The following is a 50,987-nucleotide window of genomic DNA, read 5'->3' as shown; positions in this document are numbered from 1 at the left end:
TTGCCTAGTCAAAAATCTGTGAAGCAGGAAATCTTGAATGCGAGTTCAAGAATCTCCCGCTAGAACGCTCAAGCGTTTAGCGGTGAGAGTATGTCAATGTGGACAAAAATGACAGCCAATAATTTAATTTTCGATTTAATTTTCGATTTGATTTTCGATTTGATTTTCGATTTGATTTTCTCTTGGATTTTCTCTTGAATTTTCGATTTGATTTTCGATTTGATTTTCTTCTTTAGGAACAGGAAGAACAGGGTTTTCACGAAATTCAGTTTCTCCCTCTAAAGATTCCGGTAAAACAGGAATACCAGGAATATCAGAAGGATTGGCAGGAATATCAGAAGGATTGGTAGGAAAGGAGGAAGGAGGCAAAGCCCCCTCGGAATTGCGACTTCTGGGTAAAGTGGCTAAAGCAACGCGATCGCCTCCCACTTCTCGCAAAATATCTAAAACCTGCACGACTTCATCGTAGCGGGCTTCTTTGGACGCAGATAGCACCATCAACCCGTTTGGTTTTGTGAGAACATAGTTCTCAACCGCTTGATAGAGTTGCCCTTTGCTACTCATGGGCTGTTGTTCTACATAAATTTGACCGAATTCATCCAAGCTAATTAACAGAATTTCTCGCATCTGGGTAGTACCCGTGGCTGCTTTGGGTAAGTCCAAACTAATTGCCTGTTGGCGCGATACATCGACAGCGGCCAAAATAAAAAAGGTCAGGATACAAAAGATAACATCAATAAGAGGAATAATCTCGATGCGAACTTCCTGCATAAAATGCTCGTCTTGCCAGAGTTTCAAAGGGCGGACTTTAACCGGAACAAGACGAGAACGTTTTTTGATTTTAGGGGTCATTTTAATTATGGGTTTGAACCAGAAAGTTTTAGAATGTCGCTATCATGATTGTAGGGTGATGCGATCGCCTTAAAATCCTGCTATTAGGAGAATTTATCTTTGACCCGAGTTCGAGTTCGTCAGCACGTTAACCCATTAAGTGGTAAATATCAGATTCCCCTCACTCCTCCAGACTGGAGGCAAATTTACGCTGCTCCTCAACAACCGTTACATTTAGATATTGGCTGCGCTCGAGGGCGATTTATCCTAGAAATGGCACAATTACAGCCTCAGAGAAATTTTCTCGGGCTAGAAATTCGCGAACCCCTCGTGACAGAAGCAAATCATCAGCGCGATGAATTAAAATTGTCTAACTTGCATTATCTTTTTTGTAACGTTAATATTTCCCTCTCTATTTTGCTCGAATCTTTGCCCGATCGCGTTCTCGACTGCGTGACGATTCAATTTCCCGATCCGTGGTTTAAAAAACGTCACGTCAAGCGTCGTGTCGTACAGCCTGAATTAGTGGAGGAATTGGCGCGATCGCTTCCCATCGGTGCAACAGTATTTTTACAATCAGATGTGGCAGCGATCGCCTCAGAAATGCGCGAACAATTTCAACACTATCCCCAATTCTCTCAACAATACCGAGAACAATGGCTAGAAAAAAATCCCTTTCCCGTGACAACAGAAAGGGAAAAGGCAACTTTTGTGAAAGGCGAACCCGTTTATCGCTGTTCGTTTTTTAAAGAAAACGAAGATTAAGAATTAGACTTCTGCTGCAACCGGTTCAGCTTCTTTCTCCTCTTCTACTTTCGACTTATCTTTGCGATCGCTGAGTTTGATGGTTAAATAGCGAATCACTTCCTCACTAAAACCCATCGCTTTTTCTACTGGTGCAACTTGTTCCCCTTGGGATTGGTAAGTAACAAGAACAAAAGTTCCATCTTGAAACCTTTTAATGGGATAAGCCAGTCGCCGCTTGCCAAGGACTTGAACTTTAATCTCAGTCGATCCGTAATCCCCCAGCATTTGTTTGTACTTATCAATCGTTTCTCTCATCCGCTCCTCTGATAAATCAGGACGCAGAACAAACATCATTTCGTAACTTCGGCTCATTTTTAGTTTCTCCTTGTGGACAATATTTGTGGACAATATTTGTGGACAATATTTTGTGGACAATATGGCTTCTTTCAGTTGGCTAAAAGCGAGCGATCGCTAAATGTTTCTTAATTTTTGCTCAACCATAAAGAAGCAAGGATTTACAATCTTACTACGATCTGGGTTAATCTTGGTTATTTGTTGGGGTCAATGTTCCAGAAGGGAAGTTTGGGCAGACCTTGAACATCGCGATTGTCTGGCGATTGTCCCGGTTTATTATTTTTTTACATATTTTTGTACTATGGCACAACGCTACGTCCGAATCCAAAATTCCCAAGGACAAACGTTTTACGGACTGCTGCAACCCGATCGCAATGTCCAAGTTCTAGATGCCCCACCTTGGCTGGGAGGACAACCCACAGAGCTAATTTTAGAGGGGGAGGAATATAACTTGCTTGCTCCCTGCGCTCCCTCTAAAATTATTGCAGTCGGAAAAAATTATTCCGCTCATGCTGAAGAGATGGGAACACCTGTTCCAACAGAGCCTTTACTCTTTTTGAAACCCCCTACAACTATCATTGCCCACCACAAACCAATTATCTATCCCTCTCAATCTCAACAGGTTGAATATGAAGGAGAATTGGCACTGGTAATCGGCGATCGCCTGCGTTCTCTTTCCCCAGAAGAAGCAGAAAGTAAGATTTGGGGCTATACTATCGCCAACGATGTAACAGCACGGGATTTGCAACGGAAAGATAACCAATGGACACGAGCAAAAGGATTTGATAGTTTTTGTCCTTTGGGTCCTTGGATAGTCCGGGAATTAAGCGCGGGAGCGTCATTACAAACCTTCATCAACGAGGAAAGAGAACCTCGACAGTCTGCTTCCATCGAACAAATGGTTTTTTCCCCTACTGTTTTAGTTTCCTATATTTCTCAGATCATGACCTTATTGCCAGGAGATATTATCTTAACAGGAACTCCTCAAGGCGTGGGAGAATTACAGAATGGCGATCGCATTTGCATTAAAATCGAAGGCATTGGCTCTTTAGAAAATTCCGTTCAGCAAATAACAAGTAACAAGTAACAACTAAATTAGATACGATTCCTTGTATGATAAATTAAGCCGAAACGCTATCATAGCTTCTACTACAACCTTATCAACAGGAGAACTATTAACTGAATTATGGGTGAAGCAAAACGTCGCAAAGAAGCATTAGGAGAAAAATACGGTAAAGATAAGAATATTTTGCCGTGGCTTCCCATCTCCAAAAAACAGGCAGATCAGTTTATGAAATGGACAACCCTAGGCACTTGGATCGCGATCGCGGCCTTGGTGACACTCTGGCTGACCATTCGCTTTATCGGACCAGGCTTCGGCTGGTGGGAGGTGAATTAAAAGGGAGAGAAAATGTTTACTCTGAACTTTATGCCCAACTTGCCGAGAATTTTCCGAGAATTTTCCGACAATTTTGTTAAGAAGTTGAGCAATTGGCGATCGCTCAGGTAACAATACGAAACAGACAAATTATTATAGGAGCGGAGCGATCCCGTGGTTCAGACAAATTCATCTCCCCAAAACATTCAAATAAAAGTAGAAGACGATCGCACGGGCATGAGTTTGGAAACCCTCAAACGTGCCTTTGCCGATAACTTATTCTATAGCCAAGGGAAATATCAGAAATGGGCGACCCCAAATGATTTCTATATGGCGATGGCTTATACCGTGCGCGATCGCCTTCTGCATCGTTTCATGAAGACCCGAGAGACCTACTCAGAACAAAATGTCAAAGTCGTCTGTTATCTCTCCGCCGAGTTTCTGATGGGGCGGCATCTGGGTAACAATCTTGTTAACTTGGGCATTTATGATGACATCCGCGAAGTTATCAAAGATGCAGGACTCGATCTCGATGAAATCATCGAACAAGAACACGATCCTGGCTTAGGAAATGGGGGTTTGGGACGATTGGCGGCCTGTTTCCTCGACTCCCTTGCTACCCTAGAAATTCCCGCGATCGGCTACGGCATTCGCTACGAATTCGGCATTTTCCACCAACAAATTCGCGATGGCTGGCAAGTAGAAATTCCCGATAACTGGTTGCGCTTTGGCAACCCTTGGGAAATTCCCCGCCCCGAGGCTACCGTACAGGTTAAATACGGCGGTCATACAGAAGTTTCTCGGGACGGACGAGGGCGCTCTAAGGTAACTTGGGTTCACGATCGCACCGTGACTGCCATTCCCTACGATACCCCCGTCCCCGGTTACGACACCAACACCGTTAATCCTTTGCGTTTGTGGCGATCGGACGCAGGAGAAGACGAAGATTTTAACTTTGATGCCTTTAACGCCGGAGACTACGATGGAGCCGTGGCCAGCAAAATGTCCTCGGAAACCATCTCCAAAGTTCTCTATCCCAACGACAACACCCCCCAAGGGCGACAATTACGCTTAGAACAGCAATATTTCTTCGTTTCGGCATCCCTGCAAGATATTATTCGCAATCACCTGCACATTCATCCCAACCTCGATAACCTGCACGAACATTTTGCCATTCAACTCAACGACACTCACCCCGCCGTTAGTATTGCCGAGATGATGCGTCTGTTAATCGACGAACATGATATGGAGTGGGATAAGGCATGGTATATCACCCAAAAAACATTTGCCTATACCAACCATACTCTCCTCCCCGAAGCCTTAGAGCGCTGGTCTGTAGGCTTGTTCAGCTATCTTCTCCCCCGTCACCTCGAAATTATCTACGAAATCAATCATCGTTTCTTAGCAGATGTCAGCACTTGGTTTCCCGACGAACCCGAACTCATCGAACGGTTATCTATTATCCAAGAAGGTGAGGAAAAATCCGTGCGAATGGCGCATTTAGCTTGTGTGGGTTCTCATGCTATTAATGGAGTCGCCGCCCTGCACACGCAACTTCTGCAAAGCGATACCCTCAAAGATTTTGCCAAACTCTGGCCGGAAAAATTCTTTAATAAAACCAATGGCGTTACCCCTCGTCGCTGGATTTTATTGTGCAATCCTAAGTTAGCCGATCTGATTACCGAAAAAGTGGGTGACGGCTGGTTAAAAAATTTAGACCAGATGCGGAAATTGGAAGCCTTCGCGGATGATTCGGTGTTCCACATTCGCTGGCAAGAAATCAAGCAAGCCAACAAGCAATCTCTCGCCGACTATATCTGGAAGCACAATAATATTGAAGTGGACCCAAACTCCATGTTTGACGTACAGGTGAAACGCATTCATGAATATAAGCGTCAATTGTTAAGCGTCTTGAACATCATTGCGATGTACAACCGGATCAAGCGCAATCCTGACATGGAGATAGTACCTCGCACGTTTATTTTTGGCGGTAAAGCGGCTCCTGGCTACTTTATGGCCAAGTTAGTGATTAAGTTAATCAATTCTGTGGGGGAAATTGTTAACAAAGATCCCGATGTACGAGGACGTTTAAAAGTTGTCTTTATGGCCAACTTTAATGTCTCTCTCGGACAGCGCATCTATCCGGCTGCAGAACTCTCAGAACAGATTTCTACCGCCGGAAAAGAGGCTTCTGGGACGGGAAATATGAAGTTTGCCATGAATGGCGCTTTAACCATCGGAACCCTTGATGGTGCCAATATTGAGATTCGCGAGGAAGCGGAAGCGGAAAACTTCTTCTTGTTCGGTTTAACGGCACAGGAGGTCAAAGAGTTGAAGGCACAGGGATATAACCCAATGGACTATTACCACCGCGATCTGGAATTAAAAGGCACTCTCGATCGCATTGAATCGGGTTATTTCTCCTATGGCAATCGCGAGTTATTCAAGCCTCTGATCGATTCCCTGCTCTACCACGACCAGTATCTGCTCTTGGCGGATTTCCGCGCCTATGTGGATTGTCAGGAAGAAGTTAGCGAGGCTTATAAGGATAAAAAAGGCTGGACAAAAATGTCTATTCTTAATTCTGCACGCATGGGCAAGTTTTCCAGCGATCGCACCATTCGCGAATACGCTACGGAAATTTGGCGCGCCCAACCTGTCAAGATCGAGATTGCAGAATACAGCCAGGATAATGCAAGTTTAAAAGGATAATCGCCAAGAAAGATGAGAGAAGAGGGATGAGAGAAGAATTTTTCTCATCTTTCTTCTTACCTACTCTTACCTGTTCCCCGCCTATTCCCTATTCCCTATTCCCTATTCCCTATTCCCTATTCCCTATTCCCTATTCCCTATTCCCTATTCCCTATTCCCTATTCCCTATTCCCGAAAATGATAATTGTTAACTTTTCGTTACAAAAAGCTATCAATGTTTAAGAATATTCGAGAAAACTGCACAAAATCTGCACGTTCGATTTGTTTTAATAATTTTGGTTGATAAAAAACCAAATTTCAGAATTGTATTCAGTTAAGTTTTAGGAGATGCTTTAATGTTTGACGCATTTACGCGGGTTGTTTCCCAAGCCGATGCTCGAGGTGCTTACCTTGATGCCGCCCAAATCGATGCTCTCGCCGCTATGGTTTCTGAAGGTACCAAGCGTTTGGATGCAGTAAACCGCATTACCGGTAGTGCTTCCGCGATCGTTAGCAGCGCCGCTCGTACATTGTTTGCCGAACAGCCTCAGTTAATCGCCCCTGGTGGAAATGCTTACACCAACCGTCGCATGGCTGCTTGCTTGCGCGATATGGAAATCGTCCTGCGTTATGTAACCTACGCTATCTTCGCTGGCGATGCAAGCGTATTAGATGATCGCTGCTTAAATGGTTTGCGCGAAACCTACGTTGCATTGGGAGTTCCCGGTGCTTCCGTTGCTGCTGGCGTAGCCAAAATGAAAGAAGCTGCACTTGCAATTGCTAATGACCGCGCGGGTATCACCCCCGGAGATTGTAGCGCTCTGATGTCTGAAATTGCTGGCTACTTCGATCGCGCTGCTGCAGCAGTTGCTTAGAAGAATTCTTCTCTCAAATCAAGAGGAATTGAGAGAACTTTAGAATCGAGCAATTTCACAATACTTAAACAAGTTTTTAACTTGTTACATCACTTAAAATTTTTCGCAAACCAATCATTGTTAAAGAGGTTAATTTTTCCATGAAAACTCCCCTGACTGAAGCCGTTGCTGGTGCAGATTCTCAAGGTCGTTTCTTAAGCAGTTCTGAACTGCAAGTTGCATTCGGTCGCTTGCGTCAAGCTGGTCCTAGCTTGGAAGCCGCCAAAACCCTGAGTGGTAAAGCATCTGGCTTGGTTTCCGGTGCTGCTAATGCCGTTTACAGCAAATTCCCCTACACCACCTCCATGCAGGGCGCTAACTACGCTTCTTCCCCCGAAGGTAAAGCTAAGTGCGAACGGGACATCGGCTACTACTTACGCATGGTAACTTACTGCCTCATTGCTGGCGGTACCGGTCCGATGGATGAATACCTCCTCGCCGGATTAGATGAAATCAACAGCACCTTTGAATTATCTCCTAGCTGGTATGTTGAAGCCCTCAGCTATATCAAAGCCAATCATGGATTGAGCGGCGATCCTGCAGTTGAAGCTAATTCTTACCTCGACTATGCAATTAATGCCCTGAGCTAGGGTATTACCCAATTGCTCGGAAAAGCAGGAGACGGTTGAAAGGTTTTAACGGTTTTCTGTTATTCCGAGCAATATTTTTTGCAAATCGTAGCATTCCTTGTCCAAACAAGGAAAAACCAAGAAGAAACGCTTAAACAAAACTGGATCGACAGGAGGAGAATAATAACGTGGCAATTACCACAGCAGCATCTAGCCTCGGAACTTCTGCATTTAGCAATAGCGATCCCGTCGAACTGCGCCCCAATTGGAATCAAGAGGATGCCAAGGTTGCAATTCGAGCGGTTTATCGGCAGGTTTTCGGTAACGATCATATTATGTCGTCCGAACGCATTACCAGTGCAGAATCCTTACTATGCGATCGCGCTATCACCGTGCGTGATTTTGTGAGAGCCGTAGCTAAGTCCGAGACCTACAAGAAAAAATTCCTTTATCCCAATTATCACCCTCGCACCATCGAGTTAAACTTCAAACACCTTCTCGGTCGCGCCCCTTACGACGAGTCCGAAATCATCGAACACCTCGATCGCTATCAAGCAGAAGGATTTGAAGCCGATATCGATTCTTATATCGATTCGACGGAATACGTGCAGAGTTTTGGTGATTTTATCGTTCCCTACTATCGAGGTTTCGATACCCAAACCGGGCAGAAAACCGTCGGGTTTACCCGGATGTTTCAACTTTATAAAGGTTACGCCAACTGCGATCGCGCTCAAGGTGATGGGGGTCGTCCTCATTTAACCTATGAATTAGCTCGCAATACAGCAACGCCAATCCAAGGCGCGTCCCTCACGGGAACGACTTCCGCCGATCGCGGTGACGTATATCGCATTCGCGTCAGCAAAGCCGCCGCCGCCTTTACTCCGCAAATTCGCTTGAGTATGGATGAATATGTCGTCGCTTACGACCAATTATCCTCCACTCTGCAAACATTAAACAAGCGCGGCTATCGGGTCATGAGTTTGACTCGCGCTTAATTACGGGCAATTTTGGGATTGAGAAAATCTCGCACTCTTGACCGAGTTAAATTCCCAATTTTAAATTCGCAAGTTTTAGGCGAATCTTTTTAAAAGGAGAAAAATTTAGTGGCGATTACAACAGCAGCCTCGCGCCTCGGTACGACTGCTTATAGCGACAGCCAACCCGTCGAACTGCGTCCCAATTGGTCGCAAGACGATGCTCAAGCTGTTATTCGAGCAGTTTACCGTCAGGTACTGGGCAATGATTATATTATGAGTTCCGAGCGTCTCACAGGATTAGAATCCTTAGTGAGTAACGGTTCTCTCAGCGTGCGGGAATTTGTTCGCGCCGTTGCCAAGTCAGAATTGTACAAGAATAAATTCTTGTATGGTAGTTTCCAAACTCGCACCATTGAGTTGAACTACAAGCACTTACTGGGACGTGCCCCCTACGATGAGTCCGAGGTGATTTATCATCTCGACCTCTACGAAAACGAAGGCTTTGACGCAGATATCGATTCTTACATCGATTCCCCAGAATACGACGAAAGTTTCGGCGAGTCTATTGTTCCTTATTATCGGGGTTTTAGTACCCAACGAGGACAAAAAACCGTCGGTTTCACCAGGATGTTCCAGTTGTATCGGGGCTATGCCAATAGCGATCGCTCTCAACTTGCCGGTAGTGATTCTCGTCTAGCACAAGATTTAGCTCGCAATAGTGTTTCTGCTGTTGTCGGTTCTTCCGGCAGCAATGAAGGCTGGGCTTATCGTGCCTCCGAGAAAAACGTTCCCACCAATCAAGCCTTCAGAACTCCTAGCAAAGCAGGGCGGATCTATCGAGTGGAAGTTTCGGGTTTAATTACCCCACGCTATCCTCGCGTTCGTCGTTCTAGCCGAGCCTTCCTCGTACCTTACGAGGAGCTATCTAGCACCCTGCAAAGAATCAACAAACAAGGCGGCAAAATTGCTAGTATCACTCTAGCATAAGTGCAGCTTGGCTTTGTTTGAGATTCCTGTTCTTGAACCATTAAAAGGAGCGATCGCCATGTTGGGTAAATCTGGAGCTTTTGGCACATCTAGTTCGCCAGCAGCAGCCCGTACCTTTGTCTACGAGGTCAGGGGAATGCAGCAAAACGATCTAACCGATAATAACGCTTATCCGTTCCGCACGAGCGATAGTGTTTTCATCTCGGTTCCCTATCAGCGCATGAATGAAGAGATGCGACGCATCACGCGCATGGGCGGTCAAATTGTCGGCATTCGTCCCCTCGAAGCCTGAGTTTCATTTTAAGAGATGTTGTCATACCGAGAGCAAGCGGTTCTGGGGATTGGCAGCATCTCTTATCAATTATCGGTTACTTATATTACTTTTATAAATGATACAAACTTTGAATACTTCCTTAAGAGAACGCCAATATATTCTCGTTCGCAAACTTGCAGATTGCATTGAGTCTCGGTGGCGAGAATATTTTGATTTATCTCCTTATGCCATTCCCGAGGATTTGGGTTATGTGGAGGGGGGTTTGGAAGGTGAAAAACTCGTTATTGAAAATCATTGTTATCAAGCACCCCAGTTTCGCAAGTTACATTTAGAGTTGGCAAGGGTGGGCGATCGCCTTGATATTTTGCATTGCGTTATGTTTCCTCGGGTGAATTATGCTTTGCCCTTATTTGGGACGGATATTGTGGGGAGTGAGAAGGGAGTGAGTGCGGCGATCGCGGATCTGTCTCCGGTGAGTCGCGATCGCATTTTACCGGATATTTATCGTCAGGGTTTGAGTAGTTTACCAAATGTAACGTTTTCTCAACCTCGGGATTTGCCAGAATGGGGGCATATTTTTTCTCAGTTTTGTCTATTTGTGCGTCCCATTGGTGAAGAGGAAGAGAAAGCATTTTTAGAACGAGTAGATCGCTTTTTATGCCTACACTGTCAAATTGCCCAGGAAAGTGTTCCTTTAGAAGACTCGGAGGCGATCGCCGAAATTCTTGCAGGACAAAATTATTATTGCAGTCAGCAGCGCCAAAATGACAAAACGCGGCGCATATTAGAAAATTCTTTTGGGGAATCTTGGGCAGATCGTTACATGAATACGATGCTTTTTGATGCTCCTCAAAGTGCTTGATGTTAGAATCTAGGCTGGTGTTCTGATTTGAAAATGCAGTTACAGCAAGCAAATTCTCGTATTTCTCCCCTCACTCCTGCCTCTATTCGGACTTGTGGCATCAATCCCGATCGCTGGTATGTTGTCGCTCTTAGTACAGAAGTGAGGGATACTCCTCTTTCTGTAATCCTCTGGAAACAGGCGATCGTGCTGTATCGCGACACAAAAGGCACCGTTGTTGCTTTAGAAGATCGCTGCCCTCATCGCCAAGTTCGCTTAAGTGCCGGGAAAATACTCGGCGATCGCCTTGAATGTGCCTATCACGGTTGGCAATTTAACCAGGAAGGGAAATGCGATCGCGTCCCATATTTAAGCGAGAAACAAAAATTACCTGATTGTCAAATTCGCGCCTTCCCCGTAAAAGAACTTGATGGTTTTATTTGGTTGTTTCCAGGGGAGGGAAATTCCGAGGCGATCGCGCCATTAGGTCTGCCAGAATGGGCGCATTTGAATTATATTGCTACAGTTTCAACTGTTAATTGTCCTGGGCATTTTTCCTTTTTAATTGAAAATTTAATGGATATGTATCACGGACATTTACACGACGATTATCAAGCCTGGGCATCGGCAAAACTGGAATCCTTAGAAGAATCTGAAAATAGAGTTGATGCCCTTTATGAAGCGCAAAGTTATTATCGCATTGATAAGATTTGGTCGATTTCCCAACTATTTTTTCCCGCCCTGCGTCGGCTGCATCCCGAACCTTTAAACGTGAGTTATATTTATCCTCATTGGGTGTCTACCTTGGGGCAGGATTTTAAAATTTACTGTCTTTTTTGTCCTATTAATGAAACGCAAACTCGCGCTTATTTGATTCATTTTACTTCTTTAAATGCTTTTTGGCGACTGCATAAATTACCAGTTAAATTCCGTAGATTTCTGAAAAATAGCTTGTTTGGTTCGGCACAAAAACTCTTAGATGGTTTAGTACGACAAGATATAGCCATGATTGCCCAAGAACAACAAGCCTTTTTAGAGACTCCCTCCCGTCGTTCTTACGAATTAAATCCCACAACAATTAGCGTTCAACGCTTAATTCTTCAACAACATCAATGGGAAAAATAACCTTCAATATTGAGTTTAAAAGAAGATGTCAAATCAAACAAATGGAGGATTAGTCGAACGAGAACAACAGTTAACGACACTTCATAAACTCACAAATCTTCTCAATCAACGGTTAACGGACTTGCCGGATCTATTAAAAGTGATGGCGCGATCGGTATTGGAGGCGATCGCCGGGGCGCAATTTTGTTTTATTGCCCTCTACGACTGCCAAGAAGGCCAAACCACTCTCACCGTCACTGCTGGAGAAAAGGCCGATCGCTTGCCCCTCGATCGCGCTTTTGACCTGGGAGGATGGCTGCATCAAGTGTTTACCACGGGAGAAGCCAACCTCATGCAAACCCTATCTCATCCCTTAGAACCCTTCCCCGTAGCCCTTTACGCTGTTCCCATTCAGTCAGCGCGATCGGGATGTTTGGGGGTGTTGGGGGTGGGAAACTGGCAGGATATCGAAGCCTTTAGCCGAGGAGATGGTATTTTATTACTTGCTGTTGGGGAACAAGCTGCTATTGCGATTGATAATGCCCAACTTATTCAAACTTTAGAAGAACGGGAAGAACGTTTAGAACGACAGAATCAAATTTTAGCACGACAGAATAGCAAATTAGCGACTCAGCGCCAACAAATTCATCAGCAAAACTTGCAATTAATTGAAGCAGCGAAAATGAAATCGCAATTTCTGGCTACTATGTCCCACGAACTTCGCACGCCGATGAATGCTATAATCGGTTTTTCGCAAGTTTTATTACGTCAGCGTTCTGGTTCTCTTTCTCTCCATCAAGTGCAGATGATCGAACGCATTCATAATAATGGCAAAAATTTATTAGAATTAATTAATGATATTCTCGATCTCTCTAAAATTGATGCCCAGAAAATCGAGTTAAAATCGGAATCTTTTAATCTTATGCACTTGATTAGTACAACTTTGGAAAGTTTGCTGCCTCTTGCGGATGAAAAGAATTTAGAATTGTGTTTTGATTGTCACTACTATTTTAAGGAGAAGAATATTATGGGCGATCGCGATCGCCTGCGCCAAATTCTGGTAAATTTACTTTCTAATGCGATTAAATTTACCGAGATCGGCAATATCACAGTTCAATTGGAGTCTTTACCCGGCGATCGCCTCAATATTATTGTTAGGGATACGGGAATTGGTATTGCTAAGGATCGACAAGAACGAATTTTTGAAGAGTTTTATCAAGGAGATCAAACCACAACGCGCAAATATTCAGGGACAGGATTAGGGTTAGCTATTACCAAATCATTAGTTGAATTAATGAAAGGTAAGATTGATTTAGAAAGTCAATTGGGACAAGGAACAACTTTTTCCCTTGAATTGCCTTGTTTTGTGGCGATCTCTTAAAGTTTGCTTTACCATAATGCACAGCGATCGCTATTCTCATTCATTTTGCCCATGTTAGTCCAAACTCCTACCGACGTGCAGATTATTCATTTGTGGTTTCCCAATATCTTTGAGTTTAAGGGGGGAATTCAAGTTTATTCAGCTTTTCTACTGCAAGCCTTGCAGGAATTATATCCCCAAAAAGAGTATGATGTTTTTCTCAAACACGATACGCGATCGCTGCCCCATATTCCCTATTTAGATAATACCCGCTTTCATTTTTCTGGGACGGTGCCCCTCAAATTTCGCACCTTTAATTTTGCGGCACAATTGGCCAAATATTGTTTGCATCAGCGTCCCGATTTAATTATTGCTTCTCATGCTAATTTTGCCATTTTAGCGGATCAAATCAAGCGTTTTTTAGGTATTCCTTATTGGGTTATTGCCCACGGAACCGAGGTTTGGGATGTGAAAAAACCGAGTTTGCAAAAAGCCTTGCAACGTGCCGATCGCATTCTTGCTGTAAGTAATTATACCCGCGATCGCCTCCTAGCAGAACAAGACTTAGACCCCGATCGCGTCTCTCTCCTTCCCAATACTTTTGCTGCCGATCGCTTCGAGATCGCCCCTAAATCCCCTTCTTTATTACAAAAATATCATCTTACTGCCGACCAGCCCGTTATTCTCACAGTAGCGCGACTTGATTCCAGTCAGAAATATAAAGGATACGACGAAATTTTGCAAGGATTGCCTACTATTCGCCAGGTAATTCCTAATGTGCATTATCTTCTTGTGGGTAAAGGAGACGATCGCGATCGCCTTGAAAATCTCATACAATCCCTCAATTTACAAGATTGCGTCACTTTAACAGGATTTGTCTCCGATGAGGAACTTTGCGCCCATTATAATCTCTGCGATGTTTTTGCGATGCCCAGTCAAGGGGAAGGGTTTGGTATTGTTTATTTAGAAGCCTTAGCCTGCGGAAAGCCTGTCTTGGGGGGAAATCGGGATGGGGCGATCGATGCCTTATGCGGGGGAGAATTGGGGGTTTTAGTCGATCCTGAAGATAGCGAGGCAATTGCTGGGAGTTTAATTGAGATTTTACAACATAAAACCGCCAATCCCATTCTCGATCGCCCGGAAATGTTAAGATCCCGCGCGATCGAAACCTACGGCTTTGAACAATTCAAAAAGACTCTCACTCAATTCTTTTAGCTGGCGATCGCCAATTATTCAGGATTTAAGTTACGTTTTGCTTCTATAGCAACTTGTTCGACTTCATCCTTTGCCAAATATTCTAAAGCAGTTTTGGCTTCTTCTCCTCCCAAATGGGTTAAGGCTTGGGCGAGACGATGACGTAGTTGCCAATCTGGATGATCGAGAAAAGGCAAAAGTAAAGGCACCGCGCGGCGATCGCCTAATTCCCCAAATGCACCTACTGCTGTAGATTGTAGCAAACCATTATCAGAAGCGAGGGCATCTTCCAGGAGTTCAAAACCGCGAGGATCCCCCATTTCCCCTAAAGCCGCAATAATACTAAATTGTAATAACCATTCCGAGGATTGTTGGTAGGCTGTTCGTAAATCCTCAAAACCTTCCGTTAGTTTTAGGGCTGCGATCGCGTCGGCTGCTGCGGCTTGTACGTCGGTTTCCTTGTCGTTAGAGAGGCGATCGCGCAAGATTTCGAGGGATTTGTCTCGGTTGACTTCTCCGAGTCTATCCATTTGGCTAACTGCGGCATAACGCACCCGCACGTTAGCATCGACGATAAGAGGCTGAATCATCTCAAAGGCAAGATCCTGGGGCATTTGTCTCAATTGATTTAAACCCTTGATGCGATCGCCGTAGTCTTCGGATTGTAATAAAGTTTGAACGGATTCTGGGGTCATATTTGAGTGATTAGTGATTAGTGATTAGTGATTAGTGACAAAGAACTTATTGTTTTATTGTTGCTTGTTTATTCCTGAGCCGCCATTGCTCTAATAATATCCCCCTGACTTAATATACCAATAACTTTATTTTCCTCATCGACAACAGGTAAGCGACGAACGTGCTTGTCGTGCATGAGTTTGGCGGCTTCTCGTAATGGGCGATCGCGGGTAGTAGAAATTGGTTTATCGCTCATCACTTCTTTTACAGTTTGTCCGAGAGCTTTGTGAAGCTCTTTTTCATAACGAGCAGGATTTTTGAGAAAAATTAATCCATCAAGGAACATAATATAGGGAGGAGTTTCTGCTCCTGTTTCCTGCCACATTAAATCTGAGTCAGAAATTACCCCTATTAATTTTCCCGCTTCATCTACTACTGGTAATCCACTAATCTTTTCTCGCACGAGAATTTGCAAGGCATCTTTCAACGGTGTTGTTGGAGTCACCGTAATGGGGTTGGAAGTCATAAAATCAGTAACGGTTTGTGACATGAGCCAGTAAAAGATGTATGGGATGGGATGCGATCGCGCGGATTCGACTAGCAAAAACATTGCTACGTTCATATTTTGAACATTTTTTTGCGCCTATCTCTCCAATTTTTAACGAAACTTAATTGACAAGAAAGAAAAATACGGAGATCCGCGCTCAGAAATAACCAGTGAGAAAGAAGCAAAGATTTCTTGACAAAAGTTTACAATATGGATTTCGCAGTTCTCCAAGCAACCTCAATGCCTTATTGTGATTGGGATTTAAGGAGCTATCCCATTGAGCGATCGCGGTATTTACACCCAAAAATTTTGCTTCCTGCATAAAAACACCTTGTCCTCAACGAGAGGGGTGTAGAGATGAAACACATCCTCAATTTTCAACGTAATAGGAGATCAAACAAAATGAATAAAACCCAGCAGAGGGATAACTCAACGATGTAAATCCAAAAACCCAAGCTCATCTTGTCAATCCCTGCTAACACGATATATCGAACCATGCAAGCCATTGATTCGCATCTGAAAATCCTTGCTTTAGAAGCACAAAAACATCCCCCTCAATCTACCCCTCGACGTATTGCTCTGGCTAGACTGCTGAGTGAATTACAGCGATCGGGTAAAATATCTCGACCTTTTCAAGGTTTATTTCGGGGAATGTATCAAGATATTTATGGGGAAGCCACCCAAAGGCTTTTTGTTTATATCTGCGAAAAAATCGATCTCTATGACTCCAATCGAGAAGTTTTACAATGGGTTAACTTCTTACTGAGAAAGCGTTTTTTTATTGAAGCCTCTCGCGAGATATTTCCCCATTATCGAGAGGGAGGAAAAAATCGCCAATCAAAACCTTGGATGACAGTTGACGATCTAGAAATCAAACATCCTCGTTGGGTTCAATCGCAAACAGCGCTTTCCTTATCAGAAGAAGTCAAATCTTGTTTACTTGAAGATCCCGAAGGTCTTTTCCGAAGCGCTCACATTGAGAATAAACCCGAAGCTAACTTTCAATTCCTGACGCAACGAATTTTAGCAGGATACAAATGGAAGGAAATTTCCGCAGAACTGGAAATACCTATTCCAACCCTCAGTAGTTTTTACCGACGAAATCTGAAGAGATTTGCTCCCAAATTTCGCACTTATTTAGCCTCTTAGTTCCCTTTATTTATCCAGGAGTTCACAGTAATGAATAGCAATCTTACCTTCACTATTCCTCTCAGTTCCGCAGCCCATCAGATAGCGTTAGAGTATTACAAACAACACGATCGCGCTCCCAAAGCAAAACAAGTTTATCTTAATACTTTGGCTGTCTATGCCGTTAATACTTATCTCGGTTATTTTGGCATTGAAACAGATTTACAAGGAAGTGATAGTCAAAATATCGTGCTACAGATGCTTTCTGATTGTGCGGATATTCATGTCAAAGATTGGGGTAAATTGGAGTGCCGTCCAGTTTTATATGATTCTGTTAATTGTTACATTCCTCCGGAAGTTTGGGGCGATCGCAAAGGCTATATTGCGGTTCAATTCGATCGCGAATTAAAAGAAGCAAAACTACTCGGTTTTCTACCTGAGATCAAGGAAAGTGAAATTTCTTGCGATCGGTGGCAGTCTTTAGAGCAATTATTGGAAAAAGTGGGCGAATCTATAGAATTATCAAAGGAAAAGGTAGGCGAACCTATCCTATCTCAAAATATTGGCAAAGTGAAAGCTAAATTAAGCCATTGGTTACAAGGTGCGATCGATTTGGGTTGGCAAAATTTGGAAGAATTATATCCTTCTCAACAACTTGAATTAGCATTTCGTTTCAGAGGTAAAGTTAATGGATCTCCAGCCAAAAAAATGTCTGTTGAACGAGGAAAATATCTAAATTTACAACGAGCAGAGGAACAGATTGCAATTTTAGTTGGACTTGCACCCACAACCAACTCAGAAATGGATATTTCTGTCGAAATTTATCCAGCTAATACTCAAAGTTATCTGCCTCAAGATCTCCAATTGATGATATTAGATGAAGACGAAGGCACGATTATGCAAGCGAATGCGAGGGGGACAGATCGACTCCAAGTTAAATTTAGTGGAGAAGTGGGAGATTGTTTTAATGTTAAACTCGCATTGGGAGATTTTAGTTTGATGGAATTTTTTGAAATTTAACTCATTGCCAATCTTTATGATTAGCAATTCATCAATCCTCATACTTTTGGCTAATTGTCGCTGATACAAAGCTATGTTAGAGTTCTAGGGAGAAAAGTAATGAAAAAATTGGTCGTTTTGAAACTCGATGGTAACTTGGAAGAAAAAGACTTTCGCGTTACTTTAGAGATTGGAGAATATGGGCATCGCCCTCAGTTAGAATTGGTGGGAACTTTACCAGCTAATCGCGAATTAGCAGAGGTTCTCAAACAACATTGGTTAGAAAATTATCGCCCTCTCGGTGCGCCTTACAGTCGTAAATTAAAGCCCAAAGAGATTATTTACGGGAGCAAAATTCAAGATTGTAAAAAATCTGGAGAGAAGGTAAAAGATCGCTTTAATAGTTGGCTGCGATCGCAAACCTTTGCAGATATTTATAATCAATTACTGGCTAATCTAAACCGGGAAGATGAGATCCATTTTTTGATTCGGACAGAAGACAAAAATCTACAAAAATTGCCTTGGCATTTATGGAATTTGTTTTCCCAGTATGATGCAACAGAGCCAATTTTTTCTACCCTCAGTCTTTCTCATTCTCCCGATCGCATCAATCTCAAAAACTCGGACAAGGTGAAAGTTTTGGTTATTTTGGGACATCAGGAAGGCATTAATATCGATGTTGATGCTAAAATTATCAAAAGTTTGCCCAATATCGATCCAGTTTTTCTCGTTGAACCACAACGCTATCAAATTAATGAGCAATTATGGGAGGCATCTTGGGATATTATCTTTTTTGCAGGACATAGCGAAACAGAATTAGATACGGGAGAGGGGAAATTCTATATTAACCCCACGGAAAGTTTGACAATTGATGAGTTATGGTATGGTTTAAAAAAAGCCGTGGATCGCGGCTTAAAACTAGCAATTTTTAACTCTTGTGATGGTTTAGGATTAGCACAAAGATTAAATGATTTGTCAATTCCCCAGATGATTGTGATGCGAGAATTAGTTCCAGATCGCGTCGCTCATGAGTTTTTAAAACATTTTTTAGGTGCATTTTCTCGGGGGAATACTCTTGAAAATGCCGTGCGAGAAGCGAGGGAACGTTTGCAAGGTTTAGAAAATGAGTTTCCCTGTGCGACTTGGTTGCCAATTGTTTATCAAAATCCGGGGGCTGAGTCTTTAACATGGGATAATTTGATTGGGATAAAATCGATTGAGAAAGAAGAGATATCTACTCTGTCAAAAAGATGGACAGGATGGCCAAAAGTTGTCGCTACCAGTCTCATTTGTACGGGGTTAGTGATGGGAGTGCGATCGCTGGGTTTATTGCAGAATTGGGAGTGGGAATCTTACGATCACCTCATGCAATTGCGTCCTTCCGAACAGCCCGATTCTCGGTTATTATTAGTGGAAGTAAAAGAACGAGATATCGATAAATATGGTCATCCCTTACCCGACGAAATTATCGCTCAAGCGATCTCTAAATTACAAGACTATAAACCACGAGCGATTGGCATGAATTTCTATCGACATAAACACATTTCTTCTAATATAGAAAAACTAGAAAAACAGATTAAAACAAGCGATCGTTTAATTACTCCTTGTACTCTTGGCGACTCAAACAAGGAAAATATTGCACCTTTTCCCACCAGTCCAGAAAAACAACTCGGTTATAGTGATTTAGAAAATGATAAAAAATATGGAATTGTCCGTCGTATTTTGTTGTCTAGAACGGCGAATTTAGTCAGTGAATTCTCATCCTGCAATATCAAATATTCTTTTAGTTTAAGACTCGCACTTCGCTCGTTAAAAGAGCAAAAAATTGAAGTGAGTGCAAATCAACAAATCTGGCAAATTGGTGAGGCAAAATTTCAGCGTTTGGGGAGTTACAGTGGAGGATATCAAAGACATGATGATAGCGGACATCAAATTTTGATTAATTATCGCAATGCTTCTCCTTTAGCACAGACGATTTCTTTGAGTGACTTATTAAGCGATCGCTTCGATCCTGATAAAATTAGAGATAAAGTGGTTTTAATGGGAGTCATTGCACCTAGTGTTCAAGATAATCATTTAACACCCCTTGGAGAAATGCGAGGACTCCATATTCAAGCTCAAATTGTAAGTTCTATTCTCAGTACAGTACTTGATAAACGTCCTCAAATTTGGTGGTTTCCTTGGTGGGGTGATACAATTTGGTTGGGAGTTTGGTCTGCAATAGGAGGAATTCTTGTTTGGCAAGGACGCTACTGGTTTAAAAACACCCTATCTCTCTATCTCACTTTGACTTTTAGTTTCTCCTTAACTATTTTATTCGCAAGCTGTTGGGTTTTTTTTCTGGTTGGAGGTTGGTTGCCTTTAATTCCGGCAAGTTTAGGATTATTATTGAGTGGAATGGCGATCGCGATCCTACCGATGAAAATTAAATCTCCATAACCTACCATAACAATTGTTTTCTCGTTCTCTTTGGAGGTAAAATGCAGTTACAGTATCTACCATTGGTTTTTATTTCTGCCCTCACTTCTCTGGGTGGATTTGACTTGATTGAAAACAAAATACATTTTTCTTTTCCTATCTTAATCAGTCAATCCGATCCCGCAGATAATGCAAATTCGGGAACACCTAAAGGGAAACGGAGTCCTGGTGGTACTCGTAAACCGGGAGATCCTATTGGAACTTGTCCTGCTAAAAATAAAGATATTAAAGCGATCGTTCCTGAAAATGTGCAAGGGATTACAACTCAAGATTATCCGGTGTTTTGGTTTTATATTCCTTATACAGAGACAGAAGTTCACTCTATTGAGTTTTCTTTAGTCAATGCCGATCAATTTGAAACCGTCGATCGCATTCCCGTTACGCTTAAAAATACACCTGAAATTGTTGCTATTTCTCTTCCTCAAACTCAAGAAAATGCTCTGCAACCCGATCGCACTTATAAATGGAATTTGGTGATTAATTGTACGGAAAAAGAATTAGGAGAAGAAAACGACATTCTGTTATATGGTTTTATTGAGAAAAATCCTCTAGAAAATCAAGGCGAATCAGCAGGTTTTCGTTATGATGAAGTTACAGAAAAAGCTGAATTTTACCGCGATAGTCCCAATAATATTCAAACCCAAAGCGAATGGAGAGAGCTTCTCCATTCCATCAATTTAGAAGAATATTTTGCTGAGAAGATCGGTGAAATTAATTTGGATGAGTAGACTTTTTTGGGAGATTATAGCCAGTTTCCGATTAAAACATAACCTCCCCAAAAATATGGATGTTTATCTACTTTGTTAAATAATTCAAGTTGCGCTTCATGGAGTGCTTTAGCTTTCGTAATATCAGGTTGCGCTAACTTTTCATAAAACTTTTTCATGAGGAGGGTTGTCGAGCGATCGTCAACCTGCCATAATGTTGAAAGGGTACTTCTCGCTCCCGATCGCACCGCAACTCCAGACATTCCTAATATAGCGCGATCGTCTCCAGTTGCAGTTTTACAAGCACTGAGAACTAGCAAATCGAGTAAGGCATTACTGCGAGCATTTTGTACTTCAATTAAGCGTTTAATTTGGTTGATTTTGAGTAATTCTCCGTGAGCCAAAATGAACGTATTGTCAAGATCGGAACTAAATTCTCCGTGGGTTGCGAGATGCAGAATTGAGAAAGGTTGCGATCGCAGTTTCTCTTCTAAATTCGCCAAGGAAAATTCAGAGTTGAGCAAAGTTTGTACAGTAAAATTATTGCGGTTTTTCGAGTTCTGATTTAATTCTTCCCAGATTTTTAATTCTGCTTCGACATATTCTAATTTTGCAAAATCTCTTCCCTCAATATTTTTTCGTTGTTCGCTAATACCAGCACCAAGAACATTAAACTGGCGATCGCTTAAAGGCTTGAGATCGAAAACCTGCAAATTCGGTAAAACAGAAATATTATAAGGTTTTTGGAGAACAAATTCTTCTAGATCGGCATCATAAAGAACAGACATGGAAATTTTTCTTAAAAAGCCATCAAGAACAAAAACAATTGTTTGTATTTGATTTTGCTTGATTTCATTTTCTATAGGTTTTAACAACCAATTATAAAGGAGAGTTGCGTTATTTTTTAATCCTTCAGGATCGTTTTGTTTGATGATATTGTCTTGTAAATATTGAGCAACTTCTTCAACTTTTTTTCGAGACTCTGTTACAATATAATGATTAAATTCTTCTTCGGGAAATTTTGAGAAAATTACCAGTTTATCTCGAATGAGAACGGGATAAACTAACGCAGTTTTTCGATCCAAACTTTCGAGATTTTCATCGATAGAGAAGGTGGGAGACAGTTGACAGTGCAAGAAATTCTCCAATTCTGCAAGTTGCAATTCATCAATGAGACCCACGGCTTCTTTTTGAGATTGTTTATTTTCTGCATCTTCGGTTATGAGTAAATCCACTAATTCTCGATAAACAGGTTCGATATTGTCGCGAAAATTGAATTGAATATTAGTATCAATTGGTAAGAGGTGAGAGCGCAGTTTTGAAAGCGTTTTTACAGAGGCTTTATAGGCTGCGATCGCGCTTTTAGGCTGTCCTTGTTTCCTCAATAGTCGTCCTAACTGCCATTCCCAGCGATAACGCAGATCGAGAGCTTGGCTATTTTCCGCTAATTGCAAGGCTTCTTGGGTCAAATTACGCGCTTCTAGCCATTGTCCGGTGCGTTCGTACATTTCCCCCAAAAGACCCCGTGCAGAGGATTCTGCGAGGCGATCGCGCAATGTCTGCGATCGCTCGACAATTTCAGCGAGATTTCGAGCAATTTGTTCCCCGGTTGAGATCCCCCCTAACCCCCCTTTATAAGGGGGGGATTGGAGATAAGAACTTTTGTCAGGGGGGGATTGGAGATAAGAACTTTTGTCAGGGGGGGATTGGAGATAAGAACTTTTGTTAGGGGTGGATTGACGAGAGGAACAGCCTGGCACATTATTAGGATTATCTCGATCCCAAAGACAAATGAGACTGCGAGTAAAATTGAGTTGTGCTTCGATGCTGCTACGACTGAGAGGAAGGTTGTTAAAGAGAGGCTGTAGTTTTTGTTGTAGCGCGATCGCCTCTCCTTCTCGACCCAATTCTATCAAAAAACTCAATTGATTGAGTTCTGCTTGCACTTTGAGAGCATCAGTTTTGGCAAGTTCAATGGCTTTTTGATAGCTATTTAGAGCATCTTTGGTATATTGACCGCTTTCATTGCCAAAGATAATAGCGCGATCGCTTAAAGCGCGTTTTGTATTGCCCAATTCTAACCAGATTTCACTCCCAGCAAAAGATGAATTTGTTGCTATTTGGAGAATATTTTCAGACTCTTCTAGTTTGCCTATTTGTCTCCACACTTTACCTAGCTTCTGATATGTAGCAACCTTTAAAGAAGATTCATTAAGTTGTTCATCAATCAGTGCTTTAATATCCTGCAATTGCGTCTCAGCTTGCAGACCAAACCCTAGAACTTGTAAGGCTTGCGCTTGGTTAATTCCCGTACCGATCGCCCCATCGATGCGATCGGCTTGATAATAGAGAAGAGTTGCTTTTTGCCACTGTTTGAGAGCATTTTCAGGCTGTCCTAATGACCAATATAATTGCCCTTGGCTGTTGAGAATTCTGGCCTGAAGGTCTGGGTTATTTTGGGGGAGTAATTCGAGAGCGCGATCGATGCTCATTTGTGCTTCTTCCCACTGTCCGAGATGTTGTTGAACAAGGGAAAGGTAGTTATAAATGAGCGCTTTTTCGGTAGTATTTTCGGTTTGTTGTAGCGCTTTTTGCCAGATTATCAGGGCTTCAGGAAAGCGATCGCTTTGATATTCGTTTAAACCTTGTTGTAGGAGAGAAGAAACAGGGGTTTGAGCAAAGATTTGGTGAGAAAACCAAGGGAAATTAATAACAAAAGACAATGCGAGTAGTGCAATGATGATAAAACGAATTAATTTAGATTTCATAGTTTTCTCAATTCGCTATTAATTTTAAACTAAGGAAGATCATCAGGATCGATGCCCATTTCTTGAAGGCGATCGCGTAATGCTTGCATTTTTTGGCGTTCTTCCTCTAATTCTGCTTGGGTTTCTTGGCGATCGCGTTCATTGCGATCGGCTCTTTGTTGTTCGAGATCGGCTCTTTGTTGCTCCATATTGGCTCTTTGTCTCTCGCGATCGCGTTGTTCGATAATTTCTATATAGTTCGCAAACCGCTCTCCATGAGGATAAAATAAAGCTAAGTCGCCTGATGTAGTGCTAAATTTTATCCCTAAACGCGGACTTTCCCAGCCTTCCATTTGAGAAACTTCGGTTAACTTTCCTCCTTTTCTCAACCATCCTTGCAGGCGATTCTTTGTCGGATCGTACAAGTAATATTCTTCAATTCCATGCTGTTGATAGAACTTGAACTTTGTTTGCATATCCTTCTTCTTATTTCCAGGAGAGAGGATTTCAAAAGCAACTTGTGGGGCAATATTATCTTCCTCCCATTGCTTATAGGATCCTCGGTCTCCTTTTGGTCGTCCGAAGGCAACCATTACATCAGGTGCTTGTCTTTGCGGTGCTTCTTGCGCTAAGATTTGCTGTTTCGTTAGTTTCACCGGATACCAAAGCAAATCTCCCGCCACAAAAACATCTTCTCTGTCTTTAAAGAGAGCATCTAAGCCACCTTTTATGGTGACAATTAAGCGAAATTGGATCGTGTTATCAGCCAAAGGTTTACCGTCGCTGTCGGGATAAAGAAGGTCTTCGTCAAGGGATAGGCGATCGAGTTGTTGTACCATTGCCTCTTAGGGAAAAAGGTGTGTATGATTGCCTTCATTATACAGAGTGAAAGAAGGTTTAACTTTTGTCAACTGTTGAGTGTGAACTGGGAGATAGGCGATCGGCTTGTTGATAGAGTTGAGTAGCGTCTCGCCACTGTTCTAGTGCATTTTCGGGCTATCCTCGCAACCAATATAACTGCCCTTGGGTATTGCGAATTCTGGCGTAAAGGTCTGGGCTATTTGCGGGGAGTAATTCTCAATCGCGATCGATCTTCTCTTGTGCTTTTCCCAATTCTCCGAGATGTTCAGATTAGCTATATTTTGCCATCCAGATATCAGCACTACCTTGATTTATACCTCCCAAATCTCCAAAAGTGTAACCTGTCAGATAGACACTATCTTCGCGATCGATCGCCAGATCGAAAGCCACATCGGTAGAATTAGATCCCAATTGATCTAGCCATAGTTGATTGCCATTGCGATCGTATTTTGCCACCCAAGCATCAGCATTTCCTGAGCTTGCTTGGCCTAAAACACCTGTAGCCATGCCTGTAACATATGCGTTACCTACACTATCCAATTCAATCCCCCAAGAAACTTCACTTTGTTGCGATCCAAGTTGTTGTTTCCACTGTTCTTCTCCATTTTTATTATATTGAGCCAACCAAACATCCCAGCCACCGCTATTCGTACCTCCTACATCACCCTTCGTATAGCCTGTTACCCAAACATTTCCAAAGCGATCTACAGCCACATCTGTTGCTCGATTATCCGAACCATTAGCAATTATTTTTACCCACTCTGAGGAACCATTACTATTCAATTTAGTTACCCATGCTTCAACTTCACCTGCTGTTGTTGGTGATAAAGGATTGCGATCGTGTCCCGACTGCGACCAACCTGTCATATAAATGTTACCAGAATCATCAACTGTAACCCCTCGGCTAATATCCAATTTATCAGTTGAATAAAATCTTGCCCAATCTCTTGTACCATTTGTATCGAATTTGACAATTAAACCACTTGTTTGACGCTCATATCGACCACTTTGTCCAATATCAAAATAGGTATTTTCTCCGACGACATAAACATTCCCTATATTATCAACAGCAAGATCGTAAAAAGAAATAACATAATTGCTAAGTTGTTCGAGCCATACTTGATTTCCGTCTGGATCGTATTTCGCTACCCAACCTTCTATATCGCTAGAGCCGTAATTACCTTCTAATGAAGCCCAAGCAAAACCTGTCATATATACGTTACCTGCACTATCAACAGTAATCTTCTCAATTCGTTCGTCTTGACTCGTTCCTATTTGTTGCGTCCATTGTAAATTGCGATTTCGGTCGTATTTACTCAGCCAAATATCAGTATCGCCAGCATTAGCTGCCCCTAGATCGCCAGATGTTTCTCCAGCCAGAAAAATATTGCCCTGTCCATCTACAGCGATCGCCCAAGCTCCATCAGAACTCGATGTTCCTATCTGTTCGCTCCATTCTAAATTTAAGTCAATCGTTTCTAAGGCTTTATGAACATTCAATCGTCCTTCACTAATGGTTTTTCCTTGTAACGAATTGAGAGGATCGATTCCAGTTGTCAAAAGCCCTTTGAGTGCTGAAACTGATAAAGTTGGATTTTCAGCTAATAATAAAGCTGCCGCACCGGCTACATAAGGCGTTGCCATTGAAGTTCCATCTCGTCCACCATAACTATTTCCCGGAAGTGTACTCAAAATCTGCGTTCCGGGTGCAGCTAAATCGACTGTATTGGCTCCAAAATTAGACAAATATGCCAGATTATCTTTATTATCTGTTGCAGCAACTGAAATGATATTAGGAAGATTATAATTGGCTGGATAAAAACTAATCGAATCATTATCTTCAGTATCATTACCTGCTGCTGCAACGAGCAAGACCCCGTTATTATTGGCATAGCTAATCGCATCATATTCCAATTGCGAGTAAATATTCCCACCTAGACTTGCATTGATAATATTAGCCTCATTATCGGTTGCATAGTGGATACTTTGAGCAATAGCATCAAGAGATAGAACACTTTGCCCAAAACTTGAAGCATTATCTCGGACACCTAACGCCATTAAACTAACATTTGGACTGACTCCAACGACTCCTAAATTATTGTCTCCTACTGCACCAATAATTCCTGCGACGTGAGTACCGTGACCATTATCAAAAACAAAAGGAAGCATTTCGTCCATTGGATCGGCATCATTGTTGCCGAAGTCATAACCATAAATATCGTCAACATAACCATTGCCATCATCATCAATGCCGTTTCCCGCAATTTCTCCTGAATTTTTCCACATATTCGGAGCAAGGTCTTGATGATTATAATCAATACCCGTATCAATGACAGCAACAACAATATCTTTACTACCTCGCTGAATGTCCCATGCTTCTGGAGCATCAATATCTGCATCTAGTGTACCCCCATTTTGTCCGGTATTATTTAACGCCCATAAATATTCAAAATCGGTATCGTTGGGTTGCCAAGTCAAGCGACGAATAGCATTTAATTCGCTGGCTTCAACTTTACTCAATGTCAGCATTTCGTCTCGAATTTCTAACACATTGGTTTCGGTTTCAAAGGTTAATAATCGCCATTGATGTAAGGGAGAATCGGAACTTGCGGTATCAGGAATCAATCGCTCGATATCGATCGCATCATAACCTCCAATTAACGCTTGAATATCGGTATCCTCGAGATCGGCAGCAAATTTAACCAATAACTCGCCTGGTTTGTATTCGACTCCCGTTTCCGGATCGATAGGAAGAGGTGCGATCGCATCTTCAACATCGATATAATCTAATATTTCTTGACCCACTTCCGTCCCCCTCCAATCATTATCCGGATCGATGACATCATCCAACGCGATCGCCTCTCCAGTTGCCCCTTTAACGCGGAAAATAAAGTCATTATAATCGAGATCGCTTCCCCCATCAATTCGCATATCTTCTAACACGAAGGTGCTACCCTCTCCCGTAACATCGGCAATTTGTCCCATTTGCAAACTGTCGTCAGGGTTAGCGGTAGAAAGGGAAAAGAGAGGACGTAAAGAGCCATTTGCATCGGGATTTTCAGAAAGTTTTTCAACCGTTCCATTGGGAACAAACATCACCCCAAACTCATCTCCTTCACGCATTTGGAAAGTTTTTTCACCTAAATATTCACCACTATTCCAACTTTTTTCCCCGAGTTCGCCACTAAATCGCGCTCCCTCGATTTTATCGCTAATAACGACGTAACCTTGCTCAGAATTGCTCAAAGCGCGATCGCTTGCTTCTTGGATAAATTCTCGCGATCCTGGTTCAAATTCGTCCATATTTTCTAAACTGAAAATAGCGAGTTCTCCTTTGAATTTTCCACCATCAAAGAGAAAATCAATGGTAACTTCTCCACTATCGCCGACGGTAAAAACACCAGAGTCAAATTGTTCGTTGACTTGAGGAAGAGAAAGACTGTTAAAGAAAGGAATTTCCTCAAATTCATCGAAGTCAATATCAGTGGCTTCTAAAACAGAAAAGCCGATATCTTGTGCCTCTGAAAAATCTGTTTCATCTCCTACAATATCGATAATATCAATTCCATCTTCACCGATCGGGAGAATTCCCGATGGTGTAAGAATGGGTTCGAGAATGAAAACTTGGAAAAAATGATGCTGTGAATTTTGGCGATCGCTCTGACAAGAAAACAATTTTTTGAGCAATGAAATGAACATAATATCCTCTAAATTTTTGGGGTTAATATTCGAGATTCGATCCGCAATTCATTTCAATGTATTTTTTGTATGAGACGGGGATTTTGAATCCCAGGCAGACTCGCTACTTTCTATTAAATGAATGTTTCAAAAACTCGTTCAACAAGATTTTTTCAGCTTTGCTAAAAATCCTCCCAAAAGCATTAATCCTAAAAGCGCAGAAGGTTCTGGAACTGATTCGGGTTTACGATTTTTCGGCGGATCGGGTTTGCAACCAGAAATCAAACTGCCATTTTTGTTGTCACCGATCGCAGCCATTGCGCCTTTATTACATAACCCATAAAGTTGTAAGCTATACTCTCCTTGAAGGCGATCGGGAACGTAAAAATGTTCTGGCTCATCGAGCAAATTACCTGTATAGAAAGCGTCGGGAATTTCATTCAGTAATCCTAGTTCCTCTGTATATCCCAAACGTCGCCCCTCCGGATCGGTGAGAATAAAATCAAGTCCCTCAAATAAACCATGTAACCAATTGTCAGAAGGCGCACTATTTTGATTCGTCAAAAGATAGTGCATATAAGCAGGAGAAAGAGTGGAAAATGGTATCCCACTAGACGGATTGCGATTCCCATATTGAGTCTGACATTGTACACTGGTGGGAAAAACCGTTAAGCATTCCCAAGGTGCATTTTGAGCTACCATAATGTCAGTGACATAGAGAAATTCTAAGTCATTCAAAATAAATCCTTGGGGATCTTCGTCTGTATGAAAAAATTCTCCTCCCAGCAACGTAATCCCAGCTTCTTCGGCGGCTCTTTCAATGAGTCCCACTCCTGTATAAGTGCCGTAGTAACCTTTTTGGGCATAAGGAGTTAAAAATGGCATATAGGATGGTTTCATGGTATAGCCTTTTCCCATTTGGGTATTGATAAATTGCTCCATTTTAGCTGCATCTTCTGCTGAGATTTCAACAATGTCTCGTTGTTCAATGGAAGTATTATCCGCAAGCTCAGAAAGGTGAACAAAAGAACCAAAAGTATGTTGATTTTGAACGCCATTATCGGCAGAGATCGCAACACCATTTTCCTGAAAAATATCCCAATAATTGCCGTTAGAATAGGCTGGACTTGATTCGTAAATTTTTCCATCTTGAAGCAATCCTACATGAAGAAAAGAATTGCTTCCTTCGGGTTGGAGAAAGACTAAATTAGAACTCGGAAGACTAATTTTTGCTTCAAATGCGATCGCATTGCTACCAGCATTGGGTGCATCTAAGGAAAAATCAAGAATAGTACCCTTTTTCACATCGAGAAACCATTCTGAGCCTATATTGGCAGTTGAGTTCGTGCCTTGTGTAGCAAGACTCAACGCATCTAACAGTTTTCCATCCATCCAAATATTGGTCTCGATCGCGCCAGTTCCCGTAGTTGTGAGGGTGTTATTGAGTTTAATTTGTCCCTCAAAAGGACTTTCCCAATGCAAAGTCTGACCGTGTTGATTGAGTGTTTTATTAAAGAATAGCGTTTGTGCGGTGGCCGTGTTAGCTCCCGCAAACAGCGCGATCGCTGTTGCGGTTAAACCCAGTGCCAAATAGCGTGTATTTTCCATAGTGATTGACGATCCCCTCCTAAAAAACAGAGATTCTGGACTGTAATAAACAACAATTCAGGACAGCGAACTCTTACCTCTTATTCCCCTCTCAGTTTTGAGTTACCTGTTTTATGCAGCTTAAATAAATTTTTTCTAACAAGATTTTATTCTCGCACCGGAGCAAAATCACTCAATTAACGGAGATAGAATGTAAAGTTTTAGTAAAGATTTTGAGCATACTTCATCGTAACTTTACATTTTCCCGGATTTCGAGGTTTAGTTTCGATGCACCCCGAACAATTGAACAAAAAGGAAAGTTCACGATCGCATTGCAACAAATAGCGCAACCAAATCGGCTTTCAAACTCTTCTCTGATCTAACCCAACTTTTTTATGCAGCATCGTCAATTTTCTTTATAAAACTTAGTCTTACTAGCGATCGCAAAGCACATAATACTAACTACAAGGTAAAAGGAGGCGATCGCTTGTGTCTCGGGCAAACAAGACAACCTCTCCTTTTTCATTAACTCCCCACTCTTGTGCCTCAACAATACGATTTGTAGCGCGATCGCCTTGATATTGGGGAAGGGTGGCATCTTCCCAGACTTCGCTACTACTGAGAGGTGCGGAAGAATTATCGCGCAAACCTCCTCGTCCTACGTTGTAAAAAGCAACGGGATTTTCTCCTACATTGCATCCTCGCGCTACTGTGGTATCAATGAAAGACTCGGGAATACCATCCAAACTAAAGTTATCAACCCCATTTATTGTCACTGTTCCATCAATGCCCAATACCGAGGTTGCTGTAAAATCACTTTCGGGAGTGCGAACCCCTCGAAATTGCCGAAACCCAAAAATTCCTCGCGCTTTAGCATAAATATCTCCCCCCCGACCCTGAAAAGCACTGGCAACAATATCGCTATTTTCCGTTAAGAAAGCGATGATAAATCCTCCCACATCCATCGTGATATTACCCCCATTGCCAAAACCTCCTGCTTCTGCTGAAATTTCGCTATTGAAACGCAGGAAAATAGACCCAGCAACCGTTAACTCGATATTGCCCCCATTTCCTGCCGCAGTCGAGGCCGTGAGTTTGCCGCGATCGCTTAACAGAATGTCCTCGGCATTCACTGTTAAAGTGCCTGCATTTCCGGTTGCTTCACTTCTGACAGAAACTTGAGAATTATTCTGCACTGTTAAATCTCCCGTGTCGAGTTGCACATTTCCCGCACTCCCGCTACCTGTCGATCGCGCAACGATGCTGCTATTACTATCGACAAGAATGCGATCGCTTGCAAAACTAAAAATATTTCCTCCTTGTCCATTCACCGTTGAAGCTGAAATTTCACTATTATTTTGCACCGTTAAATCTCTCGTATTGAGTCCTATATTTCCCGCACTCCCATTTCCTGTTGCTTGAGAAATAATGCTGCTGTTGCTATCAACGAGAATGCGATCGCTGGCATTAACAGAAACCGTTCCTCCCTGTCCATTGACCGCAGAAGTCGAAACATGACCACTGTTCTGTACAGTTAAATCTCTCGTATCGAGTTGTACATTTCCTGCACTCCCATTTCCTGTTGCTTGAGAAATAATGCTACTATTGCTATCAACAAGAATGCGATCGCTTGCATTAACAAAAACTGTTCCTCCTTGTCCTTCTTTCGTCGAAGCCGAAATTTTACTATTATTGGTTAGGCTCAAAGATTGCAAATTTTGTAATGTAATTTCTCCTCCAGATGATTGATTGGTTTCCCCAGAAAGTAGTCCTTGATTATCTAACTCCACAGTATTTGCTGTAATATTCAAATTACCGGCTGCCCCTGTGCCTTCACTTTGAACGAGAATTTGAGCGCCATTACTAACAGACAAGCGATCAATATTCAAATTTATATTTCCAGCATTAAAATTATTAGCAGTTGTAGTAGTTAATACACTAGGACTTCCATTACTCGAACCGCTTAGACTTACAGAAGTCGCGTTAATATTCAAATTTCCTCCCGACCCCAAGCTAGTAGCATGAGTTGAAGCAGAAATTCTAGCACCATCTTGTATCGTTAAATTTTCAGCATTTGCTGTGATATTCCCGCCATTTCCCGTTGCATTAACACCCGATTCAGAATAAATTCCACTGAAATAACCAGTAAGATTGATATCAGTTACATCGATTTGAATATTACCTGCATTACCTTCTCCAATCGTTGAAGTTTGAATACTTCCTCCATCTTTTAAATTCAACTGATTTGTGGAAATCTCAATATCACCAGCATTGCCACTTCCTCCTAAATTGCGAGCAAATAAACTACTAGGAGAACCAATAATATTAAGAGATTCAGATGTATTGATTTTTACAATACCTCCGTCTTGGTTATTTGACGTAGAAACAGAAACAAATGAACCTCCAGATAGCGTTAAATTTCTGCCAGTAATCTCTACATTACCATTAGAAGCAACGAGATTGGAAGATGAAAGATTAATGTCATCCCCTTTAAAATCAACATTACCATTAGAAGCAACGAGATTGGAAGATGAAAAATTAATATCATTCCCTTCAAGATTAACAGTCCCATTAGGAGTAAGAATATTGGAAGAGGAAAGATTTATATTATTTCCGACAAAATTAACAGTCCCACTCAAATTAATCAATTGAGATGAGTTCAAGTGAATATCTCCACCAATTAAAGAAATAGATTTGCCGCCAAAAAATACCCAATTAATATTTTCGACTTGAATTGGAGCTAAGTTTGAGCCTACTTGCAAGCCGACAGGAACACTCATTGTTAACAGAGGTGTTCCCGTCGCTGAAAATGTCGTCCCATCGGCAAAATTTACTCCTATTCCAGTGCTGGCAGTAAATGAACCTTGAAGATTAAGAGAAGAATTAGCACCAAAAATAATTCCGTTCGGATTGAGAAGATATAAGTCAAAATTGGGATTTATTCCAGCTTGAATTGTACCTTGAATATCAGATAGACTTCCACCAGTCACGCGAACAAAAATATTTTGAGAGTTATAAGTATTATCAAAAGTAGTAATGTCACTGGAATTAGGAAGTGAAAATTGCAACAGACTGTGAAATGTATTAGATCCTTGGGGTGTTCCAACAGAAATTGTACAAGATATTGCCCCTGAACAAGATCCACTTGCGCTTGTCCCTAATGTTGGGTCTGTTATAACCTGTGCTTGGACAGGAGAGAAACAACTCAACCCACAGAGGAGAAAACTACCGAGAAACCCTATGGGAGGGAAAGAAGTGCGATACAGTTCTGCTGCACTAAACCGATCGCGCCATCGCAAAGAAAATTTAAACATCAAACTCAACCCTAGAGATCATCTAGTCCTTTCTTGGATGAAACAGGAAAATTTTATGCAAAGGAAGAAAAAGGTAATATAACTTTAACCTAGAACGCTCTCTCAAGAGAAATGAGGTGAAAAGCGATGATATTAAAAAAGTTAGCACTTGTTCGGGTAGCGATTCTACTACAAGTTCTCTGTTTAACCTGTCCTGTCTTTACGATCGCCTTCTTCAGCAATCCTAGGGCGATCGCACAACCCATCGATCGCCCCCCACCAACACCTACTAAACCCCCAGAAACCCTTCCCGATCCCGAAACTTTTATCCCCCCTCCTTCATCTCCTCCCCTTCCTCCCGAACCGCGATCGCAGGGGACATTTACAATACAAAAATACAAAGTGACAGGAAATACCATCTTTAGCGAGGCAGAATTTGACGCAGTAACGCGGGAATATACTGGAGAAAATATTACTTTTGCTGAAGTTGTGCAAGCGCGATCGGCGATCGCACAACTCTATCTCAGTCAGGGATATCGCACCACTGGGGCTTATATTCCCTTACAAACGATGCGAGAAGGAGTCCTCGAAATTCGCGTGGTTGAAGGAAAGGTTTCTCGCATAGACGTAGAAGGACTGCAAAATCTGAATACAAGTTATGTTCGCGATCGCCTCTCTCTCGCGATCGCACCTCCTTTAAATTTCACAACCCTAGAAGAAGCGATCCAACTCCTGCAACTCGATCCCCGCATTGCTAGAGTTTCGGCTAACTTATCCGAGGGAGTTGAGCCTGGAGAAAATATCTTAAATGTGGAAGTTAAAGAAACCCCCGCGATCGCCGGACAAATTGGCAGTAATAATCACCGCGTTCCCAGCGTTGGCAGCCTTCAAGGGCAATCGTCTCTCACTTACGCTAATCTCCTCGGCTGGGGAGATACAGTGAATTTTAGCTATAATCTCAGCCAAGGGAGTAATCTTTGGGAAGTTGGCTACAATCTCCCCGTCAATCCTCTCAATGGAGCCGTACAACTGCGCTACAATCAAACCAGCAGTGCCATTATCGACCCCGATTTTCAGATTCTCGATATTGAATCGCGATCGCATTCCTTTGAACTGGGTTTTCGCCAACCGATCGCGCGATCGCTACGAGAAGAATTCGCCCTAGGATTGACTTTTTCTCACTACGATAACCAAACTTTTTTACAAGAAACCCCTTTTCCTCTCACTACAGGATCGGAACGAAACGGTAGAACAGGCCTTTCTGCGCTAAGATTTTCCCAAGAATGGCTGAAACGCTCTAGAACAGACGCGATCGCCTTTCGTTCTCAATTTAATTTCGGCTTGGACTGGTTCAACGCAACCATCCATGAAACGGCTCCCGATAGCGATTTTTTCAGTTGGCGCGGACAGTTTCAATGGGTGCATCGTCTCACTTCCGACCTGACCTTATCACTTAGATCCGTCCTACAACTCGCCGATCGCCCTCTCCTTGGCGTAGAGCAATTGAGTTTGGGGGGAAGCAGCACCGTGCGGGGTTATCGCCAAGATACCCTCGTTGCCGATAATGGCTTTTTTGCCTCCATCGCCCTACAAATCCCCGTTTTGAAGATTCCCGAATGGGAAAGTGAGCTTTATCTTTCTCCTTTTTGGGATTATGGTATCGTTTGGAATAATTCGGGAGGGATGGAACTACAACAGCAAACCCTATCGGCGATCGGGGTGGGTTTAACATGGCAAATAAGCGATCGCTTTCTGGCACGTTTAGATTGGGGAATTCCCTTGATTTCGGTCGATCGAACTTCACAAACCTTACAAGACAACGGTTTGCACTTTTCCTTGATTCTCAATCCTTAATTGAGCCTGCTACGATCGAAAAAAATGTTTTCTAGATTTGCGAGGGAAATGAAAAAATACTTACAGAAATGGCGATCGGGTTTGGTGCTAGTTTTGCTGGGATCGTCTCTAGCAATGACTTTAACGGGATTAATGGCGAAAGTTTCTTCAGCTATTCGAGAGCGATCGCACACTTCCTCTTCCCAGCCCAACAAAGCTGCAAATCTGAAAATTGAGGGGAATTATCGCATTATTGCAGCCAATGGCATTCCCGATCATGAAACGGGACAATTCCCCAATCAAGGCAATCCTAACCGTATTTCTAGCCAAAATTATAGCTTTCGCGTTCCCCTCAACCCAACCCCAAACCCTCGCGCAACTTTAGCCAGGGGTCCGATGTTATTTGGGGTTGCTCTCAATGGTGTTCCTTTTGACCCTGGCACCGCCGAATTTTGGACTCCAGAGGGACGAAGAATGGGTCGAGGTCAAAATACTTCAGGATGGAATTATGAGGCGCTTACGGGCAAAATTGACCTGGGTTTAGACCAAAATAATGCTCATGTTCAACCTGGCGGTGCTTATCATTATCATGGTGTGCCGCAAGGATTGATCCAAAATTTGGGTAATGGTGAAAAAATGCAGCTTCTCGGTTATGCTGCTGACGGGTTTCCTATTTATGCAGCTTATGGCTACAAAAACGCGACAGATCCGGGTAGCGGGACCCGGAAAATGCGATCGAGTTATCGCTTAAAGTCGGGGACGCGATCGGGGGGGCCGGGAGGTACTTATGATGGTACTTTTACTCAAGATTATGAATATGTTGCGGGATTGGGGGATTTAGATGAGTGTAATGGGCGGATGGGTGTAACGCCAGAATATCGCAATGGGATTTATCACTATTACATTACTGAGGAATTTCCTTTTGTTGCTCGCTGTTTTCGCGGGACTCCCGATAATAGTTTCCGCAAGGAACCCCCAAGAGGACCCGGAAATGGTCAACAACGACGCGATCGCGAAGCGTCTCCAAGGGAAAATCGTCCTTTCCCTCCACCTCGCAGAAGACCTCCCCAACAATAAATAAATGCAATTTCTAATCTCCTGCGGGTAAATATTCTGGGTTTAAAGTTTCTTCTAGGGTAAAGGGAGAAAGTTCGGGAAAATAACTCAGAGAAAGTCCTGTTTCTACAGAGGTTAATTTTCTAGCGTTTTGATAACTTTTAGGATAACATTCTACTAAATAATTTCCCAAGCTGGGACTGATTTCAAGGTCTTCAAGAATTCTTTGACGATGTTCAAGAATTGTAAATAACCAGCTATTACTGCGTTTTTCCGGTTGATGTTGATATTTTAAGAGGTGCATGAGCAGAATTTTAAGATTGCTAAAGATAGCTTTTCTCTCTCGTCTGCTCATGTCTTCAATTTCTGCAATTAAGTTTACCCAATCAACTTGCTCGAGTTTTCCTGTTTTGATTTGCTCGAGGGTTGTTTGTAGCCACAGATAATAATCGCGATCGTAAAGATGAGAATGGGTAGAATTGAGCCGAGTTTGCACGATCTTTTCCTCCTCTAATCGAAAAGATAGCCCAAAAAAATCTCATCTATCTGCATAGGTCTATCATTGTCCTGAAATTGTAACATCCGTAGAATTACGGTAAGCATTCTCGCCTGTGAAATATATAGCAGTGATTTTACTCACATCTTAAGGTAGATGCGATCGCCTCCGCAAGAGACGAAGTTCACGGTTTTTGTCAAGATTCCATCACCAACAAATCCAATAAAATAAGAGATGATGGAATCATTGAAAACAAAGCCTTTCAGAACTATGTTGACTCAAATCCAATTGATCCCCGGTGCTATCTCGGAAATTTTTGCCTCTGCGACAGAAACAGGTATTCTTACTTTAAGCGATCGCTACGGATTAATGGCTGCTGCTCTTGATGAAGGTCTGGATGACGAGGAAAGAAGAGCCGTAAATCGCATTCTCCACTTTGTTAAACAAGGACGTATTGCTGTAACTGCGGTTTAAATGATTCTTCCCATCGCTTACCATCCTAACTATGTGACTCCTTTACCAGAGGAACACCGTTTCCCGATGCCAAAGTTTAAACTTCTCTATGAATATCTTTTAAAAGAGAAAATTATTTTGCCTGAGTGGGTGCATACCCCGGAAATTCCCCCGCAATATTGGTTAGAGTTGGTACACGATCGCGCTTATGTTAAGGCTTATCTCGAGGGAAGTTTGTCCCCAAAAGCACAGAGACGCATTGGTTTACCCTGGAGTCTAGGTTTAGTCACCCGCACCTGTACTGCGGTGGGAGGGACGATTTTAACGGCTCAATTAGCGCTACAATACGGTATCGCGTGCAATACCGCAGGGGGAACTCATCACGCTTTTCCCGACTATGGATCGGGGTTTTGCATTTTTAATGATCTGGCGATCGCCTCTCGTGTCCTGCAACATCTCAATTTAGCAGAAAAGATACTGATTATCGATCTTGATGTGCATCAAGGAGATGGAAGTGCTTATATTTTCCAAGATGATGACACGGTGTTCACTTTTTCAATGCACTGTGAAAACAATTTTCCTCACCGCAAACAGAAAAGCGATCGCGATGTTTCCCTCCCAGTAGGGTTAGATGATGAGGGATACTTGCAAATATTGGCTAAATATTTACCCGATCTCCTCTCGGAAGTGAAACCGGATTTGGTGTTATATGATGCAGGTGTCGATCCTCACGTTGGCGATCGCTTAGGGAAATTAGCGTTAAGCGATCGCGGTATTTATCGACGCGATCGCATGGTTTTAAGTAGTTGTAAGGCTTTTGGTTATCCAGTTGCGGCGGTTATTGGCGGCGGTTATACTAAGAATAATTCTCAAAATATGCAAGATTTAGTTTATCTTCATTCTCTCTTACATCGCGCCGCACGGGAAGTATTTGTGAATATTTAACTAAAATGACGCTTAAATCTGCGATCGATGCGATCGCTTTTCTGTTGGTTACAGTCACCACAGAGGGTTTGCAGATTACTCATATCGTTACTTCCTCCTTTAGCAAGGGGAATTATATGATCGACTTGCAATTTTACTTCTTTATTACTTGTTCCGCAACTCTGGCATTGATAGTTGTCTCGTTCAAAAACATATTTACGGACGGAGGGAGGGATGGGAATTCTCGGTGTTTTTTCCATTGGTTTATTGAGATGCTTTATTCTTTCCTCCCTGTTTTTATTTCTAACTAATTTTTTAACCAAAAAGGGAGTTACAGGAGCGCACACACTCCCACTCTGTAAAGATATCATTGTCAAGTCAATAAAGTCAAGTAAAAATTAAACATTTTTTTATCTCATTCCTTAACTACTAAACAGATATCCTTAACCAATATAGAGAATTTTGTTAAACAGCACATTTGCAAACTTCCCCAATCGATTTTAATGAATTTTTGGGATGACGGATCGACGATTCAAACAGATGATTCAAAATTAGATGATCTTTCAACCCCTGCGATCGCCAAACCATCAAGATCATCAAAACAATGTTTGCTTTTTCATCAATTTTTCTGTTCCTCTTTTCTGTTCCTCTTTCTAACTATTTCTTAGCTAAAAAAAGGGTCTACAGGAGCGCACAGATTCCCACTCTGTAAGGATACCATTGTCAAGTCAACTAAGTCAAGTAAAAATTAAACAATTTTTCATCTCATTAGATTTTTAGTATGAGACGGGAATTTTCAATCCCCGACGGATCGACGATTCAAATAGATGATTCAAAATTAGATGATCTTCCAACCTATGCTGTTAAGCATCTAAACGGCATTATCAAGAATCCCAAAAACCTTGGAGTGCGACCATCTTGGTCGCTAGCGATCCGTTGTTTAAATGTGTTTTAGCTTATGCGATCGCCAAACCATCAAGATCATCACAACAATGTTTGCTTGTTATCAATATTTTCTGTTCTTTGTTCCTGTTCTTCTTTACCACTCCTTTCTTATCTCAGAAAGGGGTTACAGGAACGCACACACTCCCACTCTGTAATAATACCATTGTCAAGTCAATAAAGTCAAGTAAAAATGAAACAATTTTTCAGCTATTTTTTTAAGGACGGAACGACGGTGCGATCGCAGAAAATAGCCCAGAAAGGGCGCAATAATTGCACCCCTATGAGTTTATGTAGTGAAATCATCTTCCTCTTGAATGTCTGACTCCTCCTCTAACACCGTATTGTCAACAACCGGGGAAACAAACTCAGTATCAGCGATAGTAGGTAACTGCTTATCATACAGTTGCATGGATTGTAAGCAATTATTAATGTCCGTCACTGCATCATTATATTCAGCAATTTTTGCTTCAATTTCTTCCTGAGTGCGACGGTTGCTGGCAATTTTTTCTTCAGCCTCCTGTTCTAGTGTCTGTTCCAGATAAGAACGAGCGCGATCATATTGTTGTAAAATATCATCAGCTTGCTGTTTAGCCATCGGTAAAATTTGGGTTTTTAGGGTTTGATTCACGGTTTGGCGGAAAGTCTGGCGAATTGTCTTTGATACCTTGGGTTCAAAATCTAACTTTAATAATTGACGAATAGCAGGTTCAGCCTCAATGATACTTTCTGCGTCATATCCTTGAGAAGTTTGCTGTAATGTTTGCCGAAATTGATAAATCGAAAATGTCCCTTCATCGTAAAAGCGAGGACTTTCGCGAACATAGCGATCGCATTCCGTGCGTGCCTCGCTACTTAATGCCTCGCATAACATATCCTGCAAGCGCTTAATTTTCACCTCAATGCCTCCATCATTGCCCAACAAACGGTAGAGTTGGCGATAGTGTTCTGTCTTTTGTAAGCGTTCTAACAAGCGCTGACAGAAATTCATTGCCACCATTTTAACATTAGCAATCAAAACATCTTCTAGTTGATTAGAAAGATAATAAAGCGCCTCTACTAAAACAGCTAATAATGGTGCTGTTGCATTGCGTGGATGGCTTTTTGTTGCGCGTCCATAGGCTTCCTGAACCGAAAATGTTTGTAAGAGTTCATCCAAACGATTCACCATTTTTTCTTTCAGAATGCGAAAATCAGACTCAAATAAGCTATCTTCATTGATAACAATTTGATTGATTTCCTCTTCCATATACTCTTGAAACTCTTGTCCGACATCTTGTAATTGTTGGTTTAAGCGCTCTAATTCCCGTGCTTTCATCGCATCAATTTCGCGAGGCTGGCTTTCTAATTCCTGACGATTGGCGATATAATACTTGCGTAACGTAATGCACAACGGCTGTAAATCGTCCGCAAGATTAGAAAATAATTCCGGTCGTTTCTCCTCCGTTAAATAGCGCGTAATGGCACTGCGAAACTCCTCAATTCCACTATCTTGAATCAAGCGTTCCATTAAAGGTTTTCCCCATTCGCTGAGAATGCGAATATAATTTTCATTGGGAGTCTCATAACCATGCACAGAAACGCGAAACTCACTCCCAGAAAGTTTGCCGGAATTGGCACAATAATTGTTAAACGCACTAACAAATTGAGGCGTATCTTCCTCCCCTCCAATTCCCTTGACACTTTCCACAAAAAGAGAATCTAAGCCAAAGCGATCGCTACTATTGGTCTCTTTAACTTGACTGCCATAAAATCCCAGTAAACCACTGGTTTTGTAAATGCGATTGGTATCGCGAAACTGACTAGAAATCAAACTTTCTAAACGCTGACGTAACTGAGCATTGTACCATGTTTCATCGATGCGATTGAAAACATAAAAAACGCGATCGCGGATGCCGGAATTGGCTCGCATTTTCTCTAATAACTCCGTCTCTTCCGTGGTCATATCCCCCGCAGATGCGGGTTTTAATACTGTCACTACTGCCGAAGTTTCGGGGTCTTCAATTTTGTTGTAAGTTAACTCTGCATCCTTCTTCACTGGTGCATCAATTCCTGGCATATCCACCAAAACATTACCATCTTCTAAAAGGGGATGATGACAGTAATATTGTAAGCGCTTCAGCACCGAACTATTGTTGCCGCGACGAGCATAACCCGCCGCTTCTGCTAAATTGGAAAAGTTAAACTGTTCCATAGAATAAGTCGCATTGCGTATTGTTTGAATGCGATCGCGATTGCTAATATATCCTTCTAAAAGGAGAGAGAGTGCTTTTGCTTGTTTAGCACGTTCTGACTTGCTTTCTCCCCCTTCAGCCGCGATAATTGCTTCGCACCCCTGTTGCAGAAGATCGAGAATTTCTCCTTGATTAATGTTCCCCGATGCGTTTAAATTTAACTTATGACAAAGCATCTGAACTTGTTCGCGAATTTCTGCCTCGCTTAAAAAAGTTAAAACCACTCGTTCGCGATCGGGTTCTGCATATTCAATCGAACATTCTGTCCCCGTGGCATGACCTTCCGCACTGTATAATAATTCTCGTTCTAATAGGGCATTAATAAGCATCGATTTCCCCGCACTAAATGCCCCAGCAAAGACAATTTCAAACTTTGGCGCGATCGCTTTCTTTAAAGAAGATTCTACAGCCGTTGATGTTTGCTGGGTTCGTAGAGAGGGTTCTTGTTGCAATAGTTGCAATAAGATCGTAACTCGTTCCTGAAGATTGGCGCATTGAGGGTTATTTGAATTCATCTTGTTTTTACCGAAAGAATGTGATAGTGACTTGCTGGATATAGTCTAACTTCACTGAATATTATATCAACATGAGTGAGTGATGCGATCGCTATTTTTGGCAAAGAAAAATAATGACGAATCGATGTCATAATGAGATAATGGCAATTTCCCTGTTTTCCCCCAACTTATGAGTATCCTGACCCTGCAAGCGATTAAAAAAGATTTTGGTATTAAAGAAATCCTGCGGGAAGCGAGTTTTAGCGTTGAAGATGGCGATAAAGTCGGTTTAATTGGGGTCAATGGTTCGGGAAAATCTACCCTTTTGAAAATGATTGCGGGGCTAGAATCTATTGATGGGGGGAAACGCTTGACGCGATCGGGGGCGAGAATTGTCTATCTACCCCAACAGCCAGAAGTGGACGAAAATTGCACCGTCCTCGAACAGGTTTTCGCCGATAGTAGCGAACAAATGAACTTGGTGCGCGAATATGAAGCATTATCCCTGAAAATAGCCAAAGTAGAAGGAAAAGAACGCGATCGCCTTATCTCCCGTTTAGCGGCGATCGGGGAAAAAATGGAGGCAACGGGAGCATGGGAACTGGAAACTAATGCTAAAATTGTCTTGAGTAAGTTGGGAATTACTGACATTGAAGAGCGAGTGGGCAATCTTTCTGGGGGTTATCGCAAGCGCATCGCCCTCGCTACAGCCTTGCTCTCAGACCCCGATTTACTGCTCATGGACGAGCCAACCAACCACCTTGATGCTGAATCGGTAGAATGGCTGCAAAACTACCTACAGGGCTTTCGCGGGGCATTACTGCTGATCACTCACGATCGCTATTTCCTCGATCGCGTCACCAACCGTATTTTAGAGATCGATCGCGGGGACCTCTACGGTTACGCGGGGAATTATTCCTACTACCTCGAGAAAAAAGCCCTCGCAGAAGAAGCCGAGGCCAGCAGTCAACGCAAACATAGAGGAGTATTGCGGCGAGAATTGGAATGGCTCAAACGCGGTCCAAAAGCACGCAGTACCAAGCAAAAAGCGCGGATCGATCGCGTCCATGAAATGCAGGATAAAACCTTTAAAACCGCCCGAGGCAAGGTCGATATCGATACCCCTGGACGACGCATCGGTAAAAAGGTCATCAAACTGGAAAATGTGAGTAAATCCTATAGCGATCGCCTTCTCATCAAAGATTTCTCCTACGAGTTTAGCCCAGAAGATCGCATCGGGATCATTGGCGGTAACGGTGCGGGAAAATCAACTTTAATGAATATTATTACCGGAAAAATTCCCCCCGATACGGGAACGGTAGAGATCGGCAGTACCATTCATATCGGTTACTTCGACCAACACTCCGACGCGCTTTGGTCTGCCTTAGAGGAAAATCAGCGCGTTATTGATTACATTAAAGAGATTGGGTCTTACGTGCAAACCGCCGACGGCACGCAAATTAGCGCCTCACAAATGCTAGAGCGATTTCTCTTTCCTCCTAATCAACAGTATGCCCCCATTAACAAACTTTCGGGAGGAGAAAAACGGCGTTTATTCTTACTGCGAGTATTGATGGATGCGCCAAATGTTTTGATTCTCGATGAACCCACCAACGACCTTGACGTGCAGACTTTAGGGGTGTTAGAAGAGTATTTAGAAGAATTTAACGGTTGCGCGATCGCCGTCTCCCACGATCGCTATTTCCTCGATCGCGTGGTTGATTTTATCTTTGCGATCGAACCAGGAGGAAAATTGCGCCAATATCCAGGCAATTATTCCCTTTATTTGGACTATAAACAAGCCGAAGAAATGGAAGCGAAGGAGGAAAAAACACCGACGGTAAAGAAAGAAAAAGAAACATCACCAAAGCAAGCTAAAATTCAAAGCCGTCCCCGTCGTCTCTCTAACTATCAACGGAAAGAACTAGAACAATTAGAGCAAAAAGTTCCTCAACTTGAAGCAGAAAAGAGCGAGTTAGAACAGACAATTTATCATAATCCTCCCGAAGGTTACACAAAATTACAAGAACTCACCGATCGCCTGGCAAAACTGAATGGAGAAATCGAACAAGCAACAGAAAGATGGTTAGAATTAGCCGAATTAGATGTTTGAAATTGATACTATTATTTAGCAGTTTTTAACTTCAGTTCGACCAAAGTATAATTTTTGATTTCAGTTTGTGTTACTTCCTGAATTTTTGTTTCTTCTTCTAGAGTAGCTTCATACACCTTGCCAATTATAAGATCGATCGAGTCATCTTCAGTAATCTTAGCATTAATTGCTCCTTCATATTCTGTACTGTCTTCAATATCTTTAATGAGAAACTTCCTTTCTTTCTTTTTAACTCCTTCCCCAGCAACAATCAATCGACCTACAATTTTAAATTGTCTGGGTTCTTCAAGTTCTATTTTCTTAATAATTTCAAGCGCTCTGAGAATATTAGCATAGTCCAGATTAGCGCGATCGCTATTTTCTGGATTAGTGGCACCCCAATCAAAATTAAGATCGGATTCTAATTTCGCTAATTCAGAGAAAAAAGATTTTATCTTTTTCGATGGATCTCCTTTATATTCTGACAATATTGCTTTAAATTGATCGACATTTTTCGCATTACTTGCCTTCATTAAATTAAAAAATTCCTGAGATACTTCCTCAGCAAGAGTTTTACCGTGTATATCAAATTGTTGATTGGGAGGAAATGCAACCTGTACTCCAAAAGAACCTTTGAAAGTTCCTAGAACTGATAATTCAAGTTTCTTTTTGGTTTGATTTAAGCTACTATATCGACTCGGTTTAAATCCTCCAAAAATATCCAATAATTCCTGTAAAGATTTAAAAACTAAACCTAGATTTTTTGCAGGAACTTCTCTTTTTCCTTTATCTAAAAAAGAGGAAATTTTTATATTTAAAATTTCTCGCTTCTTTTCTAAAGCTATTCTAGAAGGTGCTTCTAATGCTAACAATATTTCTTCTTGAGATATTTGTTCAACTTCTTCCAAAACTCCAACTGCTTCAGCCATTCTCTTCGAAAAATCAACAAGTTCTGAATCTAATGGTAATAATAAACCAAACTTTTCTTCATCTCTTTCATATACCCATATAGACAACACATCGGCAACCTCTTTGTGTTTTTGCCAATTATTATTTTCAAGATATTGTATGAATCTTTCTGGAAAAATAGATTCAAACCGTTCGAGAGGTAAAGTTTTCATTGCATCAATTCCACCATGATCTAGAGACCGAGGGCTGTTTATAAACGAGTAGCCACTTATAGCAGCAAGCATTTGTATGTAACCATAACTAAACTCCTCTTTCTTTGTATTATCATCCATGAGAACAAGATTTTAGACGATTTGCTCTCACGATTATCCCATAAGGATAACAAAAAACATCAAGTATTTTTAAAACCGACAAGAAAATTTACTAAAAAAGCTCTTAAATGAGATAAGGAAGAAAACGAACCAAACCTTTCTTTGTCAAGACATTTTAAGATTATCTAGGTATTTTAAAACAACAGAAATTGAAAGAATTCAAAACAAGGAACAGATTTTGTATTCCTCGCTACAAAAGGTAGAGACTTCTAGCAGTACCATACACACCTCGACTCTTTAATTTTAAAGAGCGATCGCATTCCAAAGAGAGGTAGATAAAACGACTATGATCAATCGACTAGGACGAAGAAAATTCTTGTTATATGGTTCTGCGGCTTTAGGAACGAGCATATTGCTCAAAGCCTGCACAACTGAAACTGAAGGTTCTTCAGAAGAATCCACAGAAGAATCTACAGAAGAATCTACAGAAACATCGAGCAGCGGAGATACAATTAAAGTGGGAATTCTCCACTCTCTAAGCGGTACGATGGCCATTAGCGAAACCACCGTGGTTGATGCCGAGAAATTAGCAATTAAGGAAATTAATGAGTCTGGTGGTGTTCTCGGCAAACAAATTGAAGTTGTCGTAGAAGACGGAAATTCTGACTGGCCGACATTTGCAGAAAAAGCCGCCAAATTAATCGACCAAGATAAAGTTGCCACTGTTTTTGGTTGTTGGACTTCAGCCAGTCGTAAAGCCGTTTTGGATGTTTTTGAATCCAAAGATCATATGCTTTGGTACCCCGTTCAATACGAAGGTCAAGAATGCTCTAAAAATATCTTCTACACGGGGGCAGCCCCCAATCAACAAATCGAACCTGCCGTCGATTGGTTATTAGAAAATAAAGGTAAAAAATTCTTCCTAGTGGGTTCAGATTACGTCTTCCCTCGCACTGCTAACACGATTATTAAAGAACAACTCAAAGCCAATGGTGGGGAATTAGTGGGTGAAGATTATTTACCCCTTGGCAATACAGAAGTAACGCCAATTATTACCAAAATTCAAGCCGCTTTGCCTGATGGTGGAGTGATTTTCAACTCTTTAAATGGAGATAGCAATGTTGCCTTCTTCAAACAGTTGCAAGGTGCAGGACTCGCCCCTGATAAATATCCGGTCATGTCTGTTAGTGTAGCAGAAGAAGAAGTTCGGCAAATTGGTCCTGAGTTCCTCAAAGGCCACTATGCTGCGTGGAACTATTTCCAAACCGTTGAAAGTCCTGAGAATGAGAAATGGGTTAAAGATTTTAAAGCCGAATATGGCGAAGATCGCGTCACCAATGACCCAATGGAAGCTGCCTACATTATGGTTTATTTGTGGAAGCAAGCTGTTGAAAAAGCAGGCACCGCAGATGACCTCGAAAAAGTTCGCGCTGCGGCGATCGGGCAGGAATTTGACGCACCAGAAGGTAAAGTCACAATGAATGCCAACCACCACATCTCTAAAACAGTACGAATAGGCGAAATTCGTGAAGATGGTATGTTTGACATTGTTTGGTCAACAGATGGTCCCATCGATCCCTTACCTTGGAATCAATTCGTCCCTGAAACCAAAGGTTATGGGTGCGATTGGAGCGATACTGCAAAAGGCGGTAAGTATAAAATAGAATCCTAATTTCCGTCGTAGGGACGTTAAATTTAACGTCCCTTCACCAGTCAGCAGTTATTGGGGTTGGTAAGTATTCATTCTTTTGCGGTCGTCAATTTATTAATAATTGAAAAGTGTTGCAACTATTTTTTGGATTATTTAATGGGATTAGCATTGGCTCAGTATTGTTAATTGCGGCACTGGGTCTTGCTGTTGTATTCGGACTCATGGGCGTGATTAATTTGGCTCATGGGGAACTCATGATGTTGGGGGCATACACAACTTTTGTGGTGCAGAATATCTTCAAAATGCTAGGGGATCCTTGGTTTGGTGCTTATATTTTTGTCGCTTTACCTGTGGCATTTATCGTCGCGGCTTTGGTGGGACTTGCCCTAGAAAGGGGAGTCATTCGCTTTCTCTACGGACGACCGTTAGAAACGCTTTTGGCAACCTGGGGAGTCAGTTTGATTTTACGCCAGTTTGTCCGCAGTGTTAATGGAGTTTTAGCGATTGGACTGGTTGTTTTTTGCTTGTTATTTTTTGGTGCTTGGGTCTTACTCAGTCGTCGTCTTGATTGGCAAAAAATTCGTAATGGTGTATTAACTATTTTGGTATTTCTTTCGACAGGTATTGCTACGGTTACTGGCTTTTTATTAAGCGGTCAAAAGGCTTTGGCAAAACCGTGGTTCAGTGCCAGAAATGTTGATGTTACTGCCCCTGCTTGGCTGCGAGGAGGGCTTCCTCTTGGTAACTTTCAAATTCCCTATGCGAGAATTTTTATTATCATTTTAACGATCGCCTGCATCGTGGGACTTTATCTCTTTTTTAATCGCTCTAATTGGGGGTTGCGAATTCGTGCGGTGACGCAAAATCGCCAGATGAGTGCTTGTTTGGGGATTCCTACTAATCAAGTTGATGCCTTAACATTCGCCTTGGGATCGGGACTTGCAGGAATTGCAGGAGTTGCAATTACTTTACTCGGTTCCGTTGGTCCCAATACCGGACAAAACTACATTGTAGATACCTTTATGGTGGTCGTAGTTGGTGGAGTGGGGAACTTATTGGGAAGTATCATTGCGGCTATGGCGATCGGCACTGTAACTTATTTGGTTGGATCGGGAACGATCGCCTTACTCTTTTCTCAAAACTCAGCCTTACAAGGCATTTTTGATTTCTTCACCTTTTTTGCAGACAGCAGTATGGCAAAAGTGATGGTTTTCGCCTTAATTATTACCTTTTTGCAATTCAAACCCGCCGGAATTTTTCCGCAAAAAGGACGAACAGCAGAACTTTAAGAAAAGCCTGAATGCTGAATTGTAAAGGAATTAATTAAAATGATCAATCTCGATAAAGGTACGGTTATTAAACGCCAAAAACGGCGCAAGTTATTAATTGAAGGGATAGCGATCGCCGCGATCGGTCTTGTTCTTTGTTTACTCCTGCCAGCAATTTTGCCCGCATTTCGCTTGAAGCTATTAGGGCGCTTTTTATCTTTGGCGATCGTTGCTTTAGGAATCGACTTGATTTGGGGTTACACGGGGTTATTAAGCCTAGGACATGGCATCTTCTTCGCCCTGGGTGGTTATGGGTTAGCCATGCACCTGAAATTGCAATTACCGGAAGGGCAAATCCCTGATTTTTTCCCTCTTTATGGGGTTGAAAAATTGCCCTTTTTCTGGTATCCTTTCTATTCTTTTCCGGTTACTTTAATTGCGATCGTTTTAGTGCCAACAATTGTCGCAGGATTATTAGGCTATCTCGTTTTTCGCAATCGGATTAAAGGGGTTTATTTTTCCATTTTAACCCAAGCGGCTTTGCTAGTTTTCTTTAACTTTTTTAATGGACAACAAAAGCTCATTAATGGCACAAATGGATTAAAAACAGATACGGATACATTATTTGGCATGGTAGTCAGTTCATCGGGGATGCAATTAGCCTTTTATGAGGTGACAGTCTTATCGGTTCTGATTATTTATTTACTCTGTCGCTGGCTGACAAGCGGACGTTTTGGACGCATTTTAATTGCCATTCGCGATGATGAAAACCGAGTGCGCTTTTCTGGTTACGATCCCACGGGTTTTAAGGTTTTGGTTTTTGCAATCTCTGGAGGCATTGCTGGGGTTGCAGGGGCATTATATACCGTTCAATCAGGGATTATTACCCCTAGTTTTATGGAGGTTGCCTTCTCTATTGAAATGGTAATTTGGGTGGCCGTTGGAGGACGCGGTACATTAATTGGTGCTATTATCGGGACATTACTGGTAACATTTGCACGAACTTTATTAAGCGAACAATTTCCGGAGGTTTGGTTATTTTTCCAAGGGGCTTTATTCTTATTGGTAGTTACGGTACTACCGAATGGAATTGTCGGTTGGGTTAAATCTTGGGGCTGGGAAAAACTGCGATCGCTATTAGGACTCGAAGAACCAATGGTTACTTATCCTAGTTTAGAAAAAGATCCTCTTGTCCAACAAGAACGAGAAGAATTGGAATCCGTACAAGATAATCAGAGGTAAACAAAATGGCAGAAAAAATATTAGAGATTGATAATCTAACTGTTAACTTTGATGGGTTTAAAGCGCTGAATAACCTCAATTTCAGTATGGATGCGGGGGAGTTGCGCGTCATTATCGGTCCCAATGGTGCAGGAAAAACAACATTTTTAGATGTCATTACCGGTAAAGTTCAACCCACAGAAGGAACAGTACGATTTAAAGGGAAGAATTTACGAAAAATTGCCGAACATCATATCTCTCGTTTAGGCATTGGGCGCAAATTTCAAACCCCTCGAGTTTATCTTAATTTATCAGTTCGAGAGAATCTAGATTTAGCCTGTAATCGCCAGAAGAATGTTTTTGCAACACTGTTTCAACGTCCTCCAGCAACGGATAAACGGAATGTTTTTGGCTTATTAGAAACTGTTGGTTTAACAGCTAAAGCCGATCTGAAGGCCGATCTTCTTTCTCATGGGGAAAAACAACGCTTAGAAATTGGGATGTTAGTGGCTCAATCTCCAGAGTTACTGTTAGTTGATGAACCTGTTGCAGGGTTAACTGATGAAGAAACCGAAAATGTCGGTAATTTACTCTTGGCTTTAGCGGAAAGTCATTCGATTATCGTTATTGAACACGATATGGAGTTCGTGCGTCAAATTGCCCGTCAAGTGACTGTTTTACACCAAGGTTCGGTATTGTGTGAAGGGAATATGGATCGCATCCAAAATGACCCTCGGGTTATTGAAGTGTACTTGGGTCAAGTGCCTTCTATTGGCGAAAAAGAAATGATTATGTTGCGAATTGCTGCATCAATGGCTTGGGCAGATGGTAATATTGCAACAGAAGAAATTGATGTAGTTCTAACGCGGTTAAGTCGTCAATTTGCGGATGATGAGCAACAACAAAAAGAATTACAACATGAATTGCGAGATTATTTGGGGAGTAAGGTGGCGATCGCCGATTTAGTGCCTCAATTAGAAACCGTCGCAGAACGAGAAATCGTGCTAAAACTTAGTTATGAAGTCATTAGTTCCAGTGCAAGAACTGCCAGTGAAGATTTAATTAACGAAGAAGAAGCGATCGCCTATGTCAATTTAATTAAACTCCTCGAATTACCCGCAGAAACGGTCAAACGCTTGGAAGCAGAAGTTCAAGCAATGTCAAAATCTTAAACTATTATCCATTTCCTCTTATTGATTAGCCAATGTTAAATATTTCTCAACTCAATGTTTATTATGGAGAGAGTCACATTCTCCGCAATGTCGATCTCAACGTTACAGCCGGACAAATGGTCTGTTTAATTGGACGGAATGGTGTCGGGAAAACGACATTATTAAAAACCATTATGGGACTACTTAAACCGCGTTTGGGAACAATTAAATACAAAGGAGAAGAGATCGGCAAAAGAACCACCGATCGCCGTGCTAAAATGGGCATCGGTTACGTCCCCCAAGGTCGAGAAATTATTCCTCGCGTTACAGTTAAAGAGAACTTACTCTTAGGACTAGAAGCGCGTCCCCAAGGGAGAAAAGGCAAACAAGATATCCCCGACCATATTTTTGAGTTATTCCCGGTCTTAAAGACGATGTTAAGCCGCATGGGAGGCGATTTGAGTGGAGGTCAACAGCAACAACTGGCGATCGCGCGGGCTTTGATGGGAGAACCGCAATTATTGCTTTTAGATGAACCTACAGAAGGGATTCAACCTTCGATTATTTTAGAGATTGAAAATGCGGTAAAAGGGATCATCAAAACTACAGGAATTTCAGTGCTTTTAGTCGAACAACATTTGCATTTTGTCCGTCAAGCCGATCGCTATTATGCCATGCAAAAAGGTGGTATTGTGGCATCGGGAAGTACTAGCGAATTGAGTCAAGATGTGATTCAACAATTTTTGGCTGTTTAATTTTTGCTCTTTTAATCGCGATCGCCTTCTTCTGCATCGGTAAAATCAACTCCTTCATAAAGATCGCTAAAACTAATCTCAAACTCGAGGGAATTTAAGGCGATCGCGCTTTCTTTCCCTGTATATTCACTTAAAACCCATTGATTCGCATCGTTTTTCACATATTGCATCGCATAAAGTCGTTTTTGGTCAATTAAAATATATTCCTTCATCTCTGGGATCGATCGATAATATTCAAACTTATCTCCGCGATCGTAATTCTGAGTTGATTTGGAT

The 50,987-nt window shown here is 41.9% G+C and carries 41 protein-coding genes; 27 read left to right on the top strand and 14 right to left on the bottom strand.

Annotation, left to right across the window (positions count from 1 at the left end; translation table 11 throughout):
* Nucleotides 1-135 precede the first annotated feature (135 nt).
* The gene (locus JUI58_RS15185; protein WP_239121495.1) at nucleotides 136-852 is read right to left on the bottom strand and encodes a biopolymer transporter ExbD; all 717 of its coding nucleotides are present in this window, start codon (nucleotides 850-852) and stop codon (nucleotides 136-138) included.
* Nucleotides 853-951: 99 nt separating this feature from the next.
* Between JUI58_RS15185 and trmB the strand changes: the two genes are divergently transcribed.
* A complete protein-coding gene (trmB, locus tag JUI58_RS15180; protein ID WP_204104637.1) occupies nucleotides 952-1,596 on the top strand; it encodes a tRNA (guanosine(46)-N7)-methyltransferase TrmB in 645 nt (214 codons plus the stop codon).
* Nucleotides 1,597-1,599: 3 nt separating this feature from the next.
* Here the strand turns inward: trmB and rpsF are convergent, their stop codons facing one another.
* Complete coding sequence (gene rpsF / locus JUI58_RS15175) at nucleotides 1,600-1,950, bottom strand: 30S ribosomal protein S6 (protein WP_239121494.1); 351 nt, start codon at nucleotides 1,948-1,950, stop codon at nucleotides 1,600-1,602.
* Nucleotides 1,951-2,233: 283 nt separating this feature from the next.
* Between rpsF and JUI58_RS15170 the strand changes: the two genes are divergently transcribed.
* The 12 genes from JUI58_RS15170 to JUI58_RS15115 all read left to right on the top strand — a co-directional run bounded on the left by JUI58_RS15170 (nucleotide 2,234) and on the right by JUI58_RS15115 (nucleotide 14,242).
* Nucleotides 2,234-3,019 (top strand): fumarylacetoacetate hydrolase family protein, encoded by a 786-nt coding sequence (locus JUI58_RS15170; protein ID WP_204104636.1) that lies wholly within the window; start codon nucleotides 2,234-2,236, stop codon nucleotides 3,017-3,019.
* 99 nt (nucleotides 3,020-3,118) lie between these two features.
* Nucleotides 3,119-3,331, top strand: coding sequence for a DUF2839 domain-containing protein (locus JUI58_RS15165; protein WP_204104635.1), 213 nt, complete (start codon nucleotides 3,119-3,121; stop codon nucleotides 3,329-3,331).
* A 216-nt stretch (nucleotides 3,332-3,547) separates the two neighbouring features.
* Complete coding sequence (locus JUI58_RS15160) at nucleotides 3,548-6,022, top strand: glycogen/starch/alpha-glucan phosphorylase (protein ID WP_204104641.1); 2,475 nt, start codon at nucleotides 3,548-3,550, stop codon at nucleotides 6,020-6,022.
* 335 nt (nucleotides 6,023-6,357) lie between these two features.
* Nucleotides 6,358-6,876, top strand: coding sequence for a phycocyanin subunit beta (locus JUI58_RS15155; protein ID WP_204104634.1), 519 nt, complete (start codon nucleotides 6,358-6,360; stop codon nucleotides 6,874-6,876).
* A 140-nt stretch (nucleotides 6,877-7,016) separates the two neighbouring features.
* The gene (gene cpcA / locus JUI58_RS15150; protein ID WP_204104633.1) at nucleotides 7,017-7,505 is read left to right on the top strand and encodes a phycocyanin subunit alpha; all 489 of its coding nucleotides are present in this window, start codon (nucleotides 7,017-7,019) and stop codon (nucleotides 7,503-7,505) included.
* Between the two features lie 167 nt (nucleotides 7,506-7,672).
* Complete coding sequence (locus tag JUI58_RS15145) at nucleotides 7,673-8,479, top strand: phycobilisome rod-core linker polypeptide (protein WP_204104632.1); 807 nt, start codon at nucleotides 7,673-7,675, stop codon at nucleotides 8,477-8,479.
* A gap of 108 nt (nucleotides 8,480-8,587) precedes the next feature.
* The gene (locus tag JUI58_RS15140; protein WP_204104631.1) at nucleotides 8,588-9,448 is read left to right on the top strand and encodes a phycobilisome linker polypeptide; all 861 of its coding nucleotides are present in this window, start codon (nucleotides 8,588-8,590) and stop codon (nucleotides 9,446-9,448) included.
* A 58-nt stretch (nucleotides 9,449-9,506) separates the two neighbouring features.
* On the top strand, nucleotides 9,507-9,740 hold the full coding sequence (locus tag JUI58_RS15135) for a phycobilisome linker polypeptide (RefSeq protein ID WP_204104640.1): 234 nt from the start codon (nucleotides 9,507-9,509) through the stop codon (nucleotides 9,738-9,740).
* A gap of 97 nt (nucleotides 9,741-9,837) precedes the next feature.
* On the top strand, nucleotides 9,838-10,584 hold the full coding sequence (locus tag JUI58_RS15130) for a phycocyanobilin:ferredoxin oxidoreductase (protein ID WP_204104630.1): 747 nt from the start codon (nucleotides 9,838-9,840) through the stop codon (nucleotides 10,582-10,584).
* A 33-nt stretch (nucleotides 10,585-10,617) separates the two neighbouring features.
* Entirely contained in the window at nucleotides 10,618-11,688 is a 1,071-nt protein-coding gene (locus tag JUI58_RS15125; protein ID WP_239121492.1) for an aromatic ring-hydroxylating dioxygenase subunit alpha, read from the top strand.
* 25 nt (nucleotides 11,689-11,713) lie between these two features.
* Entirely contained in the window at nucleotides 11,714-13,048 is a 1,335-nt protein-coding gene (locus JUI58_RS15120) for an ATP-binding protein (RefSeq protein ID WP_204104629.1), read from the top strand.
* A gap of 51 nt (nucleotides 13,049-13,099) precedes the next feature.
* Nucleotides 13,100-14,242 (top strand): glycosyltransferase, encoded by a 1,143-nt coding sequence (locus JUI58_RS15115; RefSeq protein ID WP_204104628.1) that lies wholly within the window; start codon nucleotides 13,100-13,102, stop codon nucleotides 14,240-14,242.
* Nucleotides 14,243-14,256: 14 nt separating this feature from the next.
* Here JUI58_RS15115 and nblB read toward each other — a convergent pair whose 3' ends face one another.
* Nucleotides 14,257-14,916, bottom strand: coding sequence for a phycobilisome degradation protein NblB (gene nblB / locus JUI58_RS15110; protein ID WP_204104627.1), 660 nt, complete (start codon nucleotides 14,914-14,916; stop codon nucleotides 14,257-14,259).
* 68 nt (nucleotides 14,917-14,984) lie between these two features.
* Nucleotides 14,985-15,446 carry a CBS domain-containing protein gene (locus JUI58_RS15105; protein ID WP_348539899.1) on the bottom strand — a complete coding sequence of 154 codons (462 nt, stop codon included), beginning with the start codon at nucleotides 15,444-15,446 and terminating at the stop codon, nucleotides 14,985-14,987.
* A gap of 492 nt (nucleotides 15,447-15,938) precedes the next feature.
* Between JUI58_RS15105 and JUI58_RS15100 the strand changes: the two genes are divergently transcribed.
* The 4 genes from JUI58_RS15100 to JUI58_RS15085 all read left to right on the top strand — a co-directional run bounded on the left by JUI58_RS15100 (nucleotide 15,939) and on the right by JUI58_RS15085 (nucleotide 20,776).
* Nucleotides 15,939-16,592: a hypothetical protein gene (locus JUI58_RS15100; RefSeq protein WP_204104626.1), complete on the top strand. Its 654-nt coding sequence runs from the start codon at nucleotides 15,939-15,941 to the stop codon at nucleotides 16,590-16,592.
* A gap of 30 nt (nucleotides 16,593-16,622) precedes the next feature.
* Nucleotides 16,623-17,591, top strand: coding sequence for a DUF1822 family protein (locus JUI58_RS15095; RefSeq protein ID WP_204104625.1), 969 nt, complete (start codon nucleotides 16,623-16,625; stop codon nucleotides 17,589-17,591).
* A gap of 99 nt (nucleotides 17,592-17,690) precedes the next feature.
* The gene (locus JUI58_RS15090; RefSeq protein WP_204104624.1) at nucleotides 17,691-20,009 is read left to right on the top strand and encodes a CHASE2 domain-containing protein; all 2,319 of its coding nucleotides are present in this window, start codon (nucleotides 17,691-17,693) and stop codon (nucleotides 20,007-20,009) included.
* 41 nt (nucleotides 20,010-20,050) lie between these two features.
* Nucleotides 20,051-20,776, top strand: coding sequence for a DUF928 domain-containing protein (locus tag JUI58_RS15085; protein WP_204104623.1), 726 nt, complete (start codon nucleotides 20,051-20,053; stop codon nucleotides 20,774-20,776).
* Between the two features lie 14 nt (nucleotides 20,777-20,790).
* Here the strand turns inward: JUI58_RS15085 and JUI58_RS15080 are convergent, their stop codons facing one another.
* From JUI58_RS15080 to JUI58_RS15060, 5 genes are all read right to left on the bottom strand, one after another.
* The gene (locus tag JUI58_RS15080) at nucleotides 20,791-23,523 is read right to left on the bottom strand and encodes a CHAT domain-containing protein (RefSeq protein WP_204104622.1); all 2,733 of its coding nucleotides are present in this window, start codon (nucleotides 23,521-23,523) and stop codon (nucleotides 20,791-20,793) included.
* A 29-nt stretch (nucleotides 23,524-23,552) separates the two neighbouring features.
* The gene (locus JUI58_RS15075) at nucleotides 23,553-24,341 is read right to left on the bottom strand and encodes a Uma2 family endonuclease (protein WP_204104621.1); all 789 of its coding nucleotides are present in this window, start codon (nucleotides 24,339-24,341) and stop codon (nucleotides 23,553-23,555) included.
* 292 nt (nucleotides 24,342-24,633) lie between these two features.
* Nucleotides 24,634-28,038, bottom strand: coding sequence for a S8 family serine peptidase (locus tag JUI58_RS15070; RefSeq protein WP_204104620.1), 3,405 nt, complete (start codon nucleotides 28,036-28,038; stop codon nucleotides 24,634-24,636).
* A 162-nt stretch (nucleotides 28,039-28,200) separates the two neighbouring features.
* Entirely contained in the window at nucleotides 28,201-29,649 is a 1,449-nt protein-coding gene (locus tag JUI58_RS15065) for a PEP-CTERM sorting domain-containing protein (protein ID WP_204104619.1), read from the bottom strand.
* Nucleotides 29,650-30,086: 437 nt separating this feature from the next.
* Entirely contained in the window at nucleotides 30,087-32,942 is a 2,856-nt protein-coding gene (locus JUI58_RS15060) for an S-layer family protein (RefSeq protein ID WP_204104618.1), read from the bottom strand.
* A 126-nt stretch (nucleotides 32,943-33,068) separates the two neighbouring features.
* Here JUI58_RS15060 and JUI58_RS15055 point away from each other — a divergent pair, with 126 nt between their 5' ends.
* Nucleotides 33,069-34,775: a ShlB/FhaC/HecB family hemolysin secretion/activation protein gene (locus JUI58_RS15055; protein ID WP_204104617.1), complete on the top strand. Its 1,707-nt coding sequence runs from the start codon at nucleotides 33,069-33,071 to the stop codon at nucleotides 34,773-34,775.
* A gap of 48 nt (nucleotides 34,776-34,823) precedes the next feature.
* On the top strand, nucleotides 34,824-35,831 hold the full coding sequence (locus JUI58_RS15050; RefSeq protein ID WP_204104616.1) for a YHYH protein: 1,008 nt from the start codon (nucleotides 34,824-34,826) through the stop codon (nucleotides 35,829-35,831).
* Nucleotides 35,832-35,844: 13 nt separating this feature from the next.
* Here the strand turns inward: JUI58_RS15050 and JUI58_RS15045 are convergent, their stop codons facing one another.
* Nucleotides 35,845-36,306, bottom strand: coding sequence for a DUF29 domain-containing protein (locus JUI58_RS15045; RefSeq protein ID WP_204104615.1), 462 nt, complete (start codon nucleotides 36,304-36,306; stop codon nucleotides 35,845-35,847).
* Nucleotides 36,307-36,576: 270 nt separating this feature from the next.
* Here JUI58_RS15045 and JUI58_RS15040 point away from each other — a divergent pair, with 270 nt between their 5' ends.
* Together JUI58_RS15040 and JUI58_RS15035 are read left to right on the top strand one after the other, a co-directional pair.
* On the top strand, nucleotides 36,577-36,780 hold the full coding sequence (locus JUI58_RS15040; RefSeq protein WP_204104614.1) for a hypothetical protein: 204 nt from the start codon (nucleotides 36,577-36,579) through the stop codon (nucleotides 36,778-36,780).
* Entirely contained in the window at nucleotides 36,781-37,704 is a 924-nt protein-coding gene (locus JUI58_RS15035; protein ID WP_204104613.1) for a histone deacetylase, read from the top strand. It begins immediately after the preceding gene.
* Here the strand turns inward: JUI58_RS15035 and JUI58_RS15030 are convergent.
* Entirely contained in the window at nucleotides 37,701-37,943 is a 243-nt protein-coding gene (locus JUI58_RS15030) for an HNH endonuclease (RefSeq protein ID WP_204104612.1), read from the bottom strand. The two genes, JUI58_RS15035 and JUI58_RS15030, sit on opposite strands and share 4 nt — an antisense overlap.
* 971 nt (nucleotides 37,944-38,914) lie before the next feature.
* Nucleotides 38,915-41,374, bottom strand: a complete 2,460-nt coding sequence (locus JUI58_RS15025) for a dynamin-like GTPase family protein (RefSeq protein WP_204104611.1) — start codon at nucleotides 41,372-41,374, stop codon at nucleotides 38,915-38,917.
* 169 nt (nucleotides 41,375-41,543) lie between these two features.
* Between JUI58_RS15025 and JUI58_RS15020 the strand changes: the two genes are divergently transcribed.
* Nucleotides 41,544-43,466 (top strand): ABC-F family ATP-binding cassette domain-containing protein, encoded by a 1,923-nt coding sequence (locus JUI58_RS15020; RefSeq protein WP_204104610.1) that lies wholly within the window; start codon nucleotides 41,544-41,546, stop codon nucleotides 43,464-43,466.
* Between the two features lie 11 nt (nucleotides 43,467-43,477).
* On the opposite strand, the gene JUI58_RS15015 is transcribed toward JUI58_RS15020, so the two are convergent.
* On the bottom strand, nucleotides 43,478-44,686 hold the full coding sequence (locus tag JUI58_RS15015; RefSeq protein WP_204104609.1) for a hypothetical protein: 1,209 nt from the start codon (nucleotides 44,684-44,686) through the stop codon (nucleotides 43,478-43,480).
* A 325-nt stretch (nucleotides 44,687-45,011) separates the two neighbouring features.
* Between JUI58_RS15015 and urtA the strand changes: the two genes are divergently transcribed.
* From urtA to urtE, 5 genes are all read left to right on the top strand, one after another.
* Nucleotides 45,012-46,337, top strand: coding sequence for an urea ABC transporter substrate-binding protein (urtA, locus tag JUI58_RS15010; RefSeq protein ID WP_204104608.1), 1,326 nt, complete (start codon nucleotides 45,012-45,014; stop codon nucleotides 46,335-46,337).
* Nucleotides 46,338-46,444: 107 nt separating this feature from the next.
* Entirely contained in the window at nucleotides 46,445-47,605 is a 1,161-nt protein-coding gene (locus JUI58_RS15005; protein ID WP_204104607.1) for a branched-chain amino acid ABC transporter permease, read from the top strand.
* A 39-nt stretch (nucleotides 47,606-47,644) separates the two neighbouring features.
* Nucleotides 47,645-48,826 (top strand): urea ABC transporter permease subunit UrtC, encoded by a 1,182-nt coding sequence (urtC, locus tag JUI58_RS15000; protein WP_204104606.1) that lies wholly within the window; start codon nucleotides 47,645-47,647, stop codon nucleotides 48,824-48,826.
* A 5-nt stretch (nucleotides 48,827-48,831) separates the two neighbouring features.
* Nucleotides 48,832-49,977, top strand: a complete 1,146-nt coding sequence (gene urtD, locus JUI58_RS14995; RefSeq protein ID WP_204104605.1) for an urea ABC transporter ATP-binding protein UrtD — start codon at nucleotides 48,832-48,834, stop codon at nucleotides 49,975-49,977.
* 32 nt (nucleotides 49,978-50,009) lie between these two features.
* Complete coding sequence (urtE, locus tag JUI58_RS14990) at nucleotides 50,010-50,711, top strand: urea ABC transporter ATP-binding subunit UrtE (RefSeq protein WP_204104604.1); 702 nt, start codon at nucleotides 50,010-50,012, stop codon at nucleotides 50,709-50,711.
* 11 nt (nucleotides 50,712-50,722) lie between these two features.
* Here the strand turns inward: urtE and JUI58_RS14985 are convergent.
* A partial coding sequence (locus JUI58_RS14985) for a Uma2 family endonuclease (RefSeq protein ID WP_204104603.1) occupies nucleotides 50,723-50,987 on the bottom strand: 265 nt, incomplete at its 5' end.

This window comes from Spirulina sp. CCY15215, assembly GCF_016888125.1.
Taxonomy (GTDB): Bacteria; Cyanobacteriota; Cyanobacteriia; order Cyanobacteriales; family Spirulinaceae; genus CCY15215.
This window is presented reverse-complemented; position numbering and strand designations above follow the sequence as displayed.

Coding starts and splice junctions, on each gene's coding strand:
- JUI58_RS15185 (WP_239121495.1), bottom strand. CDS start 852: ATGACCCCTAAAATCAAAAAACGTTCTCGTCTTGTTCCGGTTAAAGTC.
- rpsF (WP_239121494.1), bottom strand. CDS start 1,950: ATGAGCCGAAGTTACGAAATGATGTTTGTTCTGCGTCCTGATTTATCA.
- JUI58_RS15170 (WP_204104636.1), top strand. CDS start 2,234: ATGGCACAACGCTACGTCCGAATCCAAAATTCCCAAGGACAAACGTTT.
- JUI58_RS15165 (WP_204104635.1), top strand. CDS start 3,119: ATGGGTGAAGCAAAACGTCGCAAAGAAGCATTAGGAGAAAAATACGGT.
- JUI58_RS15160 (WP_204104641.1), top strand. CDS start 3,548: ATGAGTTTGGAAACCCTCAAACGTGCCTTTGCCGATAACTTATTCTAT.
- JUI58_RS15155 (WP_204104634.1), top strand. CDS start 6,358: ATGTTTGACGCATTTACGCGGGTTGTTTCCCAAGCCGATGCTCGAGGT.
- cpcA (WP_204104633.1), top strand. CDS start 7,017: ATGAAAACTCCCCTGACTGAAGCCGTTGCTGGTGCAGATTCTCAAGGT.
- JUI58_RS15135 (WP_204104640.1), top strand. CDS start 9,507: ATGTTGGGTAAATCTGGAGCTTTTGGCACATCTAGTTCGCCAGCAGCA.
- JUI58_RS15130 (WP_204104630.1), top strand. CDS start 9,838: ATGATACAAACTTTGAATACTTCCTTAAGAGAACGCCAATATATTCTC.
- JUI58_RS15125 (WP_239121492.1), top strand. CDS start 10,618: ATGCAGTTACAGCAAGCAAATTCTCGTATTTCTCCCCTCACTCCTGCC.
- JUI58_RS15120 (WP_204104629.1), top strand. CDS start 11,714: ATGTCAAATCAAACAAATGGAGGATTAGTCGAACGAGAACAACAGTTA.
- JUI58_RS15115 (WP_204104628.1), top strand. CDS start 13,100: ATGTTAGTCCAAACTCCTACCGACGTGCAGATTATTCATTTGTGGTTT.
- nblB (WP_204104627.1), bottom strand. CDS start 14,916: ATGACCCCAGAATCCGTTCAAACTTTATTACAATCCGAAGACTACGGC.
- JUI58_RS15105 (WP_348539899.1), bottom strand. CDS start 15,446: ATGTCACAAACCGTTACTGATTTTATGACTTCCAACCCCATTACGGTG.
- JUI58_RS15100 (WP_204104626.1), top strand. CDS start 15,939: ATGCAAGCCATTGATTCGCATCTGAAAATCCTTGCTTTAGAAGCACAA.
- JUI58_RS15095 (WP_204104625.1), top strand. CDS start 16,623: ATGAATAGCAATCTTACCTTCACTATTCCTCTCAGTTCCGCAGCCCAT.
- JUI58_RS15090 (WP_204104624.1), top strand. CDS start 17,691: ATGAAAAAATTGGTCGTTTTGAAACTCGATGGTAACTTGGAAGAAAAA.
- JUI58_RS15085 (WP_204104623.1), top strand. CDS start 20,051: ATGCAGTTACAGTATCTACCATTGGTTTTTATTTCTGCCCTCACTTCT.
- JUI58_RS15080 (WP_204104622.1), bottom strand. CDS start 23,523: ATGAAATCTAAATTAATTCGTTTTATCATCATTGCACTACTCGCATTG.
- JUI58_RS15075 (WP_204104621.1), bottom strand. CDS start 24,341: ATGGTACAACAACTCGATCGCCTATCCCTTGACGAAGACCTTCTTTAT.
- JUI58_RS15065 (WP_204104619.1), bottom strand. CDS start 29,649: ATGGAAAATACACGCTATTTGGCACTGGGTTTAACCGCAACAGCGATC.
- JUI58_RS15060 (WP_204104618.1), bottom strand. CDS start 32,942: ATGTTTAAATTTTCTTTGCGATGGCGCGATCGGTTTAGTGCAGCAGAA.
- JUI58_RS15055 (WP_204104617.1), top strand. CDS start 33,069: ATGATATTAAAAAAGTTAGCACTTGTTCGGGTAGCGATTCTACTACAA.
- JUI58_RS15050 (WP_204104616.1), top strand. CDS start 34,824: ATGAAAAAATACTTACAGAAATGGCGATCGGGTTTGGTGCTAGTTTTG.
- JUI58_RS15040 (WP_204104614.1), top strand. CDS start 36,577: ATGTTGACTCAAATCCAATTGATCCCCGGTGCTATCTCGGAAATTTTT.
- JUI58_RS15035 (WP_204104613.1), top strand. CDS start 36,781: ATGATTCTTCCCATCGCTTACCATCCTAACTATGTGACTCCTTTACCA.
- JUI58_RS15030 (WP_204104612.1), bottom strand. CDS start 37,943: ATGGAAAAAACACCGAGAATTCCCATCCCTCCCTCCGTCCGTAAATAT.
- JUI58_RS15025 (WP_204104611.1), bottom strand. CDS start 41,374: ATGAATTCAAATAACCCTCAATGCGCCAATCTTCAGGAACGAGTTACG.
- JUI58_RS15020 (WP_204104610.1), top strand. CDS start 41,544: ATGAGTATCCTGACCCTGCAAGCGATTAAAAAAGATTTTGGTATTAAA.
- JUI58_RS15015 (WP_204104609.1), bottom strand. CDS start 44,686: ATGGATGATAATACAAAGAAAGAGGAGTTTAGTTATGGTTACATACAA.
- urtA (WP_204104608.1), top strand. CDS start 45,012: ATGATCAATCGACTAGGACGAAGAAAATTCTTGTTATATGGTTCTGCG.
- urtC (WP_204104606.1), top strand. CDS start 47,645: ATGATCAATCTCGATAAAGGTACGGTTATTAAACGCCAAAAACGGCGC.
- urtD (WP_204104605.1), top strand. CDS start 48,832: ATGGCAGAAAAAATATTAGAGATTGATAATCTAACTGTTAACTTTGAT.
- urtE (WP_204104604.1), top strand. CDS start 50,010: ATGTTAAATATTTCTCAACTCAATGTTTATTATGGAGAGAGTCACATT.